This is a genomic window from Rummeliibacillus sp. TYF-LIM-RU47 (genome assembly GCF_008638315.1).
GTDB lineage: Bacteria > Bacillota > Bacilli > Bacillales_A > Planococcaceae > Rummeliibacillus > Rummeliibacillus stabekisii.
The window spans coordinates 1-57,671 of record NZ_VVIR01000006.1; the positions used below are offsets into that span (position 1 = coordinate 1).

Below are 57,671 nucleotides of genomic sequence, written 5' to 3' on the forward strand. Positions count from 1 at the left end.
CATAAAAGTGTTTGATTGCTCAAAATTTCACTAGCGCATCATCTTTACGATGATGTCTTTAAAACTAACAGTTGTTAGTAAGTTTAAATGATTAACATCTTGCTTGTTCAGTTTTCAAGGTTCATTTCGTTGTCGCGTTAACGACTTAATCTATATTACAGCTTCTTTATTTAAAAGTCAATAACTTTTTTTAAATAAATTAGTTGAGATATTTTGTCGTGCTTTGTCGCAACAACATGAAATCTAATATACGCCCTTATTCAACTAAAGTCAACAGTTTTACACAAATTATTCTTCTATCTTTTAAATATCTGCATATATGTTGGAATTTTTCTTTCTATATCTTCATATTACAACATTGATTCTATATGTTAGCTTTCTATTCTATATAAAAAAACAGCTCCTGATGCAAGTGCATCGGAGCTGCTCCTTCTATTAACCTTCTATTAACGTACCCAAATAAAGTAGGCCAAGAAGACGAAGAATAAAACATACATCAATGGATGAACTTCTTTTCTTCTTCCTGCTAAAAGCATTGTTATAGGATAGAAGATGAAACCTACCGCAATACCTGAAGCAATACTATATCCCATTGGCATCATGAACATCGTCAAGAATGCTGGTACTGCGATCTCAAATTCATCCCACTTAATTAAACGAAGCGAAGAAGCCATCATGACGCCGACGATAACCAATGCAGGTGTTGTCACTGCTGTTGTCACAACACTCAATAATGGAGAGAAGAATAGAGCAAGTAAGAACATAATCCCTACTACTACTGCTGTGAAACCAGATTTTGCGCCTGCTGCCACACCTGCAGTAGATTCAACATATGCAGTTGTAGTAGAAGTCCCGAAGATGGAACCAACTGTCGTGCCTAGGGCATCTGCCATAAGGGCTCTCCCTGCGCGCGGTAATTTGTCATCTTTTACTAAGCCTGCTTGATTTGCTACGGCCATTAATGTGCCTGCTGTGTCAAAGAAATCTACAAATAAGAATGTCAGGACAACAACTAGAAATTTCACATTGAATAAAGAACTTGGATCATTGATAACCGGATCTAATGCGACACCAAATGTCGGCGCAACGCTAGGAATAGCTGAAACAATCGCTTTCGGAACCTCCACTAACCCAAAGATCATACCGATTATAGCGGTGATGACCATTCCATAGAATATACCCGCTTTCGTTTTACGTGCTACTAAGATTACCGTGATAACAATCCCGATAATCGCTAGTAGTACATTACCATCTGTAAAATCGCCTAATGTAATAAAAGTACTTTTGCTCGCTACGACGATTCCAGCATTTTTTAAACCTACAAATGTTACGAAGAAACCAATACCTGCTGATACGGCATATTTCAACTGAACAGGAATAGCATTGATAATCGTTTCACGGATGCCTGTTAATGAAAGAATGATAAAGATAACACCTGAGAAAAATACGCCCGTCAGGCCAGTTTGCCAAGGGATATGGTAAGTCAAGATGACAGTGTATGCAAAGAACGCATTAAGCCCCATCCCTGGTGCTAAGCCGATAGGATACCTTGCGACAAATCCCATAATGAACGAACCCACTGCTGCAGCCAATGCTGTAGCTACAAATACAGAACCATAGTCCATGCGCATGGCATCTGGCAAATCTTTTACATCTGCTAGTGTCAGGATGAGTGGATTTAATGCTAATATATAGGCCATTGCTAAGAATGTTGTAATACCGCCAATTATCTCTCGACGATAGTTAGTGCCAAGCTCCTCAAATTGAAAATATTTCTTCATGTTAATCCTCCATATGCCGCCTTATACGCCAGAAAAGAAAAAACAGTCAACTCCCGATGAGCTGACTGTCTGCAAATTTCACTAGTATCCATAACTAATGAAATAAAAGGTTCCCCTTTTATATATATGCGTAGTCAAGTCATTTACGGTAACTCGGTAGAAACTTTCGGGCCATATTCCCGACATTATACGACGACTTTATTTAATTTACTTCGATAATATAGCATGCAACAGCTAGAGTTTCAATAGAAATTTACGAACAATTTATATATACATAGAATAATAGTTCGTAACTAATTCACTTTTATAGAAAAACGGTTCGCATATCATGTTAAACCATTTACTTTTAGCTTTCATATATGACATCATTAGGAGAAAGCATTGAGGAGGCTAACCAAAAATGAAAAAACCTTCTGCACATTACACTCAAACCATCCAAAGTGAGTATGTATTTTTTGAAGAAATAGAAGATAACACGCTTCTGATTGATTGTGAGATTGATTGTCAATTTGGCAGGAAACAAATTCAAGAAGTAAAATTTGAGAATTGCCGTTTCAGCACAGCCGAATATAAACAAACGGAATTCCTAGATGTTATCTTCCAAAAATGTGATTTGTCTAATTTTAATTTCAACAAGTCTATATTCTATCGCTGTGAATTCCAAACCTGCAAACTGCTCGGGACGCAATTTATAGGAAGCACATGTAAAGATGTGAGTTGGCTGAATTGCTTGATGAATTACGCTATCCTCTCTGAAGGTAAAATGAATCAAGTTTGCTTCCGAGAAAGCCAGCTAGAAGAAGCTTTCTTTCACAATTGTAAATTCCAGCAAACCAGTTTTGAGTTATGCAATCTCCAGCTAGCGGATTTTTCAGAGAGCAAATTAAAGGGAGTGAATCTATCCTCCTCTGACTTCGTGGACATTAAGCTGACCCCTAGTTTAGCAAAAGGCCTCTCCATCCGTTTTGACCAAGCCCCAGCCATTGCGGCTATGCTCGGTGTAACGATTAAAAACTAAAGAGGTGTTTCCAATGAAAAAATATGATTTTTTAATTTTTGATTTAGATGATACATTATTAGATTTTCAGGATACCGAAATCAAAGCGTTAGAATCGCTATTCAAAAAATATGAAGTACCTTTTAACGAAGAAAGTGTTAGCGCCTATAAAGCGATGAACAAGAAGTTGTGGGCTGAAATAGAAAAAGGCAGTTTAAGCAAAGCTGACCTACTTAATCAACGATTCGCCGCTTTCTTTGAACTCTATGAAAAAAAAGTAGATGGCCAATTGGCAGAAAAGGAATATCGTTCGCTCTTAAACCTAGGACACAAAATGCTTGATGGTGCTCTTGCCCTCTTAACTGCTTTAAAAAATCACGGCTACACCATTGTCGCTGGAACAAACGGCATCGGCATCACACAAAGACAACGTTTGACTGACGCAAAGATTATCGACTTCTTTGATGATTTATTCATTTCGGAAGAAGTGGGATTTGAAAAACCAAATACGCAATTTTTCGAAGCAATTTTCAAGAAGTACCCAGCTATGACGAAGGAAAATACCTTAATGATTGGTGACAGTCTCTCTTCTGATATTAAAGGTGCCACAAACGCAGGCATCGATTCTGTATGGATGAACCCAACAAAAGCACCTCATAACGGTATTGAAAGCACTTATGAAGTCCAGACGCTGGACGAATTACTTGCTCTATTAGGAGAAGAAGTAGCTTCAATGGAATAACTTTTTATAAGAAAAAGCCTAGAAATCCAAGGATAAGGATCTCTAGGCTTTTGTTTATTTTTAATCTTCCACAAGGTTACTCAACATCATTTGTAACATATCCAACTTTTCCAGCACCAATCCCCATTATGAGTAGAACGAATGAGATGCAGATAAGGAGGATGAGAGGGATTGTCCATCCACCCGTCAAGTCATGAAGTGTACCGACAAGAACTGGTCCAACAGCTGCTAGAAGATACCCGAAGGACTGTGCCATCCCTGATAATTCCGCCGCTTCTTTCCCATTCCTTGTCCGCAATGTAAAGAACATCATAGCTAGACTGAAGGCACTTCCCCCAGCAACGCCAAGCATGATGGCACATACAGGAATGAGCACACGAATTCCTAGTAGAAGTCCTGCAAAGCCAAGGATAAACAAAGTAATCGTTATGATACTCAGTCCAACTTGGTTTTTCAATTTTTCCGCTATGATGGGAACAATAAACGTCACAGGAATAATGGAAAGCTGCATTATAAATACGATCCATCCAGCAGTACTTGAGTTAAATCCGATCACACGTAAGATATCGGGCAGCCATGTAATTAACGTATAAAACATAAGTGATTGTCCACCCATAAATATCGTAATCTTCCATGCTAGTGGCGAACGCCACAAACTACTTTTCTTCTCTGTTTTCACATTGACTTTTACTTTCTCGCCCTTCTGACTTTTACTAAGCTGTGGAAGCCAAAGTAGTAAGGATATGATGGTCAACACTCCCCATATACCAAGTGCTCCTTGCCAGCCTAAGTTACCCATAGAAGCGACAGGTACACTGACTCCTGAACCTAGTGCACCGAAGAGATTCATGAATATAGCGTATATACCGGTCATGAAACCTATTCTCTGCGGGAAATTCATTTTCACAATACCAGGTATCAGAACATTACCAATTGATATGGCCATCCCTATTAATATCGTTCCAGCAAATAAATAAAAAACGCCAGAAACTGATCGTACTGCAATTCCTATAATAAGCAGGATTAGCGAGAACGTAATCGTTAATTCCATACCAAACCGATTTGCTATTTTAGGAGCAAATGGAGAAAGTAGTGCAAAGGCAAGCAACGGCAATGTTGTGATAGTTCCTATAAGAGTATTGCTGATGCCTAGATCATCACGTATAAAAGGAATGAGCGATCCTGCTGAAGTTAAAGGAACCCTCAAATTAGACCCGACTAAAATCACGCCAATAAGTAATAACCAGCCATTTTTTGTTTTTTTATTTGATGTAGACGACATGGCTTTCTGATTCATGCTGTTATTCTCCTGTCATTTTAATAATTTCTTTTCTTAGTAACTCCATATAGTTTTCCACATATGTAGCGGCAGCTTCTTTATTCTGTCCACGAATGGCTGCCAATAAATCGATGTGAAGCTCTTCTTCGAATTTAAAAGTCACATTCATTGCCATTAAATCCTGAACAAAAGAATAGATGGTTTCTAGCAGCGGTTCATATAAATCAATGAGGAGCTGATTGGTAGATGCCAATACAACCGCTTTATGAAAACGAATATCTAATTCCATAAATAGTCCCCAATCCTTACTTTCCACAGCTTGACGAGAAAGTTGTATATATTCCTCAAGCTTCGCTAAATCAGCCTCTGTTCTATGCTCGGCAGCTAACTGTGCAGCCTGTTTTTCTAAAGCTAAACGCACATCAAGGATTTCAAGCAAAGCTGTTTTTTTCACATACCGCTTAAGCGCAGCTCCAAGAGAATTGGCAGAACGCACAATAGTTCCGCTGCCTTGTTTCGTTTCAAGCAAACCTGCATGGACTAAGGCCCGAATTGCTTCCCGAAGTGTATTGCGGCTGACATCAAACTTTTCCATCAGCTCCACTTCAGGAGGTATTTTCTTTCCTACTTCCCAGCTTCCAGAATCAATCAACTGCTCTATTTGAGTCGCAACCTGCTCTACTAGATTCATTTTGTTCGTTTTTTGAATCAAATTTATACCTCCTTTAAAATTTGTAGGATGATTGGTATATCGGTAAAATTAGCATGAATAAATTAAATTGTCAATGGTTGTTTACTTTTTCTGTTAAATTAATGCGATACTGCATGCAACTCTGCCTTCTCCTGAAAATAAAATAAAGGCTTCGATCTCTCTTAAGAAGAGTATCGAAACCTTTAACAGTTTCCTATTTACTGACCCTGATATTTTTGAAAGTGTTGTTGTGTAAGTTCAATAAAACCTGCTAACGGAGGTGACATCCATTTATCCTTATGCCAAGCAATATGCGTAAAGATAGGCGGAATGTTATTTTCCCACTTTAATTCAACTATTCTCCCTAGCTTTATGTCTTGTTCCACAACCATTGTCGGTAATGCGGCAATACCTATTCCAGCAATCACGCATTGCTTAATCGCCTCAATACTGCCAAATTCAAACTTATTGATTGGATACACTTTGGCTGAATGACAGGAATTTTCTAGAAGAGTGCGATAAGAACAGCCTGTTTCAGTTAAGAGAAGAGTTTCCTGTTCAATATCTTTAAGGTAAATCTCTGATTTAGAAGCTAATGGATGGCTAGGTGCCGCTACTAATTTAATATCTTCTTGGATTAGAGGTTTTATCGTTAAAGCCTCTTCCGGTTTAGATATATCCATAATGAAAGCAACATCAAGCATCCCATTCATTAATTGCTCTCTAGCTAGATCATCTGAATGAGCAGGCTTAAACATCAACTTTACGTTTGGGTATCGATCTTTAAATTCTTTCAATATGCCCGGCAACCTATATGTACATTGGCTTTCTTGAGCGCCTATTATAAGGGTGCCTGAAAGTTCTCCATCTTGTGCGATCGCCATTTTTGCTTCTTCATTTAGTTTGATCATCTTTTCAGCATATAAAAGAAATTTCCGTCCCACTTCTGTCAAAATGAGACGCTTTCCTAAACGTTCAAATAAAGGTGTTCCCAGTTCTGCTTCTAACGATTTTATTTGGGCTGTCACACTCGATTGCGCAAAGTTTAACATTTTTGCCGTTTGCGTAAAGTTCAATGTTTCAGCAGCTACCATAAACGTAATGAGTTGTTTGTTTTCCATATTCTCGCCTTTCTAAATCGCTTTTTTCGATCGATTCAATCAAAATAATCCGTTTTTATGATTCATACTTTCATTATAAAATAGAAATAATCAATTTAACAAATGGAGGAAGAAAAATATGAGCATTGTTGTTCTTTATGGCGGAAGCCGTCCAAACGGAAATACTGAGAGTTTAACAAAGAAAGTAATCGAAGGATTAACGGTAGAAGAAATCTATCTAAACGATTATGTAATTCAACCAATAGTAGATAAACGACATGCTGAGGAAGGATTTCAAGAAATCGATGATGATTACAATTCCATCATTGAGCGCATTCTTCCACACAACATTCTTATTTTCGCTACGCCTATTTATTGGTATAGCATGTCGGGAACAATGAAAAACTTTATTGATCGATGGTCACAAACATTGAAAGACTCACACTATCCAGACTTCAAAAAACAAATGTCCCAAAAAAGTGCCTATGTTATTTCAGTAGGAGGAGATGAACCTCATCTAAAGGGTTTACCAATGATTCAACAGTTCCAATTTATTTTTGATTTTGTAGGAGTACATTTTGCAGGATATATTCTTGGGGAAGGAAACAAGCCTGGTGAGATTATCAAAGATAAAGTAGCATTATTTGCGGCTGAACGGCTTAATGATACATTACTAACTCTTCTATCAGAATAAATATTAAAGTTAAAGAGAATTAAAAAGAGAGCTAGAAACCCTTATACACAAGGAATTCCTAGCTCTCAATACCTCAATATTATTCACCTTGCACTTATAACAAAACTATTTAATGACTGCACATTGTCATTTGGGGTATTCATCAGTTCAAAGTAACTGTTAACCATTGTTTGTATCATTGGAGGAGCAACGCTGAACTCTTTACGAATGCTATTCGCATAACTTGTTTCCCACTGCCCATCCTGCAAATACTTGGCATTGACTGTACATTGCTTCTCTATTTCGAAATTCGCCATTTCAAGCATCTCTTGTATTTGTACTTTATGAAACAAGTTTTGTATATTTCCATCATTGTCTACAAAGTTAGAGTGTAAAGCCAGAATGGAAGCTGCACAAAAATGGGCACGCTGGGTTATGTCAGTGAAGTTAAGATCCCATTCCGCAAAGTATATACGTTTAGCTATTTTTCGCAATTTCTTAAAATAGCGAAGTAAATCCTCCGGCCTTTTGAAGTACCAAGAGCTGTGGGATAACACTGCTATATCAAATACTTCGTTAGCGCCAAATGCGTCAAAATCCATTTCAAAATGAAACGTAATGCGCTCTCCCAATGTAGACTTCTTAATCATGTCTGTAGCCTGCCCTAATGTCAAAGGAGCTCCATACTCACGACTGGCAATATCAATTCCGACAACCTTCCCGTCTTCTCCCACTGCGTCAGCTAAGGCGACTGTTGTATCACCTTGGCCACACCCAATTTCTAGTATTCTCATACCTCTTTTTATCTCAAATTCCTTCACTAATTCTAATCGATGTTGTAACTGAACTTGCTGAACTTCATCTTCTTCAAATAGCTTGTATGTAGATAGAAACGTTAATGTTGATTCGCTTAATTCCGTTGCTTTCAACGTCATTCCTCCTGACTAGCAGTTATACGTCTTTATGTTTATATCATCTGAATACTGTACTTCTTTTAGGGATTTAATTCTTGATAAAAGCTTTTATATAGAAAAAATACATTCCTCAATAAATAAATCGGTTCCCTATTTAAAGAATATTCTAAAAATTATTTGTGAATTAATAATATCATAACTTGATTAATTGTATATTTATTTTTAATACCTACTTATTTTTTGCTCTGTTTACTTATAAACAGGTATCACTAAATTTCCTAAGAACATCTAGGCTTAGTATTTTAACGATAAAAAGACCTCCTTTATCACTATGAATGTGAATAAAAGAGAGTCTTACTTTACTTACAGTTATTTTTCCTGAAACTGAGCGAATTTATCATAAAGCATGCGTTATATTATCTTCGCATTTTGTCAATCAAATGGAGCGTGTAGACTAACGTTTTACCATAACCAAAGAATTCATTATATAGTATAATAAGTTACTTATTAATATTTAGCTAAAGGATGATACCATTGGATATATTAATTTTCTTAGGAGTAATATTTTTACTTTATTTCATAAGCAGATTATTTAAAGTTAAGAAATATATACACTTTACGTTAGTGATGTCTATCCTATTAATAGGAGTTTATTGGATGAACCATTTTTAAAGCTTATAAATAAAAAGACGGGCATAATATACTCACCCAATAGTTGCAGGTGGCTTACTCGTTACATCATACAGCACGTGGTTAATCTCGTTTATGTATTTAACCTCTCTATAATACTGTGAGAGGATTTAAGTTTAACGACCATAAACTTAACTAAAATTATTATCTTCGAATTGCAGCCTCTACAACCCATTTGCCAAAATTATTATAATGCTTATAACTGCTGTAATTAAACCCAAAAGGAATAACAGTATTCTTTTTATTAAAGTAGGAGAAAATATATAAGTAATTTCATATATTAGTTCAACTAAAGTAGAAATAGACCCTGACCCTACCCTAATACTATCAATATCTTCTTTCTTACCAAATATAGCCCCACCCATCAGAATAAAGCCACCTATTGCAAATATCGCAAAAATAATATTTATCCCCATATATAGTACCCCTCTTGTTGTTCTCTTGTTTTTTTCTTTTTATTTTAAATTACTACCATTTGGATAACTAGCATTCTTACCACCTAATATTTTAAAATTGATGTGTATATTTAGTAGACAGCAGACCATCCCTATATAGCACTCCCTCCCTATACATTTCTACTGATTTTAATATTTAGCCCATTATGTACTTTCTATAACTATCATTAACTATCATTCTGTTAGTACTTTATCCTTCTTCTTCCTTTCCTTTCTTGTTCTATATCTTTCTATTATGTTTTTCATCTTCTATTGCTGATTCAAACTACAGTCATCAATCAATTAATTTAATTTAACCAAATAAAAAAACTCCCTTCTACTTAGTTAAAGAAACTAAAATAAAAGAGAGTTTAAAAATTGACATATGAAAAGTGACATGTGATTCTAAAAAAATTCAGAACCAATATCAACTAAAACATTGATATAACTGTATTTATAGCATATTCACACTATAATACTTGCCCTTATTATTCCCACTCAATAGTTGCAGGTGGCTTGCTCGTTACATCATACAGTACGCGGTTCACGTGGTTAACCTCGTTGACTAGACGTACTGACACTCTTTCTAGTACATCATATGGGATACGTGCCCAGTCAGAAGTCATGCCGTCGATTGAGGTTACGGCGCGGATACCGATTGCGTAATCGTATGTGCGTTGGTCGCCCATGACGCCGACAGATTTGATGTCAGGCAGCACAGTGAAGTATTGCCAGATTTGATCTTCAAGGCCGGCTTTTGCTACTTCTTCACGCAAGATTGCGTCTGATTCGCGAACGATTTCTAATTTATCTTCAGTTACTTCGCCAAGTACACGGATAGCTAGACCAGGACCTGGGAACGGTTGGCGCCATACGATTTCTTTTGGAAGACCTAATTCAGTACCTAAAGCCCGTACTTCATCTTTGAATAATGTTTTAAGCGGTTCGATTAATTCAAATTGCATATCTTCAGGCAGGCCGCCGACATTGTGGTGAGATTTAATTGTTTGAGCTGTTGCTGTACCGCTCTCGATAATGTCAGTGTATAGAGTGCCTTGTGCCAAGAAGTCCATGCCTTCTAATTTTGATGCTTCATCATCAAATACATAGATGAATTCGTTACCGATAATTTTACGTTTTTTCTCTGGATCACTTACGCCTGCAAGCTTGTCCATGAAACGTTTACGTGCATCAATTTTGATAACATTCATGTGGAAGCCATCAGCGAATGTTTCCATTACGCTATCTGCTTCACCTTTACGTAAAAGGTTGTGATCCACAAACATACATGTTAATTGATCGCCGATTGCTTTATGGATTAAAACAGCTACTACTGAAGAATCCACGCCGCCTGATAGTGCGCAAAGCACTTTTTTGTCGCCGACTTGCTCGCGGATTTTGCGAATTTCCATATCGATGAAGCTATCCATCGACCAATCGCCTTTTGCACCACATACATCGAATACAAAGTGACGTAGGATATCGTTGCCGTATACAGAGTGGCGAACTTCTGGGTGGAATTGAACAGCATAGAACTTGCGCTCAGCATTTGCCATAGCAGAGATTGGGCAAGATTTGCTTGTCGCAATCGTTTTAAAACCTTCTGGAATGGCTGTTACCAAATCGCCGTGGCTCATCCATACAACTTGGTCTTTTGGAAGCTCTGCAAATAGAGCGTTGTCTTCAACAATATTGATTTCGGCTTTACCGTACTCACGGTGATCAGCAGGCTCAACCTTGCCGCCTAAAGAATGTGTCATCAATTGCATGCCGTAGCAAATTCCTAGGATTGGCACACCCATTTCGAAAATTTGGTCATCAATGCGAAATGCATTTTCATCATATACAGAATTAGGGCCACCGGAAAAGATAATACCAGTCGCGTTCATTTCTTTTAATTCCTCAGCTGTAACAGTATGGGGGTGCAATTCACTGTAAACGCCAAATTCACGGATTCGACGGGTAATAAGTTGATTATATTGGCTTCCAAAATCAAGAACGATAATTTTTTCTTGATCCTTTAAAATTGTACTAACTGACAACAGTTCCACCTCTTTTTTATTAGTAATGAACATCGCCTTGTATAAAAAAACGCGCACGAAAGAAAGCTCCTTCATACGCGTTTCAAATTATACAAAAGCAAAATAAACGAATGCATGCATACATCATCCATCGTCTAAATTGCCTTCATAGTCAAACTGTTTACGGTAGTTTGGTAGAAACATTCGAACCATATCTTCGAACATATATGAGGGTCGTTCATTTATTGTTAGTTTTCTTCATTTTACAGGCAATACGACGCAAAATCAACCTGATGTCCGATTGATTAAATATTTCCAACATTCGATTAGTTCATCGCTCGGTTTACCAGGTACATCTTTGTTGTAAAGACGCTCCTCCATGGCTTTTGTTAAGATGCCCATTTTGTCTGTACTGTATGCGGCATCCACATGCTCAGCAAAGTCTTTGAGGGTTTGTCCTTCTTTTCTTCTGTGTCCTGCTCGCTTCAGTTGCTTTAGTAAATCTTCATACATTGCATCTAAATGGCGGTAGCCTTTTGTACGATGCTTAAAGATCAGCCATTTTGGCATCCACTTGCGGCGGGTAAAGAATAAAAGCAGAAGAATGGCAACGGCACCAATCAAGATACCCAACCAAATAGCGCTCCAGTTGTTCGTTTGATTAATAGCTGATTTCTTTTCTACTTGTTTCTTTTCTTTTTTCTTTTCTTTTTTTACTTTCTTTTCTTTTTTCTTTTCTTCTTTTTTCTTCTTCTCTACTTTTTGTTGTTCATTTTCTTTTTGCTTTGGATTGATGGCTGATTTTTTCTCTTTGCTTTTCACATCATTTAGCACATTATCAAACCCACCAAAGCCGATTGTCGGTTCAAAGGACATCCACCCTACACCTGGAAAATAGGCTTCTACCCATGAGTGGGCGTTATTGTTAGTCACGACATAATGATGTTTATTATCGCTCATCGGCACTTCATCGCCCTCTGAGAATCCCTTCACCCATCTAGAAGGAATGCCAATCGTCCTCAGCATGACCGCCATTGAGGTAGAGAAGTTGTCACAGTATCCCGATTTCGTATCAAACAGGAATTGATCTACATAATCTTGTTTTCCCTCGGGTGTTCCTACTTCTAAGCGTGAATACTTATAGCCGTTGTTTTGAAAATAGGAAACAATGGCATTAGCCTTGCCGTATAAGCTCTTTTCATCTTTTGTAATAGTTTTAGCCAGTTTCTCTACTCTGGCAGGCAAGGTTTTCGGCACTTGTAAATAAGGCTTGAAATCCTTTGATAATCCCTTCAAGTCAGACGTCCTAGTTCTTGTTAAATCCTTCAGGCTGTATTCTGGCTTGGAGTAGGTCATTGAATAGGATGGCAGGACAATTTTTTTGCCATCCATTGTCGGACGGATTTTTTCGCTATCAATCTCAATATAAAATTGATCGCCCATATTTTGTTCATCCATTTTTTGCAGTCCATATGGCTGAAGTACAAATTTGTAGTCTTTCTTCAGCTCAATTTCTGCATGTTCTCGGTTTTTCTGTTTGCCGGGTTTAAGCGACATAGGTATCTTTTCGCCATAGTCAAAAGTATGAACATATATGGCCCCTTTTTTTCTAACCCAGCCTTTACCTGTATAAATATTTTTCGTTTCAATGCGCCAATATTGGTTTTCTTTAGCCGTCGCGACAAAAACAGGTCTATGATCTTCTTCAAAAGGACCCCCTAATTTCTCGTCATCTTCGACGTACCCAATCTTGCCAATCTCTCCAGTCTGGTTTTGCTGCATATCCAGCAGTTTCTTGAGCGGCTGTGGCGGAGCAACGACTGCCTGCTTCTTAGGTGCCACATAGGCGAATAATGTACAAACTGCAATCATACATACAAATGGCAGCAGCCATTTGAAGCTGCTTCTTTTTTCCGGTAGAGCTCGTTCGCTTTCAAGCAACCTATAAAGATATAACCCTGACATTAATAGGGTTCCTTCAATCATGGTGCGGATAATGGCGTACTTGGCATCATACTCCGTAAATGTATCTAACAGACTTAAAAAAATGATGGTTACCAAAAAGAAATAAAAAATGGAACGCTTGGCAGAAATCCAATGGTGAATGAGATAAATCGCCATCCACAGCAGAACAAAGAATAAGATACTGCGGAAGGAATCTGCGATGCCGTTCCAGTCGCCGTTTGTGACAGCTCCTATGCTTCCAGTAAACTCGCTAATAATACGCGTAAAACTATTTAGTGAAAAAACAGCTGTGCCCATATAGACATACATCAAAAACCAGGCAATATAAATAATCTTCACCACAAAGGAAAGCACAATATTGATATTAAAGGCATTGCCCGCTAGGCATAAAACGATAAACAGTAGAAACAATCCAAGGTGACCTGTAGAGGTTAAGTTCACGACTGGTATCAGCCATTCGCATAACATCAGGAACACAAGAAGGTAAAGCCCTATTATTCGAGCCTGTTTGGCAATTGTTCTGCTCATGGCTTCATCACCTCCATAAAAGCGTTAGGAAACTGTGATGGCGTAAGAGGTACAATGCGGATACTTTGATCTATTAGTCCGCCTATTTTCTCCACACTATCTTCCAGCGGCCGAAGTAAAAAACACACTGCTGGTCCTGATTGTTTGGACGTTCTTTGCAATACCTGAGCCCATTCTTTCGAAAGATTGCTCGTGACAAAATAGATGCCTGAATTATTTTCGAGCAAACGATGCTCCGGCAGGCTTTTTTCAAACTGCTCTATTGGTTCTGGTTGTAATTGGGCCATTTTATATAACGCTTGCTTCAACTGATCATTCGTGTGGATGCCTTGGATGAATACTTGTTTAGCCCCTGCAAATAAAAAAGACAACGTTTCGCGCTTTTTGACAGCAGCGGCTAAGATGGATGCACAGAATTCCACTTGTTCTTCAAATAGCTCTTCCTGTGTCCCATCCAGGATCAGGCACCACTCTTTTGACTGTTGGCTTTCAAAGGTTTTGGTTTGCAAGGTTTGTGTTTTCGCGAATGTCTTCCAATGAATCCATGACATCCGATCTCCTGGCTGATAGTCACGAACACCAGATACCACCGTGTGATCGCGTTTCGATGAAAGATTAGAGCTCCCAGTACTACTTTTATTTTGCAGAGGTGGACTTGTATATTTTATCTCAGTAATTTTAGGCGTCACCACAATAGTTAACGGTGAAGACACAAATACTTTCCTTTTCATCCACCCAAAGAAATCTGTTACAGTCAGCTCAATACCTGTTTGTTCATAATATCCTCGTCTCAGTTCAGTCGCTTCATAAACAAATACAAAACTTTTCTTTGTTCCTAGCATTGTTACCTGCCGGGTATCTTCTTCCTTTATGGGAAGTGTGCCTTCAGCGGCCTTTTCCTCAGCTATAACATACAGTAGCGGAAAACGGAACATCCGCTTGATGGTCGTCTCCACTATGACTGACTCCCCCTGTACAGCTTGCTTTTTTATACTTGTCCGTTCTGCAGAAAAGCGAAATGGCCAGAAAAATAGCAGAGTTGAATACAAGGCAAATGGCAGAAACATAAAAAAGATAAACCAGCTGACAAAGCCCCCCTGCATTAAAGCGAAGGAAAGAGAGATTGCAAGCAGCAGCAAAATCAAGAATAATCGAATAAATGCTTGCAAACTCCGCCCTATTGCATGGCGCTTCATCATAACAATGCCCTTTTAACTGGAACTGGAGTATTTATGATCATGCGACCAATCACATCCTCAGCCGAAATTTCATCATATCTTGCAGCCGAGTTCAAAATAATCCTATGAGAAAATACGTAAGGCGCTAAATATTGGACATCATCAGGTGTCACATAGCGTCGGCCCTTTAAGAATGCATAGGCTTGAGAGGCTTTCATCAGAGCAATGGACCCCCTCGGGCTGACTCCGAGGAAGACAGACGGATTCTCTCGTGTGGCTCTGGAAAGGTCTACAATATAGGTTTTGACAAGTTCATCTACATGGACCATCTTGATCTCTTTTTGAATCTCTTTTAATTCCTCTAATGAAAGAACAGCCTCCAGTGTTTCTATAGGACGCGATCCTTCAGCCCTTCTTAAGACTTCCATTTCGTCCTCATGCGAGGGATACCCCATATTTAACTTTAAGAGGAAACGATCCAGCTGAGCTTCTGGAAGTGGATACGTCCCTTCGTATTCAATCGGATTTTGGGTGGCCATGACAAAGAAAGGCTTGGTTAATTCAATTGTCTTTCCTTCAACCGTAATAGCTGCTTCTTCCATCGCCTCAAGCAAAGCGGCTTGCGTTTTAGGCGATGTACGGTTAATTTCATCCGCTAGCACGATATTGCCCATGATAGGACCTGGGTGAAAACGGAATTCCATCTCTTTGGGATTATAGATTGATACACCAAGCACATCAGAGGGCAACAAGTCAGGTGTAAATTGAATCCGTTTAAAATTTGCGCTAACGGATTTTGCAAGAGCGCGCACCATCATGGTTTTCCCAACGCCTGGTACGTCTTCGAGCAATATGTGGCCTTCCGCTAATAGTGCAACAATACTTAACTCTGCTATATGTCTTTTGCCGATCATCACCTTTTCAATATTTCGTATGATGGCTTGAATTTTTTCTTGCGCTTCCATACTTGTCCTCCTCTACCGTTATGTATCATGAAAATCGATTCGTAGTTCTCTTATTATATAGGCTAATGTACACTGTGGCAAAAAACCTAATGAGTTCCCAGTCTTTCCACTGCGGAAGAATTTTAGAAGCGCCATCAAAAATAAAACCGGTTCTATCTTTTCAAGAACCGGTTTCTAGTTGAGTAGTGTATGAAGTTATTTCCAAAAATCATCAAAAATCGTAATAGGCATATGGCGTTTATGTTGTGACTTGTAATAATAACCTTCTAGTTTCTTGCGAGCCACTTCAGGGATTTCCTTGCCGTCCAAGTAATCATCAATTTCGTCATACGATACGCCAAGTGCTACTTCATCCGGAATAAGAGGACGATCTTCTTCCAAATCAGCTGTTGGCACTTTTTCATATAAGTGTTTTGGACAATCAAGAGCTGAAAGCATCGCCTTTCCTTGCCATTTGTTTAAGCGGAAGAGCGGCATAAGATCTGCTGCTCCATCACCAAATTTGGTATAGAAACCTGTGATGGCTTCAGCCGCATGGTCTGTGCCAAGTACCACTGCACTATGATGAGCAGCAATGGCATATTGCACTTTCATGCGTTCGCGCGCTTTTTCATTTCCTTTTAGGAAGTCTGTCAGCTTAATGCCCGCTTCTTTTAATGATTGGACACCCGCATCTACTGCAGGCTGAATATTCACTGTATAGGTGAAAGTAGGATTAATAAAGGTCAGCGCATCCTGACAGTCCTGTTCATCCCTTTGGATACCATATGGCAATCGTACTGCCCAGAAGGAATACTCATTATCCCCTTTTTCCATATTGAGCTCATCCACAGCCATCTGTGCCAGTTTGCCCGCTAATGTCGAGTCCTGTCCGCCTGATATGCCAAGCACGAAACCTTTGACAAAGGAATTCTTCTTCGCATATTCCTTTAAGAAATCAATGGACTTACGAATTTCTTCTTCAGGATTAATCTCAGGCTGCACATGCAATTCTTCGATTATTCTCTGTTGCAATGTCATCTATTATCTCCTCCTAAATGTAATTCGTGCACCATATCTCTAACTTCTTGAATGTTGCGCATTTTATTGTCCCAACATTTTTGGCTAAGATCGACAGGGTATTCTTCCGGATTCAATGAACGTTTATATTCATCCCATAAGAAGTTGAGATTGTCTTTTGCATATTCCTTCATCTCTTGTACTGAAGGTGTTTCATAGATTTGCTTACCGTCTTCAATTACTTTCTTATGAAGGTTTTTAGCAGCAAAGTTCGTAACAAATTTTGAGATAAAGGTATGCACAGGATGGAACATTTTCAGGCGCTCTTCCGCTTCTGGATTTTCATCATGCATGGTGATGTAATCTCCTTGCGCTTTTCCGTTTTCTAAATCAATAATACGGTAAACTTTTTTCAATCCAGGAGTCGTTACCTTCTCTGCATTGGCGGAAATCTTAATGCGATCCTGCATGTTCCCTTGCTCGTCTTCCAACGATACGAGTTTGTATACTGCTCCTAATGCTGGTTGATCATATGCTGTGATTAGTTTGGTGCCTATACCCCAAGTGTCGACCTTAGCGCCTTGCGCAAGGAGATTCAAAATTGTATATTCATCTAAATCATTAGATACCACAATTCTAGCATCCGTGAAACCTGCTTCGTCTAACATTTTGCGGGCAGCCTTTGATAAAAAGGAGATATCGCCGCTATCGAGACGGATTCCCAAGAAATTAATCTTGTCGCCTAATTCTTTCGCAACTTTAATGGCTGCTGGTACTCCGGACTTTAATGTATCGTACGTATCTACTAAGAATACGCAATTTTTATGGCGGCGAGCATACGCATGAAATGCCTCATAGTCATTTTTATAGGCTTGTACCAATGAATGTGCATGCGTCCCAGCAATCGGCAGATTAAATAGCTTTCCAGCTCTAACATTACTTGTAGAATCAAACCCACCGATAAATGCTGCACGTGAACCCCAAATCGCCGCATCCATTTCTTGCGCACGTCTTGTGCCGAATTCCATGACGATATCTTCTTTGACTACTTGCTTAATACGGCTTGCTTTAGTTGCAATCAATGTTTGGTAGTTCACAATATTTAGCAAAGCTGTCTCGATAAGCTGTGCCTCTACTAAAGGTGCCTCAATCCGAAGAATGGGTTCATTGCCGAATACAAGCTCCCCTTCTTCCATCGTATAAATATCACCTGTAAACTGCAAGTCTTTTAAGTAATCTAAAAAGTCTTCTCTATAACCTTGTTCCTCACGAAGATAGTTAAGGTCTGATTCACTAAAACGAAACTCTCGTAAATAGTCCAGTATTCTTTCTAGGCCTGCAAAGATTGCATAGCCATTGCCAAACGGCAATTTTCGAAAATATAATTCGAAAACTGCTTTTCGATTATGTATTCCGTCTGCCCAATAGGACTCAGCCATATTAATTTGATATAGATCTGTATGCAGCGCTAGGCTATCATCTGGATAATGTGATTTCATTTTTCATAGTCCCTTCTTCCACATTTTACTTAAAACATAGTATACACCAATTGTCTCTGAATATATCTTCCTAAGGCAGTAGTTGCCACAAAAAGGGAGCACTAATCCTTAAAAGGCACTTTTTCAATGGTCAATAACTTTTTCTTTAACGGAATCCCACTACTAAATCCAGTTAACGTTCCGTTCTTACCGATAACCCTGTGGCATGGCACCGCAATGAGAACAGGGTTTTTGCCAATCGCACCGCCAACTGCTCTCACAGCCTTCGGATTGCCTATAGCTTCTGCTATATCAGCGTAGGAGACCGTTGACCCATATGGAATCTGCTGTAATGCTTCGAAAACCTTCAGTTGAAAAGGTGTACCCTTTAAATCGAGCGGCAAATCAAAAATTGTTCTTTCCCCCGCAAGATATTCTTGTAATTGGCTTTTGTAGAGGGCCATTTTTTCTGGAGCTTCCACTAATTCGGCGTCACCTAGATGCTTACTTCCCCATTCTTGTATTTCTTCCAATGTGATTCCGACACAACACACCCCTTGATCGGTCGCAGCCAAAACTAAAGAACATTGTTCATCTTCCAAGCGTGTCCAATATAAATGCACTTTGAATCCCCCCTTCAGTAATTTAGAGAGCAAGAAAATGAAGCCTTGCTTACTAAATGAATAGATATTGGTAATAATTCTATCAAAAAACCAAGTATGTTACATTAGAAGAAACACTATTCACTAGGAGTTACATATGAATTCAATCGAACCTTCAGCCATTCACTTTAAACATATAGAGTACGAAACAGGAGGACAGCATATCTTATGTAATATTACAGGTTCTATTTCAGCAGGTAAGATTACGGCGCTTGTAGGACCTTCAGGGGCAGGAAAAACGACTTTGCTTCGGCTTTGCAACGGATTAATCTCCCCTACAGCTGGTGAAATTTTTATCGATCAAACGCCTATAGCTTCAATAGATCCGATTTCACTACGACGACGTGCGGGCATGGCGCTTCAATCTGCACCCATGCTGAACGGCACAGTTTTTGAAAATTTAGCTTTGCCAAGGCAGCTGCAAAATCGGTCATTAGATAAAAAGGAAGCGATTAAATTATTAGATGATGTAGGATTAAAACCCGAAAACTTGAAGAAATCTATTCGCGAGTTATCCGGTGGCCAGCGACAGCGCGTATCGCTTGCACGTACATTAGTGAACCGTCCGAACATTCTTCTATTGGATGAGATTACCTCTGCGCTTGATCCTTCTTCTATTAAGGAAGTAGAAACATTAATCAAAAGGTTGAATGAAAAGGACCAAACGACGATTATTTGGATTACACATAATTTAGAACAGGCCGTCAGAATGGGACATTATGCATGGGTGATGGCAGAGGGAAAACTAATAGAAGCAGGAGAAAGCTCTCTGCTAAAGAATCCAAATGAAGAAATCACCAAACGGTTTATTAAGGGGGAGTTGGTATGAGTTACGGTACACTCTCGCTTACACTCGTCTTTGTCTTAATCCCGCTACTACTATCTAAAACACTTCATCTTCAGTTAGAAAAAGATGTTTTAATCGCTACCGTTCGATCCATTATTCAATTGCTTGCTGTCGGGTATTTCTTGAAATTCATCTTCGAATCAGACCATCTTGTTTATATCCTATTCATGGTTGCATTGATGATTGGTGTCGCTACAGGCAATGCCAGAAAAAAAGGCAGCAAAATAAAAGGCATCACATGGAAGATTGCCTTGACTCTTACAGCTATTGAGATATTAGTGCAATCTATATTGCTTGGATTTCACATTGTGCCGCCAACAGCGCAATATATTATACCGATTAGCGGGATGGCAATCGGCAACTCGATGGTGCTATCGATTCTCTTTTTAAATCGGTTTCAGGCTGAAGTCGATGCCCATCATGATCAAACCGAGCTTATCCTGACACTTGGCGGAACGCCGCGGCAAGCCATTCATACACAATTGACCAGAGCTATAAAAGCAAGCATGATACCGACAATCGAAAGCCAAAAGACGATTGGTTTAGTCCAACTACCCGGCATGATGAGCGGTCAAATTATTGCTGGCGCAGACCCTGTACAAGCCGTTCAGTTTCAGCTTCTAATTCTCTTTATACTTCTTACTACTGCAGCGATTTCGAGCATTCTTCTCGGCTTTCTATCATACCCCTCCTTATTTAATGAGCGGATGCAGTTGTTGAAAGAGAAAGAGTAATAGAATTTAGGCAAATAAAAAAACGTTTTTCCTATTCCATGTAGGGAAAACGTTTTTCTGTCATAATATTAAATTTGTACCTCAATACTAAGTTACTTATATTATTGTGCAATTGCAACTTGTTTTCTTAAAAAGCAACATAATTCGACACAAAAGAGCCTAATCATTCTATATAAAACTCTTCTGTCCGAACACATTTATCATAAACCCCTCCTAGCTTTTCAACAACTTTTTTGCTTAAAAAGAAAATAAGAAATGAATATAAAAACATTACACTGGGACACCAGTGCGCTAATTGATTGAAACTTTCCTAAAATTATTTTTTTCATTTAACTTTGAACAGAATGACTTTTTCGTTAAATATGATATAATTGAAAAAAATAAAATATTCACAACAAGGGGAAGTAGCATATGTCACTTAAAGATTTTTTCATCGCATTGTCTGAAAACCAGTTTTTAAACAACAATGCGAAAAAATATGGTCTTAAAATGGGAGCTGCGAGTGTTGTAGCTGGCACGAATATCAATGAAATGATTAAAAGCATTAAAGAGTTAAACTCACATGGCATTTCGTGCACAATCGATAACTTGGGGGAGTTTGTTCACGATAAAGCTGAAGCTACAGCTGCAAAGAATCAAATCTTAGCTGTAATTGAAGCGGTTCACGAAACAGGGGTAGATGCGCATATCAGTTTAAAACCTTCTCAACTAGGTTTAGATATTGATTATGATTTCTGCTATGAAAATTTGAAAGAAATTGTCGAATTAGCAGACCGCTATGATATCTTTGTTAACTTCGATATGGAAAACTATGCACGCCTACAACCGTCATTTGACTTGCTTGAGGAATTGTCACGCGAGCACGATAATATCGGAACTGTTATTCAAGCATACTTTTTCCGTGCAAAAGAAGATATCGAGAAATATAAAAACTATCGCCTTCGCATCGTAAAAGGCGCTTATAAAGAGCCGAGCGAAGTAGCTTATCAAACAAAAGAAGAAATCGACCGCAATTATATTGAGCTGTTAGAGTACCATTTATTGAATGGCAAATTCACATCAATTGCAACGCATGACCATAATGTAATCAACCATATGAAACAATTTATCGCGGCACACAACATTCCAAAGGAAAAGTATGAATTCCAAATGCTGTATGGCTTCCGTCGTGATATGCAACTTGAGCTTGCAAAAGAAGGCTATAACTTCTGCACGTACGTACCATTCGGCCAAGATTGGTACGGGTACTTTATGCGCCGTTTAGCTGAGCGTCCACAAAACTTAGAGTTAGTTGTTAAACAAGTGTTCAACAAAAAGACAAACACATTAATCGGCTTGACTGCTGCAGGGTTTGCCCTTGGTCGTTTAACAAAACGCCGCAAGTAATATATTAAAATAGATAAAGCGGATTCATATTTATATGAATCCGCTTTATCTTATTTATTCCACCCTTTTTCTTTAAAACGGGCAATAGCTTCAATTCTGTTGCTGACTTCTAATTTATCTAGGATTGTGGAAATATAATTTCGTACAGTACCCGGGGAGAGAAAAAGTTCAGCGGCAATTTCTTTCGTTGTCTTCCCTTTCGCGACAAGTTCTAATACTTCACTTTCGCGATCGGTTAAAGGATTTTCGATTTCTTCCTCATAAACAATATCGATTAGTTCTGGTGCGAATATCCGTCTTCCATCCATAATGACTCGTATTGCATTAACTAATTCCTCAATTGGGCTATCTTTTAATAAATAACCTCTCACACCTGCTTTTCGTGCACGCTCAAAGTATCCCGGCCGTGCAAACGTCGTCAGGATGATCACTTTGCAATCTTTATCTTTTAGTTCTTCGGCAGCATCGAGCCCTGTCTTCTCAGGCATTTCGATATCCATGATGACAATATCAGGTTGAAACTCTTCTACTAGTGTTATGGCATCTAAGCCATTGTAGCCTACCCCTACTACTTCCATATCTGCTTCCATATTAATTAAAGACTTGAGCGCGCCCAGCAGCATTCCCTGGTCTTCTGCTATAACAATTTTAATCACTTTGCATCCTCCTCTTTGACCGAAGGCATTTTATTTCCATTATACTAGCAAATAATTGAAAAGCCATTCCATTTGACTGGAACAGCTTTTTGTGGAATTTTTCTTTATAAATAGTGCGGCACTTTTCTTTTATATTTTTGTGTACGCACTCTTTTTTTGACATCTTTAAACGTCACAAAGCTTTTTTGCGATGTATCATACAATTTATAGCGTAGTGATTCTAGGCTTGTTTTTAGCGTGACCGTAGTAGCACGTTGCAAAGGCGGTGTTTGCTGGTGCGCATCTGCTAAATGATAATTTGGTATGCGCGGTGCTAAATGATGAACATGATGGAAGCCAATATTACCTGTTACCCATTGCAGAACAATCGGCAATTCATAATAAGAACTTCCCTCCACTGCCGCTTTTACATAATCCCATTCTGATTCATTTTCAAAATAAGAATCCTCGAAGGTATGCTGAATGAAAAAGAGCCAAATACCTAGCGCACCCGCTACAAACATGGTCGTCCCATGGATAATCAAAACGGAGGGGATATTTGTCAGCAATGCGAGGCCAACAAGCAATGCAGCAAGTCCCAAGTTTGTCGCGTATGTGTTTAGGCGTTCTTTTTTCCTTGCATCTTTACGATTGAAGCGATTGGATACCAATACTAGATAAAGAGGCCCTAAACCAAACATCACAATTGGCTGGCGATACGCTCTATAGCAGAAACGGCGCCATGGTGTAGCGCTAATATATTCCTCAACTGTCATAACCCAAATATCGCCAATTCCCCGCTTATCCAAGTTTGAGCTTGAAGCATGATGAATCATGTGCTCTCTCTTCCACTTTTCATACGGAAAAGATGTAAGCACCCCTGTCACAAACCCCACATAGTCATTTGCTTTCTTGTTTTTGAAAAAAGAACCGTGTGTACAATCATGGAAAATAATGAACGTTCGCACTACAAAACCTGCGGCAACAATGCTTAGAAGGATTGCACCCATCACTGTATATGGCAAAATCAAATAGGCGATCACCCAAAGAATTAACATCGGCACAATGGTATTAATTATTTGATAAATACTTTTTTTCATTTCTGATTGCGCAAATGGCATCACTGCTTTTCTTAATTGTTTCGTTTTTTCGCGATCTGTCAAAAACTCCACCCCCAGCTTTTTAATCTCTTGATATTATTTTAAGCGAGGTAGAGTCATCTCCATAGACATAGATGTCATAAGGATAATATGACACTTATCATGTTTGGCCTTCTAATAAACTATTGACTGTCTATTTCATTTGCCGGATACATAAAGTATAATATTTTATACATGAAGCAGCATAATTCATTACGATTTTATGAAAAGATCTGATAGGGAGGGTTTTTTTTATGGAATTACTTCTAAACCAAAAGCAAGAACTAAAGCTTTTAATGACATCTCAACTCCGCCAATCGATTGAACTGCTACAATACTCAACAACAGATTTAGAACAATTCATACGGGAACAAGAGCTAGAGAACCCATTGATTGAATTGCATGATTCTCCCCCTTCTCCCCAAATTGAAAGGATTTCTTCTGAGTGGGCGATAAAACCTGCGGGCATTCCTCAGGAGATGATCAAGGCTCGTGAGGAAAATGGAAGAGATCAATTAATACAAATTGTTAATGTAACTTATAAAGAAAAGACAACAAAAGACCTTTTAAAATATATTATTCATAACCTTAATGATTTCGGCTATCTAGAGATAGATGAACAGAACTGCCCCTACACAGATGTGGATCTCTCCCATGGGATTTGCCTTTTACAGCAAATCGGTCCAACAGGTGTTGGCGCTCGTACAATTGAAGAATGCTTAACCCTTCAGTGCAACGAACGGTTTCCTCAGCATTATTTATTAAAAGAGGCAATCAAAACATGCTTGCCCTTAATTGCGGAGAAAAAGTGGAAAGAAATGGCCAAAAAGCTGAATTGTTCCGTAGAGGAAGTCGCTTATATAAATAACTGCATCTTATCTTTCAATCCTAAACCATGTTTATTAAAACAAGACAGAATCGAATTTGCACAGCCGGATATCATTGTGATTGAGGAAAGAGGCGGATTTGCATTCTTTTTGAACGATCGCTATTTGCCGTCAGTTACATTGAATGAACAAAACTTACATATCCCAACCAGCAATGGCGTAGAAAAACAGTATATAAAAGAGCAGTACAAAAACTATCAATGGCTTGTCAACAGCATCGAACAGCGCAGGCAAACGATTATCAAGATTATGCATGTCCTATTAGAAAAACAACCAGCCTTTATCAGGAACGGTTTATCAGAGCTACTTCCTTTAACATTAAAGGAAGTAGCCAAGGAAATCGGTATGCATGAATCAACTGTTAGCCGGGCGACATCCAACAAGTATATCCAAACACCAGCTGGCCTATTTGAATTAAAGTCATTATTCTCCTCGAAGGTGGAGAGTGCTAACGGGCATCAATTCTCACAAGAAAAGGTGAAGGCCCTTTTAAAACAATTTATAGGAACTGAAAACAAGAAAAAACCCTTCTCAGACCAAAAAATTGCTGAGTATTTCAACACGGAGTATGCAATCCAGATTGCCAGAAGAACGATCAGCAAATACCGCGATGAGCTCAATATTCCATCGGCCAGCATGCGAAAACAGTGGATTTAATAGTTTCGTAGAACATCAGATAGACACTAAGATAAGAGGTGGATGCATAGATGGAAACAGTATTCGGTGACTTACCTACGCTCGAAACAGATCGTCTCCTACTTAGAAAAATCGAATTGGAAGATAAAGAAGATATATATGCCTACACTTCAAATGAAGAGGTTTCAAAATACGTGACATGGGACACACATAAGTCACTAGCTGATACGAGTGGATTTATTGAATTTGTGCTCGCCCAATATCGGGTAAAAAAAATTGCGCCATGGGGCATCGAGTATAAAGAAAATGGAAAGCTGATCGGCACTATTGATTTCGTAATGTGGCAGCCAAATTATCATGTTGCTGAGATTGGATATTGCCTGTCTCAGGACTATTGGGGAATGGGCATTGTAACAGAAGCTGCAAACGAAGTGATAAAATACGGCTTTACCCACATGGATTTAGTCCGCATTCAAGCAAGATGCATGGCAGAAAATATTGGATCCGCACGAGTGATGGAGAAAATCGGTATGTCCTTTGAAGGAGTTATGCGAAAAGCCATGTACACCAAGGGTTTCCAGCGAGATATCAAAATGTACTCTATTTTGAATGAAGAGTTTTTTGCTTCCCCATAATCAAAAGGGATTGGATTTTAATCCAATCCCTTTATTGTGTCTATGAGTTTTCTTTTTGTCTCAGCTAATTTATTTTCTGCTTCAATATTAGCATCTCCATATTCAGTAAAAAATTCCGCAAAGTTTTGTCCTTTATACCGTGGAACTATGTGCATATGAAAATGTGTGAGTTCATCAAAATCCCCACCATTTTGGCAGACCGTAATTCCTTCTGGATTAAACAATTTTTTTATAGCTTTCGTCATTATTCCCGATGCTTTCATTAACGATTTTGCCGTATGTTCGTCAAATTCATCAAAGTAACGTATATGTCTTTTCGGCATAATCAGAACATGTCCCTCGCTATAAGGTTTGTGGTCTAAAATACAACTAACATAATCGTCTTCGAATATTACATGAACAGCTTCTTCTTTATTTGCTAACTTACAACCAAAACAGTCCATTTAATACCCCTCCCCTTTGTATCTCATTATATACTAATTTTCTAAATTTTGTAATAATTTAAAAATATATAATAAAAGGGCAGTGAGCATTAGCCAACTGCCCCTGGGTTTAGAGCAATCATGAAATTCTACGTGTTCAAAAAGTAACTGTTATTTGCTTTATAAGGGAATTGCCTTACATACTCACCTCTGACAATAAGCCTTTGGGTACCATCTGCGTCGCATGTGACAAGTGTGATAAGTTGTTTTTGACCGATATCTTGAATCACATCAACCTGGGTAGGCTGTACATAAGACATATCTTCTATTCGATATTCATATATCGCTTGAAAATCCGTTAGATACACCTTCATGCCCTTCTTAGCTTTAGTCAACGGGCTAAATAGTGTCTTCCCATCGTTCATATTGTGAGCGGCGAGGGCATAATTCCCCTCTCCCATTTCTTGCTCTTTTTTCATCGTACCTGCTCCGACTGTCAAATTGGCATTCGAGATGCCATATACAATAGGTAGCTGAAGCTTTACTTTAGGAATGTGGATGGCGCCGATCGCATGAATATTTTTTTTCTTCGTCCTCGCGTCTAAAACATCCCGAAGTGTTACATTCTTCACTTGGGCAAAATCAAACGAAGAATGCTTATCTTCTTTTTCAGTTGGCTTACTTGCTTTTTGTATCGTCTCTTTTGACATCTGGCCAACTAAAAAGGTCATGATCGGTTTTTGAAAGCTTAACGCCAATCCAACAAGAAGCAATAAGGTTCCTGCAACCAATAATATTTTTCTAGTCATAGAAAACCTCTCTTTTCACAATTTCGCTTACTTGTTAAAGTCCAAAATTTTCCGCGCGGTATCTTGGCCATTTTGAATACAATTCCCTATTCCTACACCATAATATGAACAGCCAGCCAAAAATACATTCGGATACTCCTCTTCCATTTGCTCTGTTAGAGATTGAACGATTTTCGCATGGTCCATACCATAAACAGGCATTAAATCTGTCCATTTAGTTACATTTGATACGACCGGTTTTCCTTCAATTTTAAGTGATTTTCTTATGTCTTTAAGTGCAACGTCAACCAATTGGGCATCATTCAATCCCTTTAATTGTTCAAATGCGGGGTTTGAGCTTTTATAAAACATCCGAATTAATAGATTCCCTGACTCTGAGGTATGTTTCCATTTTCGACTCGTCCATGTACAGGCATTACATAATACATCGGTGTTTTCAGATACAATATAGCCTGTGCCGTCTGCAGGCAATTGATCGTCTGGTATGTCAAAGCCTACATAGACAGCAATAATGGAGGCATTGCGAATTGAATTCAGTTCTGTTTGAATCTTTTCGTCGCGCAGTAATGCGCTCGCAGCCTGATGCGGTGTAGATAACACTATCGTATCTGCTTCTATGCTATCGCCATTATCAAATTCACATAAATAGCGATCTCCACTCTTCAAAATTGCCTTTGTCTCTACTCCCTTGACGATTTCAACATCTGTTAGGGTTTCTTCTAGCTTTTCAATAAGCTGCGATAGCCCTCGTTTAAAGGAGATAAACTTTTTCTCGGCGCTTTTTTGGAACTGCTCTCGGTTCTCTCCAAAACCTTTGATAATGCTACCGTACTGATTTTTGTAATCCAGTAAAGAAGGAAGTGTTGAAGCCATGGTCAATTTATATAAATCACCTGAATAAACTCCTGACAGTACAGGTGCAATCTGCTTTTCTACAAGCTCTTTCCCTAAATAATATTCAAGGAACTCGCCGATCGAGCTATCCTTTGTAAATGGGTTTTCCGCTAAATCAAAATCCTTTAATGCATCTTGTTTACCCTTTTCAGAAATGAGGGTACTACTATTAAGTGAATCTATACTTGTCGGAATGCCAAATACACTATCTGCTGGTATGGCATGCAGCGTATTATGGCTATAAATGTAAGAAATACCTGTGCTGTTATAGACAAGTTCACTCTCTAAGCCTATATCTTGTACAAGTGGCAACACACTCTTATGGCGAGCAACGATTGAGTCAGCTCCTGTCTCCATAATAAATCCATGCTCGCGTACAGAATGCAATTTTCCGCCGAGATGGTTATTCTTTTCTACGAGAATAAGGCGGAGTGGCAAATTTTTTTCTACTTTCTGTTTTTGGAGTTCATGCATGGTACAAAGACCCGTGATGCCTCCACCGATTACAACAACTGTCTGCAAGTTGTCCATCTCCTTTTAGTTTGCTTGTTTCCTGCTAGGTGTTATCACCTTTATCCATGCTTTAGTATAAGCTTTCATAAAACTTGCTGCCATGATTTTGGTCACAGTTTAATTTTAAATGATGGAGTTATTAGTGAATGTGTCAGAAAAAAAAATAGTCAATTCGAAGGGTTATTAGTTGTAGAACTCTTTTATACATTTTATTCTTTTAATATACACTCCCGCTTTTCCACTTTAAATCAGTAACAGTACTTAGGGGCTTTCATATAACTTTTCACAAAATTAATACAGTTTTCTTCCAACTGAGAGGATGATATTTTTGGACTTACTGATGATTATTTTTGTCTTAATGGGCTGCTTACTTATCTCTAACATTATTAGCCACTACATACCCTCAATTCCTACAGCGCTCATACAAGTCGCTTTAGGTGTCATTGTAGCCCTTCTATTTAGCAATGTAACCTTAGAATTGAAGACAGAATGGTTTTTATTGTTATTCGTAGCTCCCCTACTTTACAATGACGGCCGTAATTTTCCAAGGGACCAGCTTTGGAATATGCGAATGCCTATCTTGGGCAATGCCATCGTCCTTGTACTAATCACCACAATAGCCGGCGGTTACTTTATCCATTGGTTAATACCTTCTATACCGCTTGCAGCCGCTTTTGCGCTTGCTGCTATTCTTTCGCCTACAGATCCTGTTGCTGTCAATGGGATTGCTAAAAGAATACAAATTCCGGAGAAAATTTTAAATGTAGTACGCGGCGAATCATTGATTAATGATGCTTCTGGCCTTGTTGCCTTCAATTATGCAGTAGCAGCTGTTGTTACTGGCTACTTCTCCATTAAAGAAGCGCTAATTGACTTCTCATACACTTTTTTAGTGGGCGCATTAATCGGTTTGGTTGTTGGCATCATTCTAACCCAAATCCGCTTTTCATTAAGACGTGCAGGGATTCGAGACGTTGTGTTCCATACGTTGCTCCAGCTGTTGACACCATTCCTTGTTTACCTGGCGGCAGAAGATTTGTTCCATGCTTCCGGTGTTATTGCCGTAGTTGTAGCAGGTATTACGCAAGCCCTCGTTAAAGATAAAACAGAAACAGTACTCGCTGAGGAGCAATTGCTTACTGAAAATACGTGGTCAATCGTGCTATTTATTTTAAATGGAATTGTCTTTTTACTGTTAGGATTAAACATTCCCTCCACAGTTGAAGCCTCCATTGAAAATGAGAGCATTAATAACTGGAAGCTAATAGGGTATGCCGTGGCAATAGGTACCGCTATATTAGTGATCCGTTTCATTTGGTCACACATAGGTGCTATCTATGAATACAAAAAAGGTAGAGATGAAGAAAAACCAACCTTAAAAACAAGCTTACTAAGCAGCCTGACAGGCGTGCGTGGTGCTGTCACAATGGCCGGTATCTTATCACTGCCGTTCTTTACAAAAAATGGGGAGCTCTTCCCTGAACGTTCGCTCCTTTTATTTCTAGCTTCCGCCGTCATTTTGTTTACACTGCTTGTGGCTACTGTTTTCCTTCCACTCCTCATTGATACCGAGGAAACAAAGGAAGAAAAAGCTGATTCATTAAGCTTCAATGAAGCCAAGCAGAAAATCTTGATGGCATCTATTAAACAGATCCATCGTGAGATAAACGATAAAAATCGGACAGCAGCTTATCAGTTAATTGGTGAATATCAGCAACTCTTCCGCCAGGCTCAGCTGGACGGCAATGCTGCTAAAACTGGAAATCCTGGATATCAGAGTGAAATTATGAAAATCCGCTTAAAAGCTTTATCTATCGAAGAGCAATACATTCAGGAGCTGCATAAAGGCAACCATCTGGATGAGGATATGTATATCGGTTTCCAAACTGCTTTTATAGAGCGAAAAAGAGCCATCCATCAAAACATGCGGAAAGGCGTCTTATATATTCTTTATCGCGTTGTGCACGAATGGCGTATTACTCGTAAAAAGTATCGCTTGGACAAAGAGCAGTTCATTTCTTATATCAAAATGAGACAAGATGTGCGAAGAAATACTTATCAACAAGCGCTAATCTACCTGAAAGAACAAGCAGCAATTTCAAATGAACCAGATCTCTACTATATCGTTTCATTTGAATACGAAAGAGCCCTTAACCAGCTGAAAAAGCCAGTTACAATGGATACGAATAAACAAGAGGAAATCAAAGATGAACTTCGATCTGTAATTACTGAAACAGAAAGGGCCGAGGTTCACCATATGTACGAAATCGGTGAAATCAATCGGGAACAAGAACGGGAATTGCGCAGATTTATCAATTACATCGAAAGTGTTAATCTGTATGAACAAGTAGAATAAGTGAAGTGCTTATAAAAAGACACGCAAGAGGGAATTCTCTTGCGTGTCTTTTTTGCATGTCGTTTATTGATGTTTCGCAATTTCACTGCTGATGAGCGCTGTATAATATTTCGCACCTTCAGCATTTGGATGGATATGGTCATTATAAAATAGCTGTTCTTCATCTTCTGTCGCTTCATACCAATTAATCAGCCGGACATTGTTTCTTTTTTTAATAGCCTCATCCAATTTGCGATTCACATTATCCTGCCAATTTCGCGTAACGCGCGTGTTGATAAGATAAATATGCCTAGACTTCCCAATGGTGTTTAGTAATTCTTCTAGCTGTGGTCCGCTAAAGTCGCCATTAGAACCAAGTCCGACAACAACTACTTTGCCAAGCTTTCCTTGGCTTTTCAATGATGTGACGACATCGTACGTATCATACATTTGGCGCCCTACTTTTGCATCGACGACAATTTGCGGAATTTGCGCCTTTAATGCAGAGGCAGCACTTAGCATAACCGAATCTCCAATAGCTGTGACGCTAAGTGAAGAGGGAACAGTGCCTGGAACAATCTTTTTCTTTTTCTTTTTTTCATTTGCTTTTTTTTGAGCCTGTTCTTTCTTTTTCGCTAGTTGTGCTTCTTTTTCTTTTTGAGCCAACTTCGCTTCTTCTCTTGTACTGTTATCTTTGGAATTCTCTTTTTGTGAAGTAACTTCCTTTTTAGCAGGATCTTGCTTCTCTTTCTTCGGCACTGTCGTAGCGGAAGAGTTCTCTAATTTTTTCTCTTCATTCAGCAGATGCTGCTCTAGCGCCCTGCTGCTTGCTTGAGTATCAGTTGGCGTAGAAATCATCCCCATCATAAAAATGATGACAATACATCCAAGCATCGCTGATCCTATGCGGTAAGGTAATGTCCAATCTTTCCACTTCCATGACCATTCATGTGTTTTAAATTTGGATACCCAAACCTTCCATTCGCCCTTTCGAATTGGATCCTCCACAAAACGCCATGAAAGCTCTGCAAATAAAACCGTCATCAAAACAATAATTAGCGTCTTCCAGAATGGTATAGGTACACCTTCAAGGCCTGCTCCCATCAAGACAATAAACGGAAAATGCCAAATATATATACCGTAGGAGCGAACACCAACCCATAATAACGGTCGAAAGCTTAAGATTTCACCCATCGAGCTCGCCGGATGGACGATGACAGCAATCAGCACTGCTGTCGCAAGAGATGCTAACAACATCCCGCCTTCGTAAAGAAACGGACCTTCTTCATGCATAAAAATCATCATGAGTATCAGTACTAACGCACTGATGATCCCTGCGCCATTTAATAATTTTTGGGCTTCATCTGTAACATTGGCTTTTAATTTACGACTTGGCCATACGAATGCCAGCGCCGCACCAATGAGGAGCGAGAAGGCTCTTGTATCTGTGCCATAATAAACACGGCTCGGGTCCTCGCCCGGCGTGTACATCCAAAACATAGCTATAGCAGAGATGAATGCTAGGGAGCATATACCGATTGCTACCTTCCCGCTCACCCTTACAAATCGAAGAACTACTAACATCACCAACGGCCAAATAATATAGAATTGCTCTTCAACAGCTAGTGACCACATATGCTGCAATGGAGATGGTGGAGCAAACTTTGTGAAGTACGAATGATGTTGAGCAACGTAAAACCAATTGCTGACATAAAAGACAGCAGATAATATTTCTTCTCGCAATCCTATTAAAAATGATCGTTGAAATAACGTAATCCAAAAACCAACCAATAGCAGCATGGCAAATAAAGCGGGAATGAGCCTTCTAAAACGCCTGATAAAGAATTTCTTGAAGTCAATCCTTCCCGTCGTATTCCACTCATTGATCAGCAAATCTGTGATTAAATAGCCTGACAGCACAAAGAATATCGTTACTCCCAGATAGCCGCCGGCAATTCCACCGACATGAAGATGATAAAGAATCACCGAAAGAACAGCGATTGCCCTTAGACCATCTAATCCACCTATGTATCTATGATTTTTTTGAATCGGCTTTGGCATATATTTCACCACTTTCCACTTATGTTCCCACCTTATATATGACGATTCAAACGACAGTTTGTTTTTAAATTTTGCTAAAAAGCGACAAAAAATTTTATTTCATCCTATTATATCCTATCGCAAAGTTTGTTTTATAACAAAAAATTACATAAGTCGGTAAATAAGTTCCCTCTTAAATTAGCAGAAAAGCCGACATCTAGGTACATGTCGGCTCTAAATTTTCTTTATCTTTCACACGCCCATCCATCATGATCTCGGTCCATCTTTGACTGGTACGCTGGATGAGATTTAGAAACACCATGAGGATAGTACTTGCGTAATTCGGTGCAATTTTTAAAATTTATTTTTTTGGTAGTAGCTGGCTTTTTCTTTTTAGATGATGAAGTCTTGGCTACAGATGGTTCCTTCTTACCACTCCATAGACCCTTTTTCTTTTTCTTTACAATCGCTTGAAGATGCACAAGTTTTGATTCGTATGAATAAGTGCCATAGTCATAGAATTTCTTTACATAGCCTTTTTTCACCAATAACTCTTGCAATAGCTGGCCGTCCACCCATACCCATACAAGTGTGCGTCCGTATTTATCTTTTCTTGCCCCATCATATTGCAATTGAATTTTCTTAGCTTTTTTAAGTTTCGTACATGTGTATTGTGATGCTGTTTTTCCATAAGGCTCAATTTTTTTCGTTGATTCTGGGGTATCCACATAAAGGAATCGCGAATAGCCTGCTTTCTTAAAGTGTGCTGTATCACCATCTACACATTTCGTCAGAGAATCTGTAAATTTCGCTGATGCCTTAGCATTCACATCAGCAGGGATAGTAAGCCCCATTACGATAAAAGCTACGACCACCCAAACACTTAAAGCTACTGATACTTTTTTCAATATGTCCACCTCTAAAAATTTATAAAGAAAGGTAATTTCTTTATAAATTAAGGAACCATATTCTTATGGGAAATAGTATAAATTTTTGAAACACACCATTATATTTATCATTTTTCCTGCATTTACTGTTTTTTAGCTTGGTGATGCTTCTCAAGGGGCAGTGTAAAATAGCCTGTTATAAAAACAGAGATACTTAATCTTAGCCTCTACTTATGTGGTTTTCACTTTACCATAGGCACCGCCACCGCCCATTACCAATGAAAGCTCTCCCTTCCTTCCTTTATCGATTAAGTCCGCAATTTTTTCGGGCACTACCGTTTCTAACTCTTCTCTTGAAATGACGTGAAGAATATTCATTTCTGTCCCAAATGTTGCTAAAAGCTTTTCCATTGTTTTATTGCCTACTCCCGGAATAAAATCTAATGGAATTTGATGAACATATGGAGGGCGTTCTCTACTTGATTCTTCCTGTGTGGATAGTTCTTTAATGCGCACAGAAACACCTTTCGTCAGATGTTTTCCGCCACAATTTGGGCATGGAATCTCTGTTGTTCTAAACCCACAGTCTGCACAGGCAGTTTCGTGATATTTTCCTAAAAGTGGATTCAGTCCATAGTTTTCCACAATGGCTCGTCCATCCTCCTCTTTTAATGCTTTTTTCAGCTCATCAAAAGTGGGCTCTTCTAATCGGATTTTTTGATATTCTCTCGCCATCTTCCCTAATGAATGTGCGTCTGAATTTGTAACGTATGTGTATTTCTCTAATTCTTGAATACCTTTGACCATGTCTGTATCTGAGCTCAATCCAAGTTCAATACCATCGATTTGATCCATATCAAATACTTCCGCAAGGCTTTTTTCAACACCTTTTCCGTAAGCACTTTTAAAAGGTGTAAATACATGCGCAGGTATAAATAAACCTCCAAGCTCATGTACTTTATGCTGTAAAGTCAATGCGTCACAGGCTATTCTTTGGGTGCTCAAATTAATATTAGTGATATGGTTGCTCATCCAATTTGAAAAAGCACGAATCGTTTCCATGGATCGGAAGTAAGCTAAGACATGTAGCGGTCCCTTACAATTGGCATCATTGACCTCGATCTCAACACCTGGGATTAGTGTGGTGCTTTCAAAGCGAAGCCCGCCACCCTCTAATGCTATCAATTGATTTGCCTCTATTAATGCAGCCATTTCTTCCAATACTTCGGGCGAATGGCAATCAATTATTCCAACGATGTCCAATCCTTTTTTCATGGTTGCTGTTTTTAATATATTTTCCAGAGTCAGCGTTTTGCTTCCTGTAATCTTTACAGGTCGCCCCTTCCAGGTACGTCCAATATGAATATGTAAATCTGCATAATAATCATGCAACAAGTGATATCACTCCTTAGATGCTCTAACTTATATTCCCAAATTAACAATATTTTAAACGTACACATTAGTCTGTCCTAAGAAAGCGCAAATATGTCTAGAAAAGAATCTTGCCCATATAAAAAAACAGCTGCAGGCTATGCAGCTGTTCCAATTTAATGAATTAGCCCTTCATTTAGCTTTCCTGTTAATCGGTCAATGTCTACTTCAAATAATTCAATCTTAGGCAGGATGGGATATCCTTTTCTTTCAAACGTCCATGAAGGATCACCGTATTTTTCAAGCAATCGATCAAAAAATAGTTCCTTCTCTTTTTCTTCTTCAATTCGTCTGATGGTGCCGAAAACGACAACGCTTGTATAAACGAGTGCTGATTGGCAAGCATATTTTTTTCCAGGATGCAAATCGCCCATTTCGCTTACCTCGATACATACTTTCGGATTTTCTTTGATGTTTTCCCAAAAGTGGCTTTCTCTTATATTGCCGATATGTAGATAAACTTTTTCATTCTCATAAAGATACACAAGCGGTATTACATAAGGAAATCCATCACTATCTACTGTTGCCACATGTGCTACTTTTGCCATCTTCAAAAAATTCTTTGCATCTTCTTGTGAAATCACCACACGTTTATTTTGAATTGCGCCGCGCATATGAACACCCCTTTTTTCTTACTATTCTAACATATATATAAAATACATCATATGTATCCTCCAAAATATTTACATATCCAAAAGAATGATTGGAAGCATTTTGGTTAATAATAAGAAATAAAGTGACACTCACTCCGTGTTTTTTTCCATTTAAACGCGAGTGTATCATCGGGCTTTTACAGGTAGTTGCAGTTTTTTAATGATGAATGCTAATAACCTGTTATGTCAGATAAATTCTAATGAGGTGAACAGTATGATCCAATTTGATTCACAGATTGAAGGTAAAAAATCGTATTTTGGTGTCATTCGCGACGTATTTGAGTCTCATGGCTGTAGTTTTTGCTCAAACTTTGAATATCATGAAGGAAAATTCGATTCTATCCTCCACCGTGATGGCGGTGAGACCATTTATCTCCGTATGCCTTTTTGGACACTGGACGGAGATTTGGACCATCACGCTACCTATATTCAGTTTGGCAAACCTTTTGTCATCAAGCATGTGGTCAACTTAGGTCTAGATTATGATGAACATTCGCTGGTGACCGCTACAACTGGCCTAAGCCAATTCCAAGAGCCAATTGACAAAGACGGTAAAATTGTGGACAAAAGCCGTTGGGTAATTGCTGGTGAAGAGAAAATTAATAAAATGCTTCGATCATTGGATGGCGACCATATAGTACAATAAAAAGCCGAAAGCACTTCTCTTAGAGGAGTGTCTTCTTTTTTACAAAAAAAATTACAACACTATACATAGCCAAATGAATTCTACACATACTGAACCTATCAAAAGGAGGGAATTCAAATGGCTCTATTAGAAAACTGGCAACAATGGACATCATTTTTAGGACAACATGTCAACCAAGCAGAACAATCAGGTATGCCAAACAATGCGATTAAACAAGCAGCGATGCAAATCGGTGATTATCTCGCAAACAATGTTGACCCGAAAAATGAACAACAACGCGTGCTTTCCGATATGTGGGGCGTTGCAAATGAAAACGAAAAAGAAGCATTAGCTAGCTGTGTTGTTAAGTTAGTCCAAAACAAGAACTTACAATAACATTAAAACCCCGAATAGCGCTGCTGTTTGGGGTTTTTGTTTCCTTACAAATAATTGTTTAAAAGGTGGCAGATGAAGGAAAAACTACTGTATGAAAACGTTTTGAAGGAGAAGAATATGGCCGTTATGAATAATAAACAACAGACAAATCAATCTCATTACTCGAAACGAAACATATGGTCTGGTTTTCTTTTTGGAGTAGGTATTGCCGCCTTTATAGATGAAGTTGTTTTCCATTTAATACTTCAGTGGCACCATTTTTATGACAAATCAACACTTCATATCGGGTTGTTATCTGATGGTATTTTCCATGCATTCGGCTGGTTTGCGACCATTGGCGGTTCGTTCCTTTTAGCCGATGTCAATCGCCGCCATGCATTTGCTCCAGTAAAGTGGTGGGGAGGCGTGCTGATTGGTCTAGGAGGATTCCAGCTTTATGACGGCACCGTCCATCACAAAGTCATGCAGCTTCACCAAATTCGATATGTCGATAACCTCATCATCTATGATTTAGTATGGAATATTTTAGCTATCATTATGTTACTTATAGGGCTGTTCCTTGTGTTTAAGACGCGTAGCAGACTTCAGCCTGTTGGGAGTGTGACTGATGAACAGCCATAGCAATATGCATTCTACAGTCCACTCTTTATCTGGAGAAATGCCTCAATTCTTTTTGGGGCTTTTCTTTATATTGGTTTTGGTCTTCTACATCCTTGCGGTCGTCCATTCGAATAAGCGATATCAACCATGGCCTGTAAAGCGTACTATTCTGTGGCTTTTCGGCGTTTTGTTTGCAGCAGCCTCATTATTAGGTCCACTAGCAGAGCGTGCTCACACAAATTTCACCGCACATATGGTTGGTCACCTGCTTTTAGGAATGCTTGCCCCACTGCTAATGGCGCTTGCTTCACCTATGGCCCTTTTGTTACGTACATTACCTGTCGCTCAAGCACGAAACCTAACTCGGCTGCTGAAAAGCTGGCCAAGCAGAATGTATACACACCCAGTCATTGCGTCCCTTTTAAATATAGGTGGACTCTGGCTTTTATACACCACTCCCTTATACTCACTTATGCATGAAAGCATGTGGATTTATGTGCTAATTCACTTCCACATCTTTGTGGCTGGTTATTTGTTTACTGTATCAACGATTTATATTGACCCTGTTTCCCATCGTACGCCCTTTCTGTACCGCGCCATTGTATTAACCATTGCCTTAGCGGGCCACGGTATTTTATCTAAATACATTTATGCTCATCCGCCAGTTGGAGTACCGCAGTACCAGGCAGAGCTAGGCAGTATGCTTATGTATTATGGTGGAGATGTCATTGATTGTGCCATTATTTTTATGCTTTGTTTGCAATGGTATAGATCTACACGGCCAAGGGCTACTGTATCAGCAAATAGTACAGCAAATTAAATTTAATTAAAAAACTACTTTAGGAGCATGTTTAATATGAAAATTAAAGCAGCAGTTACACATGGGCAAGGCCAAGATTTTACTCTCGAAGAGGTAGACTTAGCAGCTCCCAAAGCAAATGAAGTATTAGTCAAAATTGTCGCTACAGGTGTATGTCATACTGATGCTGTTGCGCGTGATGCAGCCATCGCTCCCCTTCCAGCTGTACTCGGTCATGAAGGTGCCGGCATCATAGAAGATATAGGTGAAGGTGTTACCCGTTTTGCCAAGGGTGATCATGTAGTATTATCCTTCGCCCATTGTGGTCATTGCGACAATTGCTTAACTGGGCACCCTGCTGTTTGTGAAACGTTTAATGATTTGAATTTTGGTGGTGTCAATGACGATTATACGCACCGTTTATCCCAGGACGGCGAACAGTTATCAACATTCTTCGGCCAATCTTCCTTTGGCACTTTTGCCGTTGTACATGAGCGCAATGTGGTGAAAGTAGATCCAGATGTAGATTTAGCCTTATTAGGTCCATTAGGGTGTGGAATTCAAACAGGAGCTGGCACGGTTTTAAATAAACTTAAACCAGAATTCGGCTCTACGATTGCGATTTATGGCGCTGGCGCTGTTGGATTGAGTGCTGTGATGGCAGCCAAAATAGTTGGGTGTAAGATGATTATTGTGGTCGATGTTAATGACTCTCGCTTAGAGCTAGCAAAAGAGCTAGGTGCAACGCATGCCTTTAATGGATTAAAGACTAATGTGGTAGAAGAAATCAAAAAATTAACAAAAGGCGGCAATAAATATGCGATTGATACAACTGGGGTTCCGCCAGTTGTCCGTCAATGTTTGCAAGCATTACGTCCACTTGGCGTGGCTGCAATCGTTGGTGTAACACCTGAAATGACGATTGATGTCCACAATGATCTAATGGCGGAAGGAAAAACAATGGTGGGAGTTATTGAAGGCGATGCTGTCCCGAATGTCTTTATCCCCCAATTAGTGGAGTATTATAAAGCCGGCCTATTTCCTTTTGATAAATTAGTGAAATTCTATGACTTTGACCAAATCAATGAAGCATTTGAAGCCTCCAAAAATGGCGAGGCGATTAAACCGATTTTACGCGTTCAATAAGACATAAACAGTTCCTTTTAAAAATATTTTTAATAAATATTTGATATTAAAGTGGAATAGCAGCCATCCTTTTTTACACACCAAAAAAGATCTGCTTATTCCACTTTATTTTTTGTTTCTTCTATCTTCAAGATCAATAATTGGAGCATATGAAAGAAACTATACATACACTGAATGAAGTCAACAAGATGGGGAGTTAGGTTCATATTTGTAACTTAAATGAGGAGGGAATATTAACAGGTAAACCACTGCTTCATATTATCAGTTAATTTAGAAAGGTTATTGACATTAAAATCGAATAGATATATATTATTTCTGAAAACGGTATCTATCAAATCTTACCTAATGAAACGGAAATTTGGAAATACTACTATCATAATTTAGAAATAATACATTCTATTAAGCAGTAAAAAGCTTTTTCCTCTAGGGTATGAGCTACTGCTGCTACCTTATATTTTTGGATTTTCATACTGGTAGAATCCTTATATTGCCGTTTATACATATCTTGAAGGAGGCTAATTGTAATAAGCTTATTTTTTTAGTTTAATACCCTACTATGTTTATAGGTATAATAAGATAAAAAATATGTAAGTAAAGGGAATCTGAAACAATTCTTTATCATATCCATGTAAGAACGATTTTCAAACGTTATTTAGTTTTAGAAAACATTCCAAGGAGGATTCAAATTGAGAAAAAAATTTACAAAATTAATTATTCCTTTTGCTGCTGCTTCTTTGTTATTAGCAGCATGCGGTGAACAGGCGACAAACAATTCAAACAATACAAGTTCAGGTCAATCTTCGAAGGTTGCCTCTATCAAGGATGAATCGCTGAAAGCAGCAAGCCCAGATAGCGTTCCGGCAAAAGCGTTAAATCGCAAGGATACGTTTATTGCTACTCTCTCGACTAACCCAGGCGGCGCTTTTTTACCGAACTTCTATAAAACCGGATATGACGGCAATGTATCTTCACCTATTTTTGACGGCTTAGTTGATATCAATGAGAAAGGCGAATACACACCAAAGCTTGCTGAAAAATGGGAAATCTCGAAGGATGGAAAAACGTATACTTTCCATATTCGAAAAAATGCGAAATTTAGTGATGGTAAGCCTGTAACTTCCGAGGATGTCGCATTTACATTGTCCATACTACATGACCCATCATACGCAGGTGACACAGATATTAGCCGTGCCCATATCATAGGCGGCGAAGACTATAAAAAAGGCAAAGCAAAAACAATCAAAGGTATCGAAATCGTTGATGACCAAACAATTACTATTAAAACAGACTCTGTTGATGTGCAAGCACTAAGTATCTTAGGAGGTCCTGTCCTTTCAAAAGCTTATTATGGTAAAGGTTATCACTTTGGCAACCTCGATTATTTAAAAGATCTTTATCAAAAGCCAATGGGAGCTGGTCCATACAAATTCGACAAATACATTCCAAATCAAGAAGTACGCTATGTAGCAAATGAAAATTATTGGAATGGCGCACCGAAGATTAAGCATTTCATCTATAAAATCGCCAATGAAAATGGCCTACAGTATTTCCAAGCTGGGGATGTAGACTTTGCTGGTTTCACAGCAAATGCGGATAACCTAGAACAATTGAAATCAGTTGGATTTGCAAATATCGATATCTATACTGGCACACCAATTAGCTTTATCTCTATTAACAATAAAAAAGAGTATATGAAGGATGCCAAAGTACGCCAAGCACTAAACTATGGGCTGAATCGCCAACAAATCATTGATACTGTTTACCAAGGATATGGCGAAGTAGCGAATATTCCAATCGCGCCCGTGTCATGGGCATACAACGATGAAGGTGTCAGAAAGTTTAACTATGACCCTAAAAAAGCAAAAGAATTATTGGATGAAGCAGGATGGAAAGTTGGCAAAAACGGCATTCGTGAAAAAGATGGCAAAAAGCTAGAACTTGTTTATCTAAGCGCTAAATCTGATGATGGCTTAATCCCGATTGCCAAAGAGAATTATAAGGAAATTGGCATCAATCTTAAACCAGAGTTCTCCGACTTTAATGCATTAGTTTCAAAAGTAGACAAAGGAAACTATGACTTGGCTTCCTTCTCTACTCCAATGATTATGGATCCAAACGATGTGGTAGCAGATTACCATTCTAAAAATGCAGATAAGAATAACGGGTACAAAAATCCGGCTCTCGATAAGCTGATTGAAGAAGGTCAAAATACACTAGACCAAGAAAAGAGAAAAGAAATTTATCACGAATTATATAAAGAATTTGCTGATAACCCACCAATCATTCTATTAAACTATCGCAAGATTTTGAATGGTGTTAGCTCCCGAATCGACGGAGTCAAACAAGATCCTTACAATGGTATCCTTTCAAGTTTAACTGAGGTTGACATTACAAAGTAAGTGCGATCCTCAATCGGTATGTCGCATTGTGCAAAGAAAATTATTAGCCTGTGACAGACGTTGGTCATTTAGCTAACCGCAATCACAGTGAAATTCATTTAAAAGCGGATGGAGTGTATGCTCCTCCTCTTTTCTGATGGGGGTTTTACGTTGAAAGAATATATTATCCGACGGGTACTTATTTCGATTCCCATATTGATTGGAACATCGTTTCTAATCTTTTATTTATTCGCATTGCTTCCAGGAGATTATGTGGACTCAAATCCTTCTCTTACTCCTCAACGCGCTGCCGAACTAAGGGAATTTTATGGTTTTAATGAGCCTGTCATCAAACGATATTTTAATTGGATTGCTGGGATATTCCACGGCGACCTAGGCTTTTCATTCCAATACCAACAACCGGTGACAAAGGTAATCAATCAATTCATCTGGAATTCATTTATCGTTTCTATCATCTCTTTGGTCATCACATGGATTATTGCATTAATAACTGGCGTGTATTCTGCGATGAAACAATATTCTATATTTGATAGCTTCGTTACATTCTTTGTTTTTGCCGCTATGTCTATCCCCTCCTTCTTTATTGGTTTATTGCTGATTAAGATCTTTGCGATTGATATGAATCTATTGCCTGTAGGCGGGATGATTGACGTCGGGAGCAATACTACTGGATTAGCCCATTATGTGGAAATAGGACGGCATATGATTCTTCCCGTATTTATATTGGTGTTACTTGGTACAGGAAGTCTGACTCGATATGTACGAACTAGCATGCTGGAGGTTGTACGTCAGGATTATATTCGTACAGCACGTGCTAAAGGGCTAAAAGAAAGCAAAATTATTTTTAAACATGCATTAAAAAATGCCCTACTGCCATGTATTACTTTATTGGCATTTGAGTTGCCTGCACTATTCTCAGGGGCAATCATCATTGAACAGGTATTTAACTGGCCTGGCATTGGCCAAGTACAGCTAGAGTCATTAAATAATCGCGACTATCCGGTTCTAATGACATTCACAATGTTTTTAAGTTTCTTAACGATACTGGGAAATCTATTCGCAGATGTTGCGTATGCTGCGGTCGACCCTAGAATTCGTTTGAAATAATGGAGGTGAAAAAATGAATTCAGCGACAGTCAAACATGCAAACCATGGACAATCAACAAAACGGCCTTCACTTTGGAAGGATACTTGGAAAAAAATCCGCAAAAAAAAGCTGGCCATGGGGAGTCTCTATTTCTTGGTTTTCATTTTTTTATTTTGTTTTATCGGACCTTTCCTTTCTCCGTATGCAGGCCAATCCGTAAATAGTGCCATCATAAACCAACCACCCTCTTCTCTTCATTGGATGGGGACAGATAAGTTCGGACGTGACGTATTGACTCGGCTCATGCTTGCTGGACGCATATCTTTAACAGTAGGTTTAGCCTCTATGGTCATATCCATTATTTTAGGTTCAGCTTTAGGCGCCATATCCGGTTATTATCGCGGATGGCCTGACACGATTATTATGCGGCTAGCGGATGTATTGTTGTCCATTCCCGGTTTGCCATTGCTGCTACTAATGGGTGCTTTACTATCAGAACTGAAAGTAGAACCAGAATATCGTATTTACCTTGTTATGCTGATGCTTAGCTTTGTTGGATGGCCTGGTTTAGCAAGGCTTGTACGAGGAGAGATTTTAACATTTCGAGAGCAAGCCTTTATGAAAGCGACAGAAGTATTGGGATTAAAGGATCGAAGAAAAATTTTCTCTCACTTGCTTCCAAACACTGTTCCCTTACTTATCGTAGTGGCCACTTTGAATGTAGCCGGAGCGATTCTAAGTGAATCGGCATTAAGTTTCCTAGGCTTAGGTGTTGTTCCACCTGCCGCTTCTTGGGGAAATATGATTGATTCTGCTAACTCATTAATAGACTTCCAACAGCGACCATGGCTATGGGTCCCGCCTGGTTTTGCGATATTCTTGACTGTTATCTCCATCAACCTGCTAGGCGATGGTCTTCGCGATGTATTGGATCCAAAAATGAAGCAATAAGGAGGGTTGATTTTGGCAACTCCGTTACTAGAAATTAAAGATTTACAGACTACCTTTTATACGGAACACGGCTCCGTTAAAGCAAGCAACCACGTCAATGTCACTGTCAACAAAGGAGAAATTGTTTGCTTAGTGGGCGAATCAGGCTGCGGAAAAAGTGTCACCGCTATGTCCATCATGAAGCTGATTGAAGCACCTGGTGTCATTGAAGGCGGGCAAATTCTTTTTCAAGACCAAGACATTTTGACACTTGGCAATAAAGCATTACGCAATCTACGTGGCAATGATATTGCAATGATTTTCCAAGAACCGATGAGCGCATTGAACCCTGTGTATACAATCGGAGATCAAATGATGGAACCCCTTCTTCAACATACAAAACTAAGTAAAAATGAAGCCTACGATAAATGTATTGAATTGATGGAAAAAGTAGGTTTGTCGAGAACCAAACAACTCATGAAGTCATATCCTCATGAATTGAGCGGCGGGATGCTGCAACGAATTATGATTGCAATTGCCCTTTCATGTGATCCTAAGTTGATTATTGCCGATGAGCCGACAACTGCTTTAGACGTAACGATACAAGCGCAAATCTTAGAGATTTTAAAAGAAATTAATAAAGAATTGCAAACTTCTATTCTTTTTATTACGCATGACCTTGGCGTAGTAGCTGAAATGGCTGACCGTGTTGTTGTTATGTATGCCGGGAAGGTCGTTGAGGAAGGTACGGTCCTGGAAATATTCAAAGAGCCAAAACATCCATACACAAAAGGTCTGCTTCACGCAAAGCCAGTCATTAATAAATTTCAAGAACGCCTCTATACCATTCCTGGCCAGGTGCCTGACCTTTCTACATTAGGCGACCATTGCTTCTTTCAAGATCGCTGCGAGTACCGAATGGATATTTGTGGCCAATCGATGCCTGCTTTAACATCCGAGTCGACAACTCATTGTGTTGCTTGCTGGTTATACAAGGAAGCACCCCGTAAGGAAGGATTAAAGATATGACCGAATCAATCATAGAAGTAAATGGCTTAAAAAAATATTTTCCGATTAAGTCCGGTGTATTTGGACAAAAGAAGCAATATGTAAAAGCAGTAGATGGCGTTGATTTTATCATAAAGCCAGGAGAAGTATTTGGCCTTGTCGGAGAATCCGGAAGCGGAAAGTCGACAGTCGGCCATACAATACTACGGTTGCATGAAAAAACAGAGGGTACAGTCAAATTTATGGGTGAGGATATCTTTGGAGTAGATAAACAAAGGCTTCGGCAAATACGTCCGAAAATGCAATTGGTATTCCAAGATCCGTATAGTTCACTGAACCCTAGAATGCGCATTGGTGATGCCATCGGCGAGGCGTTGATGGATCACGGACTAGCTGATAAAGGTGATATTCGTGACATCGTTTCCGAAACGCTAGAAAAATGTGGCCTTTCTCACCATTATATCGATCGCTATCCACATGAATTTTCTGGCGGACAGCGGCAACGAATTGTCATTGCGAGAGCAATGGCCTTAAACCCAACCTTTATTGTGGCGGATGAACCGGTAGCAGCATTAGATGTATCAATTCAAGCACAAATCATCAACCTGTTTAAAGATTTGCAAGAACAAAACGGGCTATCCTACTTATTCATTTCTCATGATTTAAGTATCGTTGAGCATCTATGCACGAAGGTTGGCATTATGTATTTGGGCAACCTTGTAGAAGTAGCTGACCGCGCAGAATTATTTACGAATCCGCTACACCCTTATACAAAAGCATTATTGTCAGCAGTGCCGATCCCTGACCCCACTATCAAAAAAGAAAGAATTATATTAAAGGGTGAAATCCCTAGCTCTGTACATCCTCCAAGTGGATGCAAATTCAGAACACGATGCCCTTTTGCTACGGAAAGATGTGCTCAAGAAGTTCCAGCGCTTAGAAATGTGGGGTCAGGCCATCAAGTCGCTTGTCATTATGTTTGATTATAGATAAAAGTTTTGTTTTTATTTGAGCATAGAATAGAAATGAAGCATAGCTAATGAAAAAACCAAACTAAATGAGACATTTATCGTCACATTTGTTTGGTTTTTCTTTTATAATTTTCAATTTTAACTACTCTAAATGAAAAACTCGCAAATAAGTAAGAACGCTTAATACTTTTTATTATTCCATTCAACGCTTTTATCTCAAGCTAATTTATAGGCAATTCTACAATGAAATTAGTTCCGACATTTTCAGTGCTTTCTACACTGATTTTCCCACCATGCATTTTTACAATGGTTGCAACGATGGATAGTCCTAGTCCAGTTCCTTCTACTGTTCGTGTACGGGCGATATCTACGCGATAGAAGCGGTCAAAAATTCTTTCTATATCTTTTTCATTCAATCCTATCCCGGTATCTTCAAACGATACGACTAACCAATTGTCCCTTTTTTCAATTGAAATTTCTATACTGCCATTGGGTTTATTATATTTGATTGAATTTGTTAAGAGATTATCCCAAACAGCATTAAGTAAAGACATATCTCCCACGATTTCTATCTCCGGTAATGAGTAACCAAGCATAATCCCTCTCTCATCCATTTGCCATTGATAGTTTCGGACCAATTCCTTTATTTGCTTGCCAACATTAAATGGCTTTCTTTTTATGATATCTTCATTACGATCTAACGAAGCAAGAAGTAATAATTGTTTCGTTAATGTAGATAGCCTTCTAATTTCATCATTAATAATAGAAACATAATGTCCTCTATCTTCTCTGCTTATTGATTCATTTTCTAATAGGTCTGTATATGCTTTAATATTGGATAGAGGAGATTGGATATCATGGGAAATATTCGAGATGAACTCCTTCCTTCTGTCGTCCACCTGTTCCAGTTTTCTAGCCATTTGTAAAAAGCTAAGTGATAGTTCTCCTAATTCATCATGACGTGTAATATCGAGATTGACGTTGAAATCTCCATTGGATAGTAACTTTGTTGCGGATGTCAGTTTTGTAATAGGTGTTACTAAATACTTTGCGCTAAAAATAACTAAAACAATACTTAATAAAATTGATAAAGCAAGCAACCAGCCAAATAAGATATGCATTTCATTAAAAAGGAGTTTAATATCTGGTCTAAGGAAAAGCGCATACTTCTTTCCGTTATGTGTTAAAGGTACACCAATTGTATTCTTCAATTCATTTGCAAAAAATCCTGTGACAAATGTTTCTTGCGGGAAATTGAGGATACCATGAAATATGTCCCCGTTTAAAACCTGTTCTTTAGTAGAATTATAAAGTTTAATTTCTCTAAAACGCGCGCCAAAGTAAAATTCCTTTCCCCTATTATCAACTAGGTAAATTTGATAGCCGATTGATGATAAGTTTTCTAGATATTCTTCTAGATTTATAGTTGGATGATCATTGGCAAACTCAGCAATATTTAATGCAATCCTTGTATTTTTTTGATCATTCAAAGGTTTTAATTTTTGCTGATAATACGTATTAGATATAATAAATGCAAAAATGCCACTGAAAATCATAATCCCAACCGTAATCACAATAAATTTTATATAAAGAGTTCTCATCTCGGGTTGGCCTCCAACATATATCCAACTCCCCGTACTGTTTTAATTTGAAAATCCTCTGTCGATTTAGAAAAACGCTCACGCAATCTCTTGATATGGACATCCACCGTTCGTTCATCTCCCTCATAATCTAACCCCCATACTTGTTCAATTAAATGTTCTCGTGAAAAAACACGCATAGGATTAGAAGTTAGGAAATGTAATAATTCAAATTCTTTGAGTGGTAAAATAATTGTTCTATCTCCGTTTTGCACTTCATAATTATTTTTGTTAATTGTTATATTTCCTAAGCGGATGGTAGAATCTTCTGTTTGTTTATTGTATCTGCGTAATAAGGCTTCTATCCTAAACCTTAATTCTTTCATTTCAAAAGGCTTGACCAGATAATCATCTGTCCCAGAACGAAATCCTTCCTCTTTATCTTCGATTTGATTTTTAGCAGTTAAAAGAATAATTGGGAGATTATATTTTTTTCGAATCTCTCTGGTTAATACATAACCATCTATAAAGGGCATCATTACATCCACTACAGCTAAATCACATGCTTGTTCATTTAGTATTCTCAATGCTTCATTACCGTCTTTTGCTTGCAATACATTGTAACCTGATTCGGTTAAATGGATATCTACTACCTGTAAAATATTTATATCATCATCAACAATTAGAATATTAACCATTCCACATTCTCCTATTCAGAATTCAAACATTAAGTATGAATCAGTTATAAAATTTATTTAGATTTCTTACTAAATCTACATAAAAAAATTTACTGTCATTCCATACTAATAAATGTTTATATAACAAATAAACAGCCCCTAAAAGATTAGTATGGGCTGCTTATTTACATTTAATTCTATACATTGTACCGTCTTTTTAAAAACTAAAATTCCTTTTCTAAAACCAATCCATCGCTCATCTTGATAATGTGGTCTACATAAGACAGCATTTCTTCATCATGGGTAACCATCAAAGTCGTGATATTCAAAGTTTTTGTTAAATCCCGAATTAACCCCATTACATCTTTAGACCTTTTTGAATCTAAACTTGCGGTTGGTTCATCTGCGAAGAGAATTTTCGGTTTGTGAATGATGGCACGGGCAATGGCAACACGTTGTTTCTCCCCGCCAGATAATGAAAAAGGATATGCATCTTTTCTATGTTCCATTTCAACTAGTTTTAGAATTCTATTAATTTCTATTTTTTGTTCCTGTTGCTTTAATTTTGACTCAGATACATCTAACATTAGTAACAGCTGCTCTTCAACTGTTAGGAAAGGAACAAGGTGTGCAAATTGAAATACAAATCCAAATTGGCTTGCACGTATTTGACGAATTTGTTCATCATTCATTGTCGCAATATTATTTCCATTGAATACTACTTGCCCGTTTGTTGCAGGCTGTAATCCAGCCGCAATTGTTAGAAGTGTACTTTTCCCTGAACCGGAGGCACCCACTAATGCTGTGATCTCTCCTTCTCTTAACGAAAGGTTAATTCCTTTCAATATTTCTTCTTTTATTTCTCCATTCTTAAACGTTTTTCTTACTTCATCAAGAGTAAATATTGCCATATTAAACCTCTCCTTGTTGAATTGCTTGCAATGGTTCTACTTTTTTTATTTGTATCCCTGAAAGCGTGGCTCCGGTAAAACCAATTATCAGGAAGACTATGGATAATATGACGGTTGTTTCAAAAGTTAAACTAAAAGGCATTCCTTTAGGCGCTATTACATTAAAAACCTGACTGAATGCAATAGATAAAACTAGTGCAATTACGGTGATAAAAACCATTTGCGTCCACATCATTTTGAATAGTTTGCTTGTTTTTATACCAATCGCTTTTAAAATGCCGTACAAACCAATTTTTTGAACATTCATCATATAGAAAAAGATGGCGAATAACAATCCACTAATGATTACTAGAAACCAAATAATCATATTTAAAGACATCTGTTCTGCATTAAAACTTGGAATGGTATTGAGGAAGTCCTTATTTGAAAAGGATTGTAATCCAGCAATTTTTTGCGGAGAGTCATCTCCAGGTACAAATACCACTTGCATTTCTTTCGCTCGATAAATTTCTGTATAATCGTCTGTATTTATATAAGCAACAGGGGCATGGCTAAATTTCTTTTGGTCTACAAAACCTTTTACTATTAGCTTGCCTCTATACTGATTATTCGTTAAGGTATCTCCAATTTTTATACCTTTATCCTTCATAGAATTATCTAATACAACTTCGCCTCTCTTTACATTTGTAAACAATTTAGAATTCGTTGATGTTACAAATGCAACGCTTCGCTGTTTCTTGTCCTGATCATTCAAAAATCCCATTTGAATTGAAAATGCAACAGCGTCATGGTGTTTTTTTAACACTTCATCTTCAGTACTTGCATCTATCCTAGAGAGATTATAGGTTTGATCTGAATCCTCGTTCATATAAAACTGGCCTTTTGGTAAATCTTTAATTAATGCAGCATTATCTTGAGATAATCCGTTTGCCAAACCAGATATAATAAACGTTAATAAACTAACAAGAAAAACAATGGAGCCTAGAATTAAAAATCTTGCTTTATTTTTTTTAATTTCTTTCCATGCTAAATTCATCACTATTCCTCCAATTCGCTTTCTATAAGCCTAGTATAAAGATGGAATATGAACAGATGATGAATAAGCTGTTACATTTAAAGAATTCTGTCCCTATAAAGTTTCGAAGGAGAATTAGAATGTGATTGTGCATAATCGCTATTATTAAAGGCCAGTTTTCATTTTAATAATGAAAACTGACCTTGTTATTTCGCGCTTAAAGTTCGAATCAAAAATCTCTTAGTCTTCCTTTTTACGAGAAAGTATATACTCTTCTTTTAATATAGAATGATACGCGCTATCTACAAGCACACCCTTAATCATTTCGCTTTTTCGAAGAATGCCTTCGCATTTCATACCCAAACGCTCTAGTACTCTTCCGGAGGCAACATTCTTCACTTCATATGCTGCGAATACACGCTCTAAACCAAGTATATTGAAGGCTAAATCGAGGATTAATTCTCCTGCTTCTGTCGCATAACCATTGCCCCAATACTGCCGATTCATTGTATACCCCAGTTCTCCACTATGATTATGTTCATGCACTCTAAACTCAATCGCCCCAATCATTTTGCTGCTTTCTTTTATCACGATAGCATATTTGCCAATAGGTTCTTTTATGAAATAATTCGCTATAAAGTTCTTCGTTTGGTTTAAATCTTTATGCTCTGCATAAAGAAAACGAGTCGTTTCTTCATCTGATGTATATTCAAACATATCCTCCGCATCATCAAACGAAACTGGACGCAAAAGAATCCTTTCACCTTCCATTTGACTATGCTCAACTATTAACGTGTTGATATTTCCCAAGCTGACACCCCTACTTTTGACTATGTTGCAATCCTATTTGTTTGTTGAACTCATTAGAATATTATACCATATATTAACTATTTAGATATTTTAAAATTTTCATCTTTTTTCTTTACAGTAAGTAGATTTGTTGCAATATATGGTAAATTAATCTTTTAATTATATTTATTTTTTGTCTACTTTTTTAGCACTTCATCCGTTGTATCAATGAGGAGGAAAAATATGAATCAAAAAGATGCGTTCACCTCCTATCTGATTCAAATTGGAGAGGAAGTGTTTCTACTTTTACGCTCAAAAGGAGCATCAAAAGAAGATGCAGAAGACATTATTCAAAATACTTTTTATAAAATCTATTCCATGTTAAGTAACCTGGATGAAAAAACAATTCGACCGTGGTTTTATCGAGTGTCCCTCAATGACTTTATTGATTTAAAACGAAAAAAATTTCAGCATCATGTTCCACTATCTGATGAGATCCAATCTAAATTAGCAAGTGGAAATACTGATTTTGATCAGCTTTTTAATCAAGATGAAATTATGTATTTATTAAAAAATGTTAAAAAAGAGTATAGAGAGATTTTTATTTTAAAATATTATTATGAATTAACCTATGGGGAAATATCACAATTACTCCATTTACGTGAGGACAATATTAAGCAAAAACTATATCGGGCACGAAAAACAATCCATACAGAAATTGGAGGGATTAATGCATGGATTCATCGATTCAAAAGGCATTAAAAAAAGCAAAAAGAAAACAATTGGCTAAAATTGCTCTTATTTCTTTTATCGTTTGTATTACCCTACTATTTATAATTAGCAGAATAGGCATGTATTTAACTGCCCGAAATACAGCACAATTACATGAGAGTCTATTATTAGAGAACGCTATTTCTCAACCTAATGTTAATATTGACTCCCAGGTAACAAGCAATTCTACGATGTTCGGCGGCAATATTATCACATATCGCTCAAAAGATATAGATGGTTATCTAGTACCTTGGAGTACATTAACGAGTACTTATTCATTGTTTGGTACATCTGGTGATAGCAACGAACGAACACCTGGCTTCCACAAGAACGGGGATACTTATTTTGAGTACGATAAACAAACAAAGCAAAGGTTCGCCACATTTTATCATCCTGCGATTAAACAATATTACGGTGGTGTTCAAAATCAACTCCCAGCTGTGATTCAACTGAAAAATCAGCTAGCTGAAGTGGCAATCTCATTCAAACAGCCGTTAACAATGAAGCAAGTACGCGATTACATACCCGAAAATTTAAATATTGCTTGGCTATATATGTTGTCCGAAAAAGTAGATGAAGCTGCAGGACCATCGGGTGTACAAGTTTATGGTTACTCCGATTCTAAACTCTTAAAAGAATCATTCGAGGAATTTAAGAACAACCTTAAAAAATATGATACACGTCAATCAATGGAGGTAATCCAAGATTATATTGCCAACAATCAAAACAAGCCGTTTAACGAAGTGACTGTGTTGGGGGTAATGGTAACAGGTCGTACTGAAAATTTTAAAGAATTACTAGGGAAAGACTTTATTAGAGGTGCATCGGTAGGAGTGACAGTACCGATTGTGCCGTATATTCAACCAACCAAATAGGCAAGATTACTTCGTTACAGAAAAAAGTAGTGCCAACCTGCAAATGCAAATGGTTGGCATTATTTTTATAGCTGTGCTTCTATTTTTAGCTTTTATTCTCACCAATCTGGATCTGTTATATTTTTGAATTAAACAAAATGGGAGTTGGATAATAAAGTTCTTGGTAATAACCGAATTCCATAAGCAATTCCAAAATGACGTATTGATTATATTTATCCAGCAAGTAAACTACATATACATTCCCTTATAATTAGAAGATAGCTTACATTATGCAGTACATTTTATAACTCTTTATACTATCCTAACGTAATATAGATCAAAATTATAAATGTATTTATCATCTTTTCTACCCCTCAACTTCAAGTAATCCACTTCCCTTTTTTATTGACGTAGTGTTGACAATTTGTCAATTTAACTATATTCTTTTTGAGAATGATAGTTTCATATTCGCAATTGTTTTTATGAAAGGAGACTACATATGGCCAAACCAAATAATAGTTCTGAACTCGGTTTGTTACTGAGACAATTATTAAAAGAACGTTCATTATCCATGCGCAATTTTAGTGAGCTCACTGGAATTGATACAGCCACTATTTCTCGAATCATCAATAATAAACGAAAAGCAACTCCTCAACATTTAGAAAAATTTGCAGAATGTCTAGGAATTCCTTTAATTAAACTATTCGAAGCAGCAGGCTATCCTCTAGAACAAAATACTGGAGAATTAGATTCGGATCTTCATGTGTCTATTGGTGCAATACAATCTATATTTAAGGATTCTAATATTAATGACGAGAATTTTTCAATTGAACGAGTGAAGCAAAAGTTAAAAAGCTATGAAGCATATGCAGAAACAGAAGAAGGAAAAAATACAATTACTAATGGTTTTAAACAAAAAATACAGGAAGTTGGTAGTGTAGGACCCTTCATTAATAAATTAAAGGACTTCCATACAAGGTTTATATCAAGGAAAGGCTCTATTTTTGAATTAGCCCTAATCGGTAGTTCGTTACTGTATTTTATTATCCCAGTTGATGTGATTCCAGATTATTTACTGCCAATAGGCTATTTAGATGATGCAATTGCTGTACAACTTATTACGAATGCATTATTAAAACCATAATGATTTAGGCAGGTGAATTTATGAAACATAGTAAACGGAAAGTATTTAGAAACCTCTTCTTAACATTCATTTTGATCATTATAGCTGGTGTAACCTATTGGTGTTATCAATATAATAGTGGCCTGGCATCAGCAGACAAAGGGCCTTCTAAAGAGGTGAAAACAACATTTAAACCTTTTGAAGGTGCTGATACGCATATTGGAAAGATGAATGTATTGTTAATAGGAAGTGATTCAAGAGGAGAAGAACATTCGAGATCAGATACCTTAATGATTGCGCATTATGATCAAAAAACAAATAACGTAAAGCTTGTTTCTATCATGAGAGATACATATGTTGATATCCCAAAACATGGTATGCAAAAAATAAATAGTGCTTATGCATTTGGCGGACCTGAGCTTTTAAGAGAAACCATAAAACAAAATTTCGATATTGATGCAAATTACTATGCTGTTGTCGATTTTAAAGGATTTTCTAAAATAATTGATCTACTAGCACCTGATGGTATTACTGTGGATATTCCTTCTACTATGGAATATGGCATTGGTATGACTTTGCATCCCGGTAAACAAACTTTACATGGCGATCAGGTACTAGGTTATGTACGTTACCGACATGATCGGTTAAGTGATTTTGGTCGTGTAGAACGACAGCAAGAAGTCTTAACAAAAGTGAAAGAACAAGCCATCAGTATGAAAACTTTAGTGAATTTACCGAAGATACTTGGAACGGCTGATAGCTATATTGAGACAAATGTTGATAATAAAACAATCCTTACAATTGCTAAGGGTTTACTAGCTGGAAAATCAAAAGGCATGGAAACATTGCGTATCCCTATAGCAGATTCTTATGAGAACAAAAATGAAATTGTAGGTGCTGTCTTAGATGTTGATCTTGAAAAGAACAAAAAAGCCCTAAAAACATTTTTAACTACTAGTGAACATGAGAAAACCCAATAAATAAAACTACTTCATTTAGGAGAGGTCCCCATTGAATTTAGATTATCAAATTTTTAAACTCATTAACCAATTTGCTGGAAAAAGTATCTTTATTGATCATCTAGTTCTCTACTTTTCAAAATATGGCCCTCTGCTATTTGGATTATTTTTTATCTGGCTATGGTTTTCAAAATCTAAAAATAAAGAACAGAATCAGAAGATCGTTTTGTCTGCATTAACTATTGTCATTCTTACACTTGGGATAGACATGATTATTGAAATCGTCCATTTTCGACCACGACCATTTGTTGACCATTCAGTAACATTGTTATTTAACAAATCAAATATGGACCCTTCATTCCCCAGTAACCATGCTGCTGGATCATTCGCCTTGGCGTTTGCAGTTTTTTGGAATAGACGAAAAGCCGGATTGATACTGCTTGGATTAGCATGTGTTATGGCACTTTCAAGGATTTATATCGGGGTGCACTACCCCTTTGATGTTTTAGCTGGTGGTTTTATCGGATTTTTTGTTTCTTTACTTGTTGTGACACAAGCGAGAATCCTTAATCCTTTATACAACTTTATTATAGACATTTTCAATAAGCTCTCTTTTAAAAATTATAGATAAGCATCGCATATTTTGTTGTTCATTTTATTAAATATGTAGGAGGTGTGATTAATGGGAATTAGCCCTGTAACGGCAATTATACTTGCTGTTGTTGCCATAATCATTTTCGGACCAAAGAAATTGCCTGAACTAGGAAAAGCTATGGGTACTACCCTTCGCGAATTCAAAAAAGCTACAAACGGATTAATGGAAGATGATGAGCCGTCTAAAAAGCCTTCAGAATCTACAAAGTCCGAAGATAAATAAGCTAGGATGTTTATAAATGAACCAGACTGAACTATCGATTATCGAACATATAGACGAATTAAGGAAACGATTGATGATTATTGCTGTATTCTTTGTGGTGGCAGTGATAGCTAGTTTTTTTCTTGCACAGCCTCTCATCCACTTTTTGCAATTTAGCAATGAAGCAAAGACATTACAGCTCCATTCTTTTAAAGTAACAGATCCAGTCAATATTTATTTCCAAGTAATTTTTGTACTGGCAATTGTTATGACGTCACCTATTATTTTATATCAGCTATGGGCCTTTATCACGCCAGGTTTATATCCGACAGAACGAAAGGCAACATTGCGGTATATCCCTTATATTGTATTTTTGTTTTTGCTTGGCGTTATGTTTTCATATAAGATTTTATTTCCTTATATGATTCATTTCATGGCAGAAATGTCTATGGATATGGATATCCAACAAACGATTGGCATTAATGAATACTTTCAATTTCTGCTCCAGCTGACACTCCCCTTTGGAGTTGTCTTTGAATTGCCAATGGTTGTCCTATTTTTAACAAGACTTGGGATAATCACGCCGCATATGCTCAGTAAATTTCGGAAGTACGCCTACTTCATTTTAATGGTTATTGCGGATATTATTACACCAACGGATGTTATGTCGCTATTTATAGTCTCTATACCTTTATGCATTTTGTATGAGATTAGCATTTTAATCTCGCGTTTTGGTTATCGAAAATATTTGAAGTCGGAGAGTGAAAGGTCAATCGTAGCAGAAGAAAATCCTTCTACCCTATAAGGTAGAAGGATTTTTTATTGGAAAGGTTGTAAATCCAAAAATGCCAGCTTCACATAACAACAGGTATTTTACTGATTTTATTTTATATCCTGTATTGACAGTTTCTGTTCTGGAGTAAAGCTAACATATTCATAATCTTCTTCCCCGTTCACTATACTGCGATACCCCGCCTCAACCATACTATAATCGATTGATTGGTCATTCAACAGTTTCTGCATCAGCTTGCACTGTTGTAGCATCTGTTCTTTTTTTAGCTTCCCTTTTTCGATCTCTAGCATAATGACGATAGGCTTTGGTGTTTTAACCTGAGGCGTCCATTCCTTGGCGTCTTTACTGTATACTTCTACATCAGTATCCACTGAATCGACTTGCGGCACTTTTTTCCGAAGGAGCGTTCGAATATACCTCTCTGCCTCCGTATTTAGTTTTTTAGATGCCTCCTTGTCTATGTTAGACTCATGAATCGTATCACTAAAGACTTCATAGGGTTCGATACCTGAGACATAGAATGAGTAGGTGGTTTCAACTGCTGACGGATCCTTTTTCACTACTTTAAACTGATAGGTACTGTCAGTCCATCCATATCCTACAGATCGCTTAATCTTGTAATTCATATCCGGATAATTTTGTTCTAAAAACGCTTCTAGACTCTCTTTTGCTTTATGTTTGTCCATTGTATTTCCGCTCATTTGAATGTAAGCAACCACGATGACGGCAATTAATGAAATGGCAATTACACTATATATTATTTTCTTTTTCATATTTATTTTTCCTCTCTTATTTTTAGAATACAAAAGGCAATAAGGATTCCAATAACAGTAACCAACAGGTGAATAATCAATGCAGTCAGTGCTATTTGAAGAGCTTCCGAAAAACTGTCAGCATAAAATTTACCGAACCAATCCGTCATATATAACAGGCAATTCCACAGGAAATTCGGTACGCCCGCAAGCAGGACGGTAACGAGTACAGATCGGTAGAACAGATACGTGACTGCTCCCAAAATGGCGTAGGTCAGGATAAACCCACTGTTGTCATTCATAATGGTCGTACTCATAGCTAATACAAAGGCAATTGCTACAAAGAAAATCTGTATTGTCGTCAATTTCACGGTTATATTACGAATCATGTTCCTTGAAGCACCGTGGAGTTTTACTTCAGCAGGCAGTGGAATTTGTGATTGTTCCGCTATATGCCGGCATTCTTGGCAGCTTTGCAAATGTTCCTCAACAAACCGTTGAGTATCCAGATGCAATAACTCTTCTTCATATAATGGCAGTAAGTCTTGCGTCACCGCACAGTTTGTCTTCATAAAGTCAGCTCCATTGCTTTTTGAATTCTTAATTTCAGTCGGTGAAAATTAACCCGTGCATAGTTTTCAGATTTACCG

General features: G+C 37.9%; 57 protein-coding genes and 2 riboswitches (1 of these 59 running past the window's edge). Of the genes, 26 read left to right on the forward strand and 31 right to left on the reverse strand.

All coding sequences use genetic code 11. The features are described 5' to 3' along the window. Positions 1-446: 446 nt before the first annotated feature. Positions 447-1,781 carry an NCS2 family permease gene (locus F0527_RS15765; RefSeq protein WP_150285550.1) on the reverse strand — a complete coding sequence of 445 codons (1,335 nt, stop codon included), beginning with the start codon at positions 1,779-1,781 and terminating at the stop codon, positions 447-449. A gap of 111 nt (positions 1,782-1,892) precedes the next feature. After that, positions 1,893-1,994: riboswitch (purine riboswitch) on the reverse strand. A gap of 187 nt (positions 1,995-2,181) precedes the next feature. Here F0527_RS15765 and F0527_RS15770 point away from each other — a divergent pair. Further along, a complete protein-coding gene (locus F0527_RS15770) occupies positions 2,182-2,799 on the forward strand; it encodes a pentapeptide repeat-containing protein (RefSeq protein WP_150285551.1) in 618 nt (205 codons plus the stop codon). A 13-nt stretch (positions 2,800-2,812) separates the two neighbouring features. After that, a complete protein-coding gene (locus F0527_RS15775) occupies positions 2,813-3,520 on the forward strand; it encodes a YjjG family noncanonical pyrimidine nucleotidase (RefSeq protein ID WP_150285552.1) in 708 nt (235 codons plus the stop codon). 76 nt (positions 3,521-3,596) lie between these two features. Here F0527_RS15775 and F0527_RS15780 read toward each other — a convergent pair whose 3' ends face one another. The 3 genes from F0527_RS15780 to F0527_RS15790 form a co-directional block, all read right to left on the reverse strand. Continuing rightward, positions 3,597-4,817 (reverse strand): CynX/NimT family MFS transporter, encoded by a 1,221-nt coding sequence (locus F0527_RS15780; RefSeq protein WP_150285553.1) that lies wholly within the window; start codon positions 4,815-4,817, stop codon positions 3,597-3,599. A gap of 4 nt (positions 4,818-4,821) precedes the next feature. Then, positions 4,822-5,511: a FadR/GntR family transcriptional regulator gene (locus tag F0527_RS15785; protein ID WP_150285554.1), complete on the reverse strand. Its 690-nt coding sequence runs from the start codon at positions 5,509-5,511 to the stop codon at positions 4,822-4,824. A gap of 197 nt (positions 5,512-5,708) precedes the next feature. Further along, positions 5,709-6,611 (reverse strand): LysR family transcriptional regulator, encoded by a 903-nt coding sequence (locus F0527_RS15790; RefSeq protein WP_150285555.1) that lies wholly within the window; start codon positions 6,609-6,611, stop codon positions 5,709-5,711. Positions 6,612-6,729: 118 nt separating this feature from the next. Here F0527_RS15790 and F0527_RS15795 point away from each other — a divergent pair, with 118 nt between their 5' ends. Beyond that, a complete protein-coding gene (locus F0527_RS15795) occupies positions 6,730-7,284 on the forward strand; it encodes a flavodoxin family protein (RefSeq protein WP_150285556.1) in 555 nt (184 codons plus the stop codon). Positions 7,285-7,367: 83 nt separating this feature from the next. Here the strand turns inward: F0527_RS15795 and F0527_RS15800 are convergent, their stop codons facing one another. The 10 genes from F0527_RS15800 to F0527_RS15845 all read right to left on the reverse strand — a co-directional run bounded on the left by F0527_RS15800 (position 7,368) and on the right by F0527_RS15845 (position 19,058). Next, positions 7,368-8,192: a class I SAM-dependent methyltransferase gene (locus tag F0527_RS15800; RefSeq protein WP_223823633.1), complete on the reverse strand. Its 825-nt coding sequence runs from the start codon at positions 8,190-8,192 to the stop codon at positions 7,368-7,370. A 689-nt stretch (positions 8,193-8,881) separates the two neighbouring features. Beyond that, the gene (locus tag F0527_RS17465) at positions 8,882-8,977 is read right to left on the reverse strand and encodes a GMP synthase (glutamine-hydrolyzing) (protein WP_150285608.1); all 96 of its coding nucleotides are present in this window, start codon (positions 8,975-8,977) and stop codon (positions 8,882-8,884) included. 54 nt (positions 8,978-9,031) lie between these two features. Beyond that, positions 9,032-9,283 carry a hypothetical protein gene (locus tag F0527_RS15810; protein WP_150285558.1) on the reverse strand — a complete coding sequence of 84 codons (252 nt, stop codon included), beginning with the start codon at positions 9,281-9,283 and terminating at the stop codon, positions 9,032-9,034. Between the two features lie 506 nt (positions 9,284-9,789). Next, positions 9,790-11,376 carry a glutamine-hydrolyzing GMP synthase gene (gene guaA / locus F0527_RS15815; protein ID WP_150285609.1) on the reverse strand — a complete coding sequence of 529 codons (1,587 nt, stop codon included), beginning with the start codon at positions 11,374-11,376 and terminating at the stop codon, positions 9,790-9,792. 95 nt (positions 11,377-11,471) lie between these two features. Further along, a riboswitch (purine riboswitch) is annotated at positions 11,472-11,573 on the reverse strand. Between the two features lie 34 nt (positions 11,574-11,607). Further along, the gene (locus F0527_RS15820) at positions 11,608-13,815 is read right to left on the reverse strand and encodes a transglutaminase-like domain-containing protein (RefSeq protein ID WP_150285559.1); all 2,208 of its coding nucleotides are present in this window, start codon (positions 13,813-13,815) and stop codon (positions 11,608-11,610) included. After that, positions 13,812-14,771, reverse strand: coding sequence for a DUF58 domain-containing protein (locus F0527_RS15825; RefSeq protein ID WP_190323514.1), 960 nt, complete (start codon positions 14,769-14,771; stop codon positions 13,812-13,814). Before F0527_RS15825 ends, F0527_RS15820 begins: the two co-directional genes overlap by 4 nt. 239 nt (positions 14,772-15,010) lie before the next feature. Next, positions 15,011-15,958 carry an AAA family ATPase gene (locus F0527_RS15830; protein WP_150285561.1) on the reverse strand — a complete coding sequence of 316 codons (948 nt, stop codon included), beginning with the start codon at positions 15,956-15,958 and terminating at the stop codon, positions 15,011-15,013. Positions 15,959-16,153: 195 nt separating this feature from the next. Next, complete coding sequence (nadE, locus tag F0527_RS15835; protein ID WP_150285562.1) at positions 16,154-16,978, reverse strand: ammonia-dependent NAD(+) synthetase; 825 nt, start codon at positions 16,976-16,978, stop codon at positions 16,154-16,156. Further along, positions 16,975-18,456, reverse strand: a complete 1,482-nt coding sequence (locus F0527_RS15840; RefSeq protein ID WP_150285563.1) for a nicotinate phosphoribosyltransferase — start codon at positions 18,454-18,456, stop codon at positions 16,975-16,977. The genes nadE and F0527_RS15840 overlap by 4 nt, the downstream gene beginning before the upstream one ends. 101 nt (positions 18,457-18,557) lie before the next feature. Further along, a complete protein-coding gene (locus F0527_RS15845) occupies positions 18,558-19,058 on the reverse strand; it encodes a methylated-DNA--[protein]-cysteine S-methyltransferase (RefSeq protein ID WP_066790134.1) in 501 nt (166 codons plus the stop codon). Between the two features lie 136 nt (positions 19,059-19,194). On the opposite strand from F0527_RS15845, the gene F0527_RS15850 reads away from it, so the two are divergent. The 3 genes from F0527_RS15850 (at position 19,195) to F0527_RS15860 (ending at position 22,064) form a co-directional block, all read left to right on the forward strand. Then, complete coding sequence (locus F0527_RS15850) at positions 19,195-19,926, forward strand: ABC transporter ATP-binding protein (RefSeq protein WP_150285564.1); 732 nt, start codon at positions 19,195-19,197, stop codon at positions 19,924-19,926. Continuing rightward, the gene (locus tag F0527_RS15855; protein ID WP_150285565.1) at positions 19,923-20,678 is read left to right on the forward strand and encodes an ABC transporter permease; all 756 of its coding nucleotides are present in this window, start codon (positions 19,923-19,925) and stop codon (positions 20,676-20,678) included. The genes F0527_RS15850 and F0527_RS15855 overlap by 4 nt, the downstream gene beginning before the upstream one ends. Positions 20,679-21,089: 411 nt before the next feature. Continuing rightward, on the forward strand, positions 21,090-22,064 hold the full coding sequence (locus tag F0527_RS15860) for a proline dehydrogenase family protein (RefSeq protein ID WP_066790140.1): 975 nt from the start codon (positions 21,090-21,092) through the stop codon (positions 22,062-22,064). A 50-nt stretch (positions 22,065-22,114) separates the two neighbouring features. Here F0527_RS15860 and F0527_RS15865 read toward each other — a convergent pair whose 3' ends face one another. Together F0527_RS15865 and desA are read right to left on the reverse strand one after the other, a co-directional pair. Continuing rightward, on the reverse strand, positions 22,115-22,720 hold the full coding sequence (locus F0527_RS15865; protein WP_150285566.1) for a response regulator transcription factor: 606 nt from the start codon (positions 22,718-22,720) through the stop codon (positions 22,115-22,117). Positions 22,721-22,824: 104 nt separating this feature from the next. Further along, positions 22,825-23,820 carry a Delta(5) desaturase DesA gene (gene desA, locus F0527_RS15870; RefSeq protein ID WP_150285610.1) on the reverse strand — a complete coding sequence of 332 codons (996 nt, stop codon included), beginning with the start codon at positions 23,818-23,820 and terminating at the stop codon, positions 22,825-22,827. A 272-nt stretch (positions 23,821-24,092) separates the two neighbouring features. Between desA and rpoN the strand changes: the two genes are divergently transcribed. Both rpoN and F0527_RS15880 read left to right on the forward strand, forming a co-directional pair. After that, positions 24,093-25,382, forward strand: coding sequence for an RNA polymerase factor sigma-54 (gene rpoN / locus F0527_RS15875; protein WP_150285567.1), 1,290 nt, complete (start codon positions 24,093-24,095; stop codon positions 25,380-25,382). Between the two features lie 50 nt (positions 25,383-25,432). Further along, positions 25,433-25,996, forward strand: coding sequence for a GNAT family N-acetyltransferase (locus tag F0527_RS15880; protein WP_150285568.1), 564 nt, complete (start codon positions 25,433-25,435; stop codon positions 25,994-25,996). Between the two features lie 17 nt (positions 25,997-26,013). On the opposite strand, the gene F0527_RS15885 is transcribed toward F0527_RS15880, so the two are convergent. From F0527_RS15885 to F0527_RS15895, 3 genes are all read right to left on the reverse strand, one after another. After that, positions 26,014-26,439: an HIT family protein gene (locus tag F0527_RS15885; RefSeq protein WP_150285569.1), complete on the reverse strand. Its 426-nt coding sequence runs from the start codon at positions 26,437-26,439 to the stop codon at positions 26,014-26,016. 128 nt (positions 26,440-26,567) lie between these two features. Further along, on the reverse strand, positions 26,568-27,227 hold the full coding sequence (locus tag F0527_RS15890) for a class A sortase (protein ID WP_150285570.1): 660 nt from the start codon (positions 27,225-27,227) through the stop codon (positions 26,568-26,570). 27 nt (positions 27,228-27,254) lie between these two features. Beyond that, positions 27,255-28,643 (reverse strand): protoporphyrinogen oxidase, encoded by a 1,389-nt coding sequence (locus F0527_RS15895; protein ID WP_150285571.1) that lies wholly within the window; start codon positions 28,641-28,643, stop codon positions 27,255-27,257. Between the two features lie 310 nt (positions 28,644-28,953). On the opposite strand from F0527_RS15895, the gene F0527_RS15900 reads away from it, so the two are divergent. Next, complete coding sequence (locus tag F0527_RS15900; protein ID WP_370454700.1) at positions 28,954-30,990, forward strand: Na+/H+ antiporter; 2,037 nt, start codon at positions 28,954-28,956, stop codon at positions 30,988-30,990. Positions 30,991-31,053: 63 nt separating this feature from the next. Here the strand turns inward: F0527_RS15900 and F0527_RS15905 are convergent, their stop codons facing one another. From F0527_RS15905 to F0527_RS15920, 4 genes are all read right to left on the reverse strand, one after another. Then, the gene (locus F0527_RS15905; protein ID WP_150285573.1) at positions 31,054-33,030 is read right to left on the reverse strand and encodes an acyltransferase family protein; all 1,977 of its coding nucleotides are present in this window, start codon (positions 33,028-33,030) and stop codon (positions 31,054-31,056) included. A 224-nt stretch (positions 33,031-33,254) separates the two neighbouring features. Continuing rightward, the gene (locus tag F0527_RS15910; protein ID WP_150285574.1) at positions 33,255-33,917 is read right to left on the reverse strand and encodes a thermonuclease family protein; all 663 of its coding nucleotides are present in this window, start codon (positions 33,915-33,917) and stop codon (positions 33,255-33,257) included. A 210-nt stretch (positions 33,918-34,127) separates the two neighbouring features. After that, a complete protein-coding gene (locus F0527_RS15915) occupies positions 34,128-35,288 on the reverse strand; it encodes an endonuclease Q family protein (RefSeq protein WP_150285611.1) in 1,161 nt (386 codons plus the stop codon). Positions 35,289-35,443: 155 nt separating this feature from the next. Continuing rightward, entirely contained in the window at positions 35,444-35,941 is a 498-nt protein-coding gene (locus tag F0527_RS15920) for a pyridoxamine 5'-phosphate oxidase family protein (RefSeq protein WP_150285575.1), read from the reverse strand. A gap of 253 nt (positions 35,942-36,194) precedes the next feature. Here F0527_RS15920 and F0527_RS15925 point away from each other — a divergent pair, with 253 nt between their 5' ends. The 10 genes from F0527_RS15925 (at position 36,195) to F0527_RS15970 (ending at position 45,953) form a co-directional block, all read left to right on the forward strand. Continuing rightward, on the forward strand, positions 36,195-36,626 hold the full coding sequence (locus tag F0527_RS15925; protein ID WP_066790159.1) for a YugN family protein: 432 nt from the start codon (positions 36,195-36,197) through the stop codon (positions 36,624-36,626). A gap of 117 nt (positions 36,627-36,743) precedes the next feature. Then, positions 36,744-37,001, forward strand: a complete 258-nt coding sequence (locus F0527_RS15930) for a DUF3243 domain-containing protein (protein ID WP_066790161.1) — start codon at positions 36,744-36,746, stop codon at positions 36,999-37,001. Positions 37,002-37,118: 117 nt separating this feature from the next. Beyond that, positions 37,119-37,622 carry a DUF2243 domain-containing protein gene (locus tag F0527_RS15935; protein WP_150285576.1) on the forward strand — a complete coding sequence of 168 codons (504 nt, stop codon included), beginning with the start codon at positions 37,119-37,121 and terminating at the stop codon, positions 37,620-37,622. Beyond that, positions 37,609-38,421: a cytochrome c oxidase assembly protein gene (locus F0527_RS15940; protein WP_150285577.1), complete on the forward strand. Its 813-nt coding sequence runs from the start codon at positions 37,609-37,611 to the stop codon at positions 38,419-38,421. The genes F0527_RS15935 and F0527_RS15940 overlap by 14 nt, the downstream gene beginning before the upstream one ends. Positions 38,422-38,457: 36 nt before the next feature. Beyond that, positions 38,458-39,546 (forward strand): NAD(P)-dependent alcohol dehydrogenase, encoded by a 1,089-nt coding sequence (locus tag F0527_RS15945; protein WP_150285578.1) that lies wholly within the window; start codon positions 38,458-38,460, stop codon positions 39,544-39,546. Positions 39,547-40,232: 686 nt separating this feature from the next. Beyond that, complete coding sequence (locus F0527_RS15950; RefSeq protein WP_150285579.1) at positions 40,233-41,945, forward strand: ABC transporter substrate-binding protein; 1,713 nt, start codon at positions 40,233-40,235, stop codon at positions 41,943-41,945. Between the two features lie 150 nt (positions 41,946-42,095). Next, positions 42,096-43,052: an ABC transporter permease gene (locus F0527_RS15955; RefSeq protein WP_066790172.1), complete on the forward strand. Its 957-nt coding sequence runs from the start codon at positions 42,096-42,098 to the stop codon at positions 43,050-43,052. A 13-nt stretch (positions 43,053-43,065) separates the two neighbouring features. Further along, a complete protein-coding gene (opp4C, locus tag F0527_RS15960) occupies positions 43,066-43,983 on the forward strand; it encodes an oligopeptide ABC transporter permease (RefSeq protein ID WP_150285580.1) in 918 nt (305 codons plus the stop codon). 12 nt (positions 43,984-43,995) lie between these two features. Then, entirely contained in the window at positions 43,996-44,991 is a 996-nt protein-coding gene (locus tag F0527_RS15965) for an ABC transporter ATP-binding protein (RefSeq protein WP_147197883.1), read from the forward strand. Then, entirely contained in the window at positions 44,988-45,953 is a 966-nt protein-coding gene (locus F0527_RS15970) for an ABC transporter ATP-binding protein (RefSeq protein WP_150285581.1), read from the forward strand. The genes F0527_RS15965 and F0527_RS15970 overlap by 4 nt, the downstream gene beginning before the upstream one ends. Before the next feature lie 209 nt (positions 45,954-46,162). On the opposite strand, the gene F0527_RS15975 is transcribed toward F0527_RS15970, so the two are convergent. From F0527_RS15975 to F0527_RS15995, 5 genes are all read right to left on the reverse strand, one after another. After that, positions 46,163-47,542 (reverse strand): sensor histidine kinase, encoded by a 1,380-nt coding sequence (locus tag F0527_RS15975; RefSeq protein ID WP_150285582.1) that lies wholly within the window; start codon positions 47,540-47,542, stop codon positions 46,163-46,165. Further along, a complete protein-coding gene (locus F0527_RS15980) occupies positions 47,539-48,219 on the reverse strand; it encodes a response regulator transcription factor (RefSeq protein WP_150285583.1) in 681 nt (226 codons plus the stop codon). The genes F0527_RS15975 and F0527_RS15980 overlap by 4 nt, the downstream gene beginning before the upstream one ends. A gap of 203 nt (positions 48,220-48,422) precedes the next feature. Beyond that, positions 48,423-49,109 (reverse strand): ABC transporter ATP-binding protein, encoded by a 687-nt coding sequence (locus F0527_RS15985; RefSeq protein ID WP_150285584.1) that lies wholly within the window; start codon positions 49,107-49,109, stop codon positions 48,423-48,425. Position 49,110: 1 nt separating this feature from the next. Then, positions 49,111-50,145 (reverse strand): ABC transporter permease, encoded by a 1,035-nt coding sequence (locus F0527_RS15990; protein ID WP_150285585.1) that lies wholly within the window; start codon positions 50,143-50,145, stop codon positions 49,111-49,113. Between the two features lie 219 nt (positions 50,146-50,364). After that, the gene (locus tag F0527_RS15995; RefSeq protein ID WP_150285586.1) at positions 50,365-50,934 is read right to left on the reverse strand and encodes a GNAT family N-acetyltransferase; all 570 of its coding nucleotides are present in this window, start codon (positions 50,932-50,934) and stop codon (positions 50,365-50,367) included. A gap of 222 nt (positions 50,935-51,156) precedes the next feature. Here F0527_RS15995 and F0527_RS16000 point away from each other — a divergent pair, with 222 nt between their 5' ends. The 7 genes from F0527_RS16000 to tatC all read left to right on the forward strand — a co-directional run bounded on the left by F0527_RS16000 (position 51,157) and on the right by tatC (position 56,281). Beyond that, the gene (locus F0527_RS16000; protein WP_150285587.1) at positions 51,157-51,675 is read left to right on the forward strand and encodes an RNA polymerase sigma factor; all 519 of its coding nucleotides are present in this window, start codon (positions 51,157-51,159) and stop codon (positions 51,673-51,675) included. Continuing rightward, positions 51,648-52,559: a sigma factor regulator N-terminal domain-containing protein gene (locus F0527_RS16005; protein WP_150285588.1), complete on the forward strand. Its 912-nt coding sequence runs from the start codon at positions 51,648-51,650 to the stop codon at positions 52,557-52,559. Before F0527_RS16000 ends, F0527_RS16005 begins: the two co-directional genes overlap by 28 nt. A gap of 478 nt (positions 52,560-53,037) precedes the next feature. Further along, a complete protein-coding gene (locus tag F0527_RS16015) occupies positions 53,038-53,682 on the forward strand; it encodes a helix-turn-helix domain-containing protein (RefSeq protein ID WP_150285589.1) in 645 nt (214 codons plus the stop codon). Between the two features lie 20 nt (positions 53,683-53,702). Then, positions 53,703-54,641, forward strand: a complete 939-nt coding sequence (locus tag F0527_RS16020; protein ID WP_150285590.1) for an LCP family protein — start codon at positions 53,703-53,705, stop codon at positions 54,639-54,641. A gap of 31 nt (positions 54,642-54,672) precedes the next feature. Next, entirely contained in the window at positions 54,673-55,251 is a 579-nt protein-coding gene (locus F0527_RS16025; RefSeq protein ID WP_150285591.1) for a phosphatase PAP2 family protein, read from the forward strand. A gap of 51 nt (positions 55,252-55,302) precedes the next feature. Further along, positions 55,303-55,497, forward strand: a complete 195-nt coding sequence (gene tatA, locus F0527_RS16030) for a twin-arginine translocase TatA/TatE family subunit (RefSeq protein WP_066790201.1) — start codon at positions 55,303-55,305, stop codon at positions 55,495-55,497. Between the two features lie 16 nt (positions 55,498-55,513). Then, a complete protein-coding gene (gene tatC / locus F0527_RS16035; RefSeq protein WP_150285592.1) occupies positions 55,514-56,281 on the forward strand; it encodes a twin-arginine translocase subunit TatC in 768 nt (255 codons plus the stop codon). A gap of 77 nt (positions 56,282-56,358) precedes the next feature. On the opposite strand, the gene F0527_RS16040 is transcribed toward tatC, so the two are convergent. The 3 genes in view from F0527_RS16040 to F0527_RS16050 are tightly spaced (at most 2 nt apart) and all read right to left on the reverse strand, a layout consistent with a single transcriptional unit that may run on beyond the window. Beyond that, on the reverse strand, positions 56,359-57,042 hold the full coding sequence (locus F0527_RS16040; RefSeq protein ID WP_150285593.1) for a YfjL-like protein: 684 nt from the start codon (positions 57,040-57,042) through the stop codon (positions 56,359-56,361). Between the two features lie 2 nt (positions 57,043-57,044). Further along, positions 57,045-57,593, reverse strand: coding sequence for a zf-HC2 domain-containing protein (locus tag F0527_RS16045; protein WP_150285594.1), 549 nt, complete (start codon positions 57,591-57,593; stop codon positions 57,045-57,047). Beyond that, positions 57,590-57,671 carry the 3' end of an RNA polymerase sigma factor gene (locus tag F0527_RS16050; RefSeq protein ID WP_150285595.1) on the reverse strand. It continues 413 nt past the right edge of the window, so only the last 82 of its 495 coding nucleotides appear in the window; the start codon falls outside the window, past its right edge; it ends in the stop codon at positions 57,590-57,592. The genes F0527_RS16045 and F0527_RS16050 overlap by 4 nt, the downstream gene beginning before the upstream one ends.

What these genes read in the sequence shown, in the direction of transcription:
- rpoN (WP_150285567.1), top strand. Translation starts at nt 24,093, where the DNA reads ATGGAATTACTTCTAAACCAAAAGCAAGAACTAAAGCTTTTAATGACA.
- F0527_RS15970 (WP_150285581.1), top strand. Translation starts at nt 44,988, where the DNA reads ATGACCGAATCAATCATAGAAGTAAATGGCTTAAAAAAATATTTTCCG.
- F0527_RS15930 (WP_066790161.1), top strand. Translation starts at nt 36,744, where the DNA reads ATGGCTCTATTAGAAAACTGGCAACAATGGACATCATTTTTAGGACAA.
- F0527_RS15900 (WP_370454700.1), top strand. Translation starts at nt 28,954, where the DNA reads ATGATATTTTTGGACTTACTGATGATTATTTTTGTCTTAATGGGCTGC.
- F0527_RS15880 (WP_150285568.1), top strand. Translation starts at nt 25,433, where the DNA reads ATGGAAACAGTATTCGGTGACTTACCTACGCTCGAAACAGATCGTCTC.
- F0527_RS15790 (WP_150285555.1), bottom strand. Translation starts at nt 6,611, where the DNA reads ATGGAAAACAAACAACTCATTACGTTTATGGTAGCTGCTGAAACATTG.
- F0527_RS15940 (WP_150285577.1), top strand. Translation starts at nt 37,609, where the DNA reads ATGAACAGCCATAGCAATATGCATTCTACAGTCCACTCTTTATCTGGA.
- F0527_RS15830 (WP_150285561.1), bottom strand. Translation starts at nt 15,958, where the DNA reads ATGGAAGCGCAAGAAAAAATTCAAGCCATCATACGAAATATTGAAAAG.
- F0527_RS15925 (WP_066790159.1), top strand. Translation starts at nt 36,195, where the DNA reads ATGATCCAATTTGATTCACAGATTGAAGGTAAAAAATCGTATTTTGGT.
- F0527_RS15770 (WP_150285551.1), top strand. Translation starts at nt 2,182, where the DNA reads ATGAAAAAACCTTCTGCACATTACACTCAAACCATCCAAAGTGAGTAT.
- F0527_RS15855 (WP_150285565.1), top strand. Translation starts at nt 19,923, where the DNA reads ATGAGTTACGGTACACTCTCGCTTACACTCGTCTTTGTCTTAATCCCG.
- F0527_RS15810 (WP_150285558.1), bottom strand. Translation starts at nt 9,283, where the DNA reads ATGGGGATAAATATTATTTTTGCGATATTTGCAATAGGTGGCTTTATT.
- F0527_RS15905 (WP_150285573.1), bottom strand. Translation starts at nt 33,030, where the DNA reads ATGCCAAAGCCGATTCAAAAAAATCATAGATACATAGGTGGATTAGAT.
- F0527_RS15850 (WP_150285564.1), top strand. Translation starts at nt 19,195, where the DNA reads ATGAATTCAATCGAACCTTCAGCCATTCACTTTAAACATATAGAGTAC.
- F0527_RS15840 (WP_150285563.1), bottom strand. Translation starts at nt 18,456, where the DNA reads ATGAAATCACATTATCCAGATGATAGCCTAGCGCTGCATACAGATCTA.
- F0527_RS15985 (WP_150285584.1), bottom strand. Translation starts at nt 49,109, where the DNA reads ATGGCAATATTTACTCTTGATGAAGTAAGAAAAACGTTTAAGAATGGA.
- F0527_RS16020 (WP_150285590.1), top strand. Translation starts at nt 53,703, where the DNA reads ATGAAACATAGTAAACGGAAAGTATTTAGAAACCTCTTCTTAACATTC.
- F0527_RS15890 (WP_150285570.1), bottom strand. Translation starts at nt 27,227, where the DNA reads ATGACTAGAAAAATATTATTGGTTGCAGGAACCTTATTGCTTCTTGTT.
- F0527_RS15945 (WP_150285578.1), top strand. Translation starts at nt 38,458, where the DNA reads ATGAAAATTAAAGCAGCAGTTACACATGGGCAAGGCCAAGATTTTACT.
- F0527_RS16015 (WP_150285589.1), top strand. Translation starts at nt 53,038, where the DNA reads ATGGCCAAACCAAATAATAGTTCTGAACTCGGTTTGTTACTGAGACAA.
- guaA (WP_150285609.1), bottom strand. Translation starts at nt 11,376, where the DNA reads ATGTTCATTACTAATAAAAAAGAGGTGGAACTGTTGTCAGTTAGTACA.
- F0527_RS15820 (WP_150285559.1), bottom strand. Translation starts at nt 13,815, where the DNA reads ATGAGCAGAACAATTGCCAAACAGGCTCGAATAATAGGGCTTTACCTT.
- F0527_RS16045 (WP_150285594.1), bottom strand. Translation starts at nt 57,593, where the DNA reads ATGAAGACAAACTGTGCGGTGACGCAAGACTTACTGCCATTATATGAA.
- desA (WP_150285610.1), bottom strand. Translation starts at nt 23,820, where the DNA reads ATGCCATTTGCGCAATCAGAAATGAAAAAAAGTATTTATCAAATAATT.
- tatC (WP_150285592.1), top strand. Translation starts at nt 55,514, where the DNA reads ATGAACCAGACTGAACTATCGATTATCGAACATATAGACGAATTAAGG.
- F0527_RS16005 (WP_150285588.1), top strand. Translation starts at nt 51,648, where the DNA reads ATGGATTCATCGATTCAAAAGGCATTAAAAAAAGCAAAAAGAAAACAA.
- F0527_RS16000 (WP_150285587.1), top strand. Translation starts at nt 51,157, where the DNA reads ATGAATCAAAAAGATGCGTTCACCTCCTATCTGATTCAAATTGGAGAG.
- F0527_RS15885 (WP_150285569.1), bottom strand. Translation starts at nt 26,439, where the DNA reads ATGGACTGTTTTGGTTGTAAGTTAGCAAATAAAGAAGAAGCTGTTCAT.
- F0527_RS15990 (WP_150285585.1), bottom strand. Translation starts at nt 50,145, where the DNA reads ATGAATTTAGCATGGAAAGAAATTAAAAAAAATAAAGCAAGATTTTTA.
- F0527_RS15920 (WP_150285575.1), bottom strand. Translation starts at nt 35,941, where the DNA reads ATGCGCGGCGCAATTCAAAATAAACGTGTGGTGATTTCACAAGAAGAT.
- F0527_RS15980 (WP_150285583.1), bottom strand. Translation starts at nt 48,219, where the DNA reads ATGGTTAATATTCTAATTGTTGATGATGATATAAATATTTTACAGGTA.
- F0527_RS15975 (WP_150285582.1), bottom strand. Translation starts at nt 47,542, where the DNA reads ATGAGAACTCTTTATATAAAATTTATTGTGATTACGGTTGGGATTATG.
- F0527_RS15935 (WP_150285576.1), top strand. Translation starts at nt 37,119, where the DNA reads ATGGCCGTTATGAATAATAAACAACAGACAAATCAATCTCATTACTCG.
- opp4C (WP_150285580.1), top strand. Translation starts at nt 43,066, where the DNA reads ATGAATTCAGCGACAGTCAAACATGCAAACCATGGACAATCAACAAAA.
- tatA (WP_066790201.1), top strand. Translation starts at nt 55,303, where the DNA reads ATGGGAATTAGCCCTGTAACGGCAATTATACTTGCTGTTGTTGCCATA.
- F0527_RS15765 (WP_150285550.1), bottom strand. Translation starts at nt 1,781, where the DNA reads ATGAAGAAATATTTTCAATTTGAGGAGCTTGGCACTAACTATCGTCGA.
- nadE (WP_150285562.1), bottom strand. Translation starts at nt 16,978, where the DNA reads ATGACATTGCAACAGAGAATAATCGAAGAATTGCATGTGCAGCCTGAG.
- F0527_RS15795 (WP_150285556.1), top strand. Translation starts at nt 6,730, where the DNA reads ATGAGCATTGTTGTTCTTTATGGCGGAAGCCGTCCAAACGGAAATACT.
- F0527_RS15780 (WP_150285553.1), bottom strand. Translation starts at nt 4,817, where the DNA reads ATGAATCAGAAAGCCATGTCGTCTACATCAAATAAAAAAACAAAAAAT.
- F0527_RS15775 (WP_150285552.1), top strand. Translation starts at nt 2,813, where the DNA reads ATGAAAAAATATGATTTTTTAATTTTTGATTTAGATGATACATTATTA.
- F0527_RS16040 (WP_150285593.1), bottom strand. Translation starts at nt 57,042, where the DNA reads ATGAAAAAGAAAATAATATATAGTGTAATTGCCATTTCATTAATTGCC.
- F0527_RS15860 (WP_066790140.1), top strand. Translation starts at nt 21,090, where the DNA reads ATGTCACTTAAAGATTTTTTCATCGCATTGTCTGAAAACCAGTTTTTA.